We start from the raw sequence: 56,926 nt of genomic DNA, 5'->3' as shown, positions 1-56,926 counted from the left end.
GCGTGATTTCTTCAAAGCTGAGCAGGGACGAGTGCGGCAAGTAGTTGTAATCCTTGTCGAACACTTCCTTGGGCATGCAATAGACGCAGCGGAAGTTGCAGCGGTCGGTGACGGAAATGCGCAGGTCGTGCAGGGGACGGGCGAGCTGATCCCGAAGCTCGCCGGTGGGCGCTTTCAGGACGGCTGGCACGACCGCGGCTTGCGAGCGTTGGTCGGTAAAGACGATGATTTTTTCAGACATGCGGATACGATAGCACGATGGCAGCCGCCATATAAAAAAGGGGAAGCACGCGGCTTCCCCTTTTTAGCTGGCGTCCTGCCGATTAACGGCGGGTGTCAACCTGGATCAGCGGCTCGTCCACTTGCGGTGGCAGCGGCTTGCGCTCGCGCGGTACGCGCACCGGAGCGGTGGCGGCTTGCGCGGCGGCTTCCTGCGCAGCGCGCAGTTTGGCCGGATCGGTGCCCGCCAGCGTCAGGCCGGCGGCTTCCAGGATGGCGTTCAGGTCGGCAGCCGGCTTGGCTGCTGGCGCTGCTTCTGCCACTGGGGCTGCTGGTGCAGGTGCTGCTACAGGCGCTGGCGCGGCTGCCGGTGCGGCTTCCACTACCGGCGCTGCCACTGGGGCGGCGACGGCGGCTGGTTCGGCTGCTGCTGGCGCTGGTTCTGCGGCAACCGGTGCTGCTTCGGCCACTACCGGGGCTGGCGCTGCAACTGCTGCAACTTCCACCGGCGCGGCTGCGGCAGCTTCCACAGTCGCTGGGGCAACAACTGTAGCAGGTGCGGCAACAGGAGCAACTTCGGCTGCAACTTCAACCACCGGCGCTGCTTCAACGGCAGGTGCAGCTTCAACTACCGGTGCGGCTGCCACTGCTGGCGCTGCGGCAGCTTCTGCCGGTGCATCCACAGCCACGGTCGGATCGGCCGGTGCTGCGATTGCCACTGGTGCAGGCGCTGCATCAACTGCAGGGGCTGCGGCTGGCGCGTCCACTGCCACGGTTGGGTCAACCGGTGCGGCGACGGCAACTGGCGCTGCCGGGGCTGCTGGAGCGGCTTCGCCTTCGGCCGGGGCCACGGTGAAGCTGATCACTGGTGCGGACTCGCCTTCGGCCAGTTCCGCGCCTTCGGCTTCTTCGCGTTCGCGGCGGTTGCGGTTGCGGCCACCACGGCGGCGGCGGCGGCGCGGCTCTTCGCCGTCCACTGCTTCGCCGTCTTCGCCTTCAGGACCGGCGTTGGCTGGAACGTTGACTTGCAGGTCGCCCACTGGCGCAGCGGCTGCCGGCACGCCGGTCAGGGTGACGGCGGCTACCGCGGCTGCGGCGCCGGCGGTCAGCGCCAGTTCGTCGGTTTTCACTTCCGCTGCCGGAGCCTTGTCGCCACGCGGTTCGCGTGGTGGACGCGGGGTGCGCTCAGGACGCTCGGCGCGCTCTGGACGTTCCGCGCGCTCAGGGCGCTGGCCCTGGGCTTCGGCCGGTTGGCCTTCACGCGCTTCACGCGGCTCGCGTGGCGGACGCGGCGGGCGTGCCGGACGGCCTTCGCGGCCTTCGCGCGCTTCGGCCGGCTTGGCGGCTTCGTCGGCGCCGGCGCGGGCGCCTGGTTCGCGTTCTTCACGGCCTGGCTTGCCGTTGCGGCTGCGGCCGCGCGGGCCACGGGCGTTGCGGTCGCCGCGTTCGGTCGACGGCTTGGCGGCCGGGGCTGGCGCAGGCGCTGCAACCGGCTCTTCTTTCTTCGGTGCGAAGAAGGAGAACAGCTTGGCGAAGAAGCCTTGCTCGGCCGGCGCCGGCGCGGCCGGGGCTGCCTTGACCGGCTCCGGTGCGGGCTTGCGCTCCACCACAGGAGCAGGCTGGGCCGGGGTGATGGTCTTGACGACGGCTTCCTGGCGCGGCTTGGCTTCTTCCTTCTGGCGCTTGCTGTAGGCCATGTCGGTTTCGGCTTGCTCGGCCATGGTGTAGCTGGCGGTGTGGTCTTCCAGGCGCGGATCGTCGTGCTTGATGCGCTCGAGCTTGTAGTGCGGCGTGTCCAGATGCTTGTTCGGGATCAGGATCACGTTGATGCGGTGGCGGTTTTCGATCTTCAGCACTTCGCCGCGCTTTTCGTTCAGCAGGAAGGCTGCCACGTCCACCGGCACTTGCACGTGGATGGTGGCCGAGTTTTCCTTCATCGCCTCTTCCTGGATGATGCGCAGCACCTGCAGGGCGGACGATTCGGTGTCGCGGATGTGGCCGGTGCCCGAGCAGCGCGGGCAGGTCACGTGCGAACCTTCGGACAGCGACGGACGCAGGCGCTGGCGCGACAGCTCCATCAGGCCGAAGCGGGAGATCTTGCCCATCTGGACGCGGGCGCGGTCGTGGTGCAGCGCGTCTTTCAGGCGCTGTTCCACTTCGCGCTGGTTCTTGGCCACTTCCATGTCGATGAAGTCGATCACGATCAGGCCGCCCAGGTCGCGCAGGCGCAGCTGGCGGGCCACTTCTTCAGCGGCTTCGCAGTTGGTGTTGAAGGCGGTGGTTTCGATGTCCGAACCGCGCGTGGCGCGGGCCGAGTTCACGTCCACCGACACCAGCGCTTCGGTGTGGTCGATCACGATGGCGCCGCCCGATGGCAGCGGCACCGTGCGGCTGTAAGCCGTTTCGATCTGGTGTTCGATCTGGAAGCGGGAGAACAGCGGCACGTCGTCGCTGTAGCGCTTGACGCGGTGCACCATGTCCGGCATCACGTGGCTCATGAACTGGTGAGCCTGCTCGTAGATCTCGTCGGTGTCGATCAGGATTTCGCCGATGTCGGGCTGGAAGTAGTCGCGGATGGCGCGTATCACCAGCGACGATTCCTGGTAGATCAGGAAGGCGCCGTTGCCGACTTTGCCTGCGCCTTCGATTGCGCGCCACAGCTGCATCAGGTAGTTCAAGTCCCACTGCAGCTCTTCGACGTTGCGGCCGATGCCGGCGGTGCGGGCGATCACGGACATGCCTTGCGGCAGGTCCAGCTTGTCCATGGTTTCGCGCAGTTCCTGGCGCTCTTCGCCCTCGACGCGGCGCGATACGCCGCCGCCGCGCGGGTTGTTCGGCATCAGCACCAGGTAGCGGCCGGCCAGCGAGATGAAGGAGGTCAGGGCCGCGCCTTTGTTGCCGCGCTCCTCTTTTTCCACCTGCACCATGATTTCCTGGCCTTCGCGCAGCGCTTCCTTGACGGAGGCATTGCGCACGTCCACGCCTTCGCGGAAGTAGGTGCGGGCCACTTCCTTGAACGGCAGGAAGCCGTGGCGGTCTTCGCCGTAGCTGACGAAGCAGGCTTCCAGCGACGGTTCGATGCGGGTGATGACGCCTTTGTAGATGTTGGACTTGCGCTGTTCACGACCAGCGGTTTCGATGTCGATGTCGATCAGTTTCTGACCGTCGACGATGGCAACGCGCAATTCTTCTTGCTGCGTCGCATTGAACAACATGCGTTTCATTTTTATTAACTCCGCGGCCCGAAGGCCATCTCTTGCCGTTCCCTCGGGAACGGCGTGATACCAGGGATATACGCGGGAGTAAGGAGGCGGAGGGGTTTTGCCTCGTCATGCAGCGCAGCAACGCGGTAGCGTTGCGGCCGCAAAGGGCGCATGAGGCCGAGCGTCATGCCGAGTACGCGCACTGCTTGCAACTCATCCAACGGGCCAACCGGAGCAAACCGGGGCGGGGCGGAGAATGCAGGCGTGCGCAAAACGTCGAGCCAGAGCATCTTGTATGGTGCGTGGCGAAAACGGCAAGCGTAATCAGCTTCATCAACCGGCGAGCAACGACTGTGTGCTTGCTCGCCGGACTTATCCTAACAATCCAGCCAATCTAATCCCAGCACCCGTGCACGCTACCCGATGGCGACAGTGGCCGCCACCCTGATGACCGCACGAGTGTGCGTATACATTTATTTCCACTGAATTTGCTAAATAAGCGAGGCCAGTGGATACGCCCCTGTGTAAAATGTGCTTTTATTCTTACACGTACAGCAGCTTAAACTGCGGCAAAACGATTATATATTCAAAATGAAGGACTTAGAGAGAATTTCTGGGAAGAACGGCCGAAACATGGTCCAGAATGCGGCGCAAAAGCCGCAAGCCGCCGTCCCCGCACCGGTCCTGCCGCAAGCACAGTTCCTGACGATAGACGAAGAAGACGCCGGCCAGCGCATCGATAACTACCTGTTGCGTATTTGCAAAGGTGTGCCGAAAAGCCATATCTACCGTATTCTGCGTTCCGGCGAAGTGCGCGTCAACAAGGGCCGCATCGATCAATTGTACCGTCTGGTACAGGGCGACGTCGTGCGCGTGCCGCCCGTGCGCGTGGCGGAAAAGTCCGAGGCCAGCGTGCCCGCCGCCGAGTTCGCCATTATTTTCGAGGATGCCCACCTGCTGGTGATCGACAAGCCGGCCGGCACCGCCGTGCATGGCGGCTCGGGCGTCTCCTTCGGCGTGATCGAGCAGCTGCGCGCCTCGCGCCCGGACGCCAAGTTCCTGGAGCTGGTGCACCGCCTGGACCGCGACACTTCGGGCCTGCTGCTGCTGGCCAAGAAACGCTCCGCGCTGACCAATCTGCACGAGCAGATGCGCGACGGCCATACCGACAAGCGCTACCTGACGCTGGCCGTGGGCGACTGGAAAAACGCCCGCCAGCATGTGAAGTCGCCGCTGAAGAAGTATTCCACGGCCGACGGCGAGCGCCGCGTGGCGGTGTCGCCGGACGGGCTGGCCTCGCACACGGTGTTCACCCTGCTGAAAAAATACCCGCAATTCGCCTTGCTGGAAGCCGAGCTGAAAACCGGCCGCACGCACCAGATCCGCGTTCATCTGGCATCGTCGGGCTTCCCCATCGCAGGTGACGACAAATACGGCGATTTCGCCTTGAACAAGGCGCTGCAAAAGGCCGACGCCACGCGCGGCGCGCTCAAGCGCATGTTCCTGCACGCCCACCAGATTACGTTCACCCACCCGGAAACGGGCAAAACCATGACCCTGAATGCGCCGCTGGCCGCCGAGTGCGAGCGATTCTTGGTAAGCTTGGGTAAACCATTGAATTTATAATTAGAGGAGCCGGCGGCAGGCAGCGCCGGAATACATGGCAAGAAAGCAATTTGATCTCATCGTGTTCGATTGGGATGGCACGCTGATGGACAGCACTTCGACGATAGTGCGCTGCATCCAGGCCGCCGCCAAGGATCTGGGCCTGCCGATACCGGGCGAGGACGCGGCATCGCACGTCATCGGCCTGGGCTTGTACGAGGCCATGCAGGCGGTCATGCCCAATATCGACCCCAAGTACTATCCGCGCATGGTGGAGCGCTACCGCTACCACTATCTGTCCAAGGACCACGAGCTGACCTTGTTCAAGGGCGTGGGCGAGATGCTGCAGGAGCTGTCGCAGCAGGCCTATTTCCTGGCCGTGGCCACCGGCAAGAGCCGCGTGGGCCTGAACCGCGCCATGAACGCGGCCGGGCTGCTGTCGCTGTTCGACGCCACGCGCTGCGCCGACGAAACGTTTTCCAAGCCGCATCCGGCCATGCTGCAGGAGCTGACCCGCGAGCTGGGGCAGGACCTGAAGCGCACCGTGATGATAGGCGACACCAGCCATGACTTGCTGATGGCCAATAATGCCGGCGCGGCTGCCGTGGCGGTGGAATATGGCGCCCACCCGGTGGACCAGCTGCGGGCCTGCAATCCCATGTACTCGGCCCGCACCGTGGCCGAGCTGCACCAGTGGCTGAACGAGAACGCCTGATGAGCGACAGCGTGGATATCCTGATCTGCGCCGCCGACGCGGTGCAGGACCTGGGCCGGGGCGTGCGCTTTCCGGTCACGGCCGGCGGCGAAGACGCCACCGGCTTCGTGGTGCGCTATGGCGGCAAGGCCTACGGCTACCTGAACCGCTGCGCCCATGTGCCCATCGAACTGGACTGGAACCAGGGCGAGTTCTTCGAATCGAGCAAGCTCTACATCATGTGTTCCACCCACGGCGCGGTGTATCTGCCGGAAAGCGGCCAGTGCGCCGGCGGCCCGTGCCGCGGCGGGCGGCTGCGCCCCATCACGGTAGTGGAACACGACGAACAACTTTACTGGCAGCCGGACGACTATGTCCGGCCCGCCCGCGCCTGAGCGGCGACCACCCGAGCTAATCCATGAGTGACAATACAAGCGATACGAATTCAGGCGGCGAGCCCAGCGGCAGCCCCCAAGCGGGGGGCGGCGCGCCGGCCCCGGCCAAGTCCGCAGCGGGCTTGAACTGGGAGCGCGAGGTGCTCGAGAAACTGGTGCTGTCCACGGTGCGCGAGCGGCGCGCCAACCGGCGCTGGAGCATCTTCTTCAAACTAATGACCTTGGTGCTGGTATTTATCGCCATCGCAGCTTATTTTGATTTCACCTTCCCTGGCAGCGACTCGGAAACGCTGGGCCGCCACACCGCCCTGATCGAGATCCAGGGCGACATCGAAGCCGAGGGCAGCGGTTCCGCCGCCGTGGTGATCCCTGCGCTGAACAAGGCGTTTTCGGACCACGGCTCGGTGGCGGTGGTGCTGCACATCAACAGTCCCGGCGGCAGCCCGGTGCAGGCCGGCATGATCGTGGACGAGATCCGCCGCCTGCGCCAGGGCTATCCGTCCAAGCCGCTGTACGTGGTGGTGAATGAAATTTGCGCCTCGGGCGGCTATTACATCGCCGCCTCGGCGGACAAGATCTATGTCAACAAGGCCAGCATCGTCGGCTCCATCGGCGTGCTGATGGACGGCTTCGGCTTCAACGGCATCATGAACAAGGTGGGCGTGGAGCGCCGCCTGCTGACAGCGGGCGCCGACAAGGGCTTTATGGACCCGTTCACGCCGCTGAGCGACAAGCACCGCCAGCATGCGCAAACCATGCTCAACGAAATCCACGCCCAGTTTATCGACGTGGTGCGCACGGGGCGCGGCAAGCGCCTGAAGGAAACGCCGGAAACGTTCTCGGGCCTGTTCTGGACCGGCGCGCGCGCCATCGACATGGGCCTGGCGGACGGCCTGGGCACGGTGGACACGGTGGCGCGCGATGTGATCCATGCCGAAGACATCGTCGACTACACGCAGCACGAGGGCTTGCCTGAGCGCGTGCTGAAAAAATTCGGCGCCGCGATGGGGGCGGGCGCCATGAAGGCGGCCGTGCAGAGCGCCGCGCCGGCGGTGCGCTAGGCAGGGACGAAAGTTTGCGCTATGTGCGAGCGCACTGTGCAATATTGATAATCCGGCCTGATTTGTTCTTGTATTCTCCCGGGGGTGGGCTATATTGGTGATGTAGTTCTTTCCCAGGAGGCCAGCATAAACAGCATAACTCGTTGTCTGCACACGTTTACCGTAAGTCAGAAACGAACTACTCAACCGCATCGCTGATGCGGACCCGAGAGAATTTCAATTCCTCGCATTGAGTCCCGCAACGGGACATGAGAACGGCGGCGTAACAGCCGCTGTTTTCATTTGTGCTGTCCATTTCGCCCGCCTCCTGCTGCCGGAATCCGCCGCCCGCCAGCCAGTCCATGAAATGCTGTTGGGCCGCCGCATGCCAGCCAGCTTGCGCCGCCAGGGCCGTATCCTGGCCGTGAACGCCCAGCCGCCAGCGCTCCACGCCCAGCGAAGCGGCATGCAAAGCGAGGTGGCGGCTGGCGGTTTTCGGGGAACTCATCTCTCATCCTTTCTTACACCAGTAGGGAAATTCCTACCTTAAATTAAGTGTAGTCAAGCGAGGTGAACGGCCTTTGATCTACATCAAGCCCTGATTGAAATCTGGTAAAGTCTCGCCCTATGAGCAAATTATCCTTAGACCGCATCCTGCAATCCCAGGGTTTCGGCACGCGCAAATACTGCCGCGCCCTGATCGAAGACGGCGAAGTCAGCATCGCCGGCGAAGTCCATGACAGCTACAAGACCAGCCTCGAGACCGAGGGCCTGGTCCTGACCATTTTTGAAGAAGAATGGGTGGTCCGCGAACACCTGTATATCGCCCTGAACAAGCCGGCCAACTACGAGTGCTCGCGCAAGCCCAGCCACCATCCCGGCGTGCTGACCCTGCTGCCCGAGCAGTTCAGCTGGCGCGAAGTGCAGCCTGTGGGCCGGCTCGACCACGACACCACCGGCATGCTGCTGATGTCCGACGATGGGCCCTTTATCCATGCACAATCGTCGCCGAAGCGCCATGTTCCCAAAGTTTACCAGGCCACCACCCAGGACCCGGTGACGCCGGAACTGGTGGCGCAACTGCTGGCCGGCGTGCAGCTGCACGACGAACCGGCGCCCCTGGCGGCGCTGGTGTGCGAGCAGCGCGGCGAACACCAGCTGGAAATCGTGCTGGAGCAGGGCAAATACCACCAGGTCAAGCGCATGCTGGCGGCCGCCGGCAACCACTGCAGCGCGCTGCACCGTTCCGCCATCGGCCAGCTGCAGCTCGAATCGCTGGGCCTGGCCGAGGGCGAGTGGTGCTATCTGACGCCGGAACAGCTGGCGTTGCTGGCCCCCGCCTGAGGGCGAGCAGAGAGGGAAAACACATGCTGTTCGCTTGATGCCGCGGCGTTGCCCGCAGGCATAATGGGACTATTCCTCAAGATAGTCAGAGCTTCACATGGCAGAAGAAAGCGAAAGCGAAAAGACAGAACCGGCGTCACAGAAGCGCCTGGACCAGGCGCGTGAGGAAGGCGATGTTCCCCGTTCGCGCGAAGTGGCGACGTTCACCGTGCTGATGACCGCCGGCGCCGGCCTGTGGATGACCGGTTCCGGCCTGGTGCGCGACCTGTCTTCCGCCATGGTGTCCGGCCTGGCGCTGAGCAAGGAACAGATTTTCAATCCCGATGTGCTGCTGACCCGCGTCGGCATCGATATCGGCCGCGTGATGCTGGCCTGCCTGCCGCTGGGCGTGGCCGTGATGGTGGTGGCGCTGGTGTCGCCGCTGCTGGTGGGCGGCTGGCTGTTCAGCGGCAAGGCCGTCGCTCCCAACCTGATGAAGCTCAACCCCATGCGCGGTCTGGGCAATATGGTGTCCACCAACGCCCTGGTGGAGCTGGTGAAAGCCATCGCCAAGACCCTGGTGGTGGGTTTTGTCGCCTACCTGGTGGTGATGAAACAGAAGGATGCCGTGATCGGCCTGGCGATGGAGCCGTTCAAGCTGGGCAGCGTGCACATGCTCGATATGCTGGGCATGAGCTTTTTGTTCATCGTCGGCGCGCTGGGCCTGATCGCCGCCATCGACGCGCCTTACCAGATGTGGCACTACGCCAACAAGATGAAGATGACGCGCCAGGAGATGATACAGGAGTCCAAGGAGTCCGACGGCAATCCCCAGATCAAGGGCAAGATCCGCCAGATGCAGCGCGAGATGGCCAAGCGCCGCATGATGGCCGACGTGCCGACCGCCGACGTGGTGGTGACCAACCCGACCCACTATGCGGTGGCGCTGAAGTACACCGACGGTTCGGGCGCGCCGAAAGTGGTGGCCAAGGGCACCGACGAAGTGGCGGCCAAGATCCGCGAACTGGCGCGCGAGCACAAGGTGGCCATCCTGGAAGCGCCGGCGCTGGCCCGCGCGCTGTACAAGCACAGCGATATCGGCGACGAGATTCCGCAGCGCCTGTACGCGGCCGTGGCCGAAGTGCTGGCCTACGTGTTCCAGCTGCGCACCTTCAAGCCGGGCGGCCGCTATCCGGACCGCCCCGGCAAGCTGGACGTGCCGGACGATATGGACCCGAACCATCCGGCCTACGAGCTGGCCAAGCAGGCCAAGCAGCAAGCCTTGCAGAAGAAAACCGATAACAGCGCAGGTAACAGCAACGGAGCACAGCAATGAACAGCATCAGACTGCCGGAATGGATGAGCCGCGCCTTTGGCGGCGTGAGCGGCGCGGCGGGCGCCAACAGCAAGAGCCTGGCGGCGCCCATCCTGATCATCATGCTGCTGACGATGATGGTGCTGCCGCTGCCGGCGTTTGTGCTGGACCTGTTCTTCAGCTTCAATATCGCGCTGTCCATCATCGTGCTGCTGACGGCCTTGTACACCGTCAAGCCGCTCGACTTCATGGCTTTCCCGACCGTGCTGCTGGTGTCGACCATGCTGCGCCTGGCCTTGAACGTGGCCTCCACCCGCGTGGTGCTGACCGAGGGCCACACCGGCGCGGCGGCGGCCGGCAAGGTGATCGAGGCCTTCGGCCACTTCCTGATCGGCGGCAACTACACCGTCGGTATCGTGGTGTTCATCATCCTGACCATTATTAACTTCACCGTGGTCACCAAGGGCGCGGGCCGTATCGCCGAAGTGGGCGCGCGCTTCGCCCTGGACGCGATGCCGGGCAAGCAGATGGCGATCGACGCCGACCTGAACGCCGGCCTGATCGGCGAGGCGGAAGCGCGCAAGCGCCGCAGCGAAGTGTCGATGGAGGCCGAGTTCTACGGCGCCATGGACGGTGCGTCCAAATATGTGCGCGGCGACGCGGTTGCCGGCATCCTGGTGACGGTGATTAATATCGTCGGCGGCCTGCTGGTCGGCCTGATCCAGCACGACCTGCCGTTCGGCGAAGCCATCAAGACCTACACGCTGCTGGCCATCGGCGACGGCCTGGTGGCGCAGATTCCTTCGCTGGTGATCTCGATCGCCGCCGGTATCGTGGTGTCGCGCGTGGCCAGCGAGCAGGACATCGGCACCCAGGTGATAGGCCAGCTGTTTGCCAAGCCGCAAGTGCTGTACATCACCGCCGCCATCATCGGCGGCATGGGCCTGATCCCCGGCATGCCCAATCTCGTGTTCCTGCTGCTGGCCGGCGTGCTGGGCGGCGCCGGCTACCTGATGGCCAAGCGCACCCGGGAAGGCGGCGCGGCGGCCGGCGGCGCGGCGCCGTCGGGCGAGGGCGGCCCGGCTGCGGCGGCGGGCGGCGCTGCCGCTCCCGCGCCGGAGCAGGAGGAGGCCAGCTGGCAAGACATCCTGCCGGTCGACACGCTGGGCCTGGAAGTGGGCTACCGCCTGATCCCGCTGGTCGACAAGACCCAGGGCGGCGAGCTGCTCAAGCGTATCAAAGGCATCCGCAAGAAGTTCGCGCAGGAAGTGGGCTTCCTGGCGCCGCCGGTGCACATCCGCGACAACCTGGAACTGAAGCCGTCGGCTTACCGGATTGCGCTCAAGGGCGTGGAAGTGGGCACCGGCGAGGCCTTCAACGGCCAGTTCCTGGCCATCAATCCCGGCATGGCCAGCGGCACCTTGCCCGGCCTGGTGACCGAAGACCCGGCTTTCGGCCTGCCCGCCATCTGGATCGACGCCAGCCTGCGCGACCAGGCGCAGACCATGGGCTACACCGTGGTGGACGCCGGCACCGTGGTGGCCACGCATTTGAACCATTTGATTACCACCCACGCGTCCGAGCTGCTGGGCCGCGCGGAAGTGCAGGCGCTGCTGGACCACCTGGGCAAGGAATCGCCCAAGCTGGTGGAGGACCTGGTGCCGAAGATGCTGTCGCTGTCGACGCTTCAGAAAGTGCTGCAGAACCTGCTGGCCGAAGGCGTGCACATCCGCGACATGCGCTCGATTATTGAAACGCTGGCCGAGCACACCGTGCACACCCAGGATCCGAACGAATTGACGGCGCTGGTGCGGATTTCCCTGGGCCGCGCCATTGTGCAGCAGCTGTTCCCGGCCGGCGGCGAGCTGTCGGTGATGACGCTGGACAACCGCCTGGAGCGCCTGCTGATGCAAGCGCTGGCGGCGAGCGGGCCGGACGGCGCCGGCATCGAGCCCGGCCTGGCCGACACCATCGCCCAGCAGGCGCAGGCGGCAGCGGCGCAGCAGGAGGCGCTGGGGCTGACGCCTGTGCTGCTGGTGCCGGGACCGCTGCGCACCTTGCTGTCGCGCTTCCTGCGCCGCGCCTTGCCGCAGCTCAAAGTGCTGTCGCATGCCGAGATCCCGGAAACCAAGACCATCCGCGTCACCGCGCTGGTCGGCGCCCAGTAAATCGCGGCGGTTTGCGCAAACCGGCATCGCTGCCCAGTCCGCAGGCCTAGACTGGAGCGATGCCGAACGATGACTACGATGCGCCGTGGAAGGAAGCGCTGGCGCGCTACTTTCCCGAATTCCTGGCGTTCTACTTCCCACAAGTCTATGAGCTGATAGATTGGACGCGGCCGTTCGCCTTCCTGGACCAGGAGCTGGCGCAACTGGCCGAGGGTGCGTCCGGCAAGCGCGTGGCGGACAAGCTGGTACGGGTTTGCCTGCGCGGCGACACGGCGCAGGACGCGCTGGTGCATGTGGAAGTGCAGACACAGCGCACCGGCGAGTTCACCGAGCGCATTTACATCTGCAACTACCGTGCATACGACAGGCATCGATTGCCCGTCATCAGCCTGGCCGTGCTGGCCGATGCCAGCCAGGTCTGGCGGCCACATGCGTTCAGCATAACCGTGGGCGGCTGCAGGATAGGGATAGATTTTCCTGTTGTGAAACTGCTGGACTACGCGCCGCACATCGATGTTTTGCTGGAAATGGAGAATGTCTTCGCAGTGCTGACGGCAGCCCATTTGATGACGCTGGCCAGCCAGCATGATCCGGAAGTGCGGCTGGTGTACAAGCGCCGCGTCGCGCGCTTGCTGTATCGGCGCAAATGGAGCAAACGGCGTATCATCAACTTGTTCAACGTGATCGATTGGCTCATGCGCTTGCCGGACGAGCTGGAGCAGCAGCTCTGGCAGGAATTGCGTGAGTCGGAGCAGGGAGGCATCATGCCGCACATGTTATCGATAGAGCGCATCATTCGCGAGGAAAGCCGCCGTAAAGGTCTTGAGGAAGGCCGTGAAGAAGGCCTGCGGCAGGGCGTGCTGGAGGGGAGGCAGCAGGGCATGCAGCAAGGCATGCAGCAAGGCATGCAGCAAGGCATGCAGCAAGGCATGCAGCAAGGCATGCAGCAAGGCCTGCAGCAAGGGCGCGCGGTCTTGCTGGCCAAGCAATTACGGCACCGGTTTGGCGCGCTGCCGGCGCTTGAGCTGGAGAGGCTGGCCGCTGCCAGCGACGAGCAGCTGGACCGTTGGGCTTTGGCGCTATTCCACGCCGATACGCTGGAGCAGGTATTTAGCGAACACTAGGCCACGCGGCCGCCGCCGGCAAATCCGAAATGCGGGCCATTTCCCGCCCTGTTCCATCGATCGTTTCCCCTGTGCATCGTCAATAATGCAAGCATGAGAGTGAGCCCCGCCCGTTTTGAAGGCGCGGCACTTGTGTAACAGGGGAATTGGTCATGAACGTCAAAAAATTTACTGCACCTACGTCGCGTGAAGCGCTGCGCAAAGTACGCGAGGCCCTGGGGCCGGATGCGGTGATCTTGTCGAATCGTCCTACGGATGGCGAGGTGGAAATTCTGGCCCTCGCCAACGACGACGCCGCCTCGCTGGCGCTGCCTTCCCCCGATTCGCCGATGGCGCAGCCGAATCCCTACCTGGACCTGCCGGAAACCCCGTCGTATCTGTCGCCGCTGGCGCCGATGGCCCCCGTTGCCGCCGCGCCGGCCCCTGCCGTTGCTGCAGCACCGGCGCCACGTCCTGTGCCCCGCGCCGCCGCGCCGGAAGCCGCCGTGCGCCAGTCTGCGCCGCGTGCCGCGGCAGCTGTGGCTCCCGCGCCGTCGCTGGACATGGACCGCATCAGCGCCATGGTGGCCGACGCCGTCGCCAGCGCCAAGGCCAACGCGGCCGCCGAGATGAGCGGCATGATGAGCGAAATCCGCGCCATGCGCGGCATGATGGAAACCCAGCTGGCGGAAATCTCCTGGGGCTCGACCCAGCAGCGCGAGCCGCAAAAGGCCGCCGTGCTGCGTGAAATGCTGGCGGCCGGCTTCTCGGCCAGCCTGGCGCGCTACCTGATCGAAAAACTGCCGGCCGGCCGCGACGCCGCCGACAGCCTGCGCTGGATTAAGACCGTGCTGACCCGCAACCTGTCGGCCATCGCCAACGAGGACGCGCTGATCGAGCAGGGCGGCGTGTTCGCCCTGGTGGGCCCAACCGGCGTGGGCAAGACCACCAGCACCGCCAAGCTGGCCGCGCGCTGCGTGATGCGCCACGGCCCGGACAAGCTGGCCCTGATCACCACCGACGCCTACCGTATCGGCGCGCACGAGCAGCTGCGCATCTACGGCAAAATCCTGGGCGTGATGGTGCACTCGGTGAAGGACGAAGCCGACTTGCGCATTGCCCTGAAAGAACTGAAAAACAAGCACACCGTGCTGATCGACACCGTCGGCGTGAGCCAGCGCGACCACATGGTGGCCGAGCAGGTCGCCATGCTGCAAGGCACGGACGCCAACGTCAAGCGCCTGCTGTGCCTGAACGCCACCTCGACCCAGGAAACCCTGAACGAAGTGGTGCGCGCCTACCAGGGCAGCGGCCTGGCCGGCTGCATCATGACCAAGCTGGACGAAGCGGCCTCGATCGGCAACGTGCTGGACGTGGTGATACGCCAGAAACTGAATATGTTCTACGTCTCGAGCGGCCAGCGCGTGCCGGAAGACCTGCACCTGGCCGACCCGGCCGCGCTGGTCGAACGCGCTTTCCGCCTGAAGCAGGGCGCCGCCGCCAGCCAGTACGCCGACCATGAACTGCCGCTGGTGATGTCGGCCGCCGGCGCCTTCGGCGCCAATGTCGCCGGCCTGGACCACGCACTGCGCGAGGTGCGCCTTGGCTAACTTCGACTTCGACCAGGCCGAAGGCCTGCGCCGCATGCTGGCAGGGCCGCAGCCGCGCATCGTCACCTTCCTCTCCGCCACGCCGCAGGACGACAAGGGCGCCATGCTGGTCAACCTGGGCGCCTCGCTGGCGCGCGCCGGCAACGACGTGCTGCTGGTGGACGCCTGCGCCAGCGCGCACGGCGTGGCCTCCCGCCTCGGCGTGGACAGCGGCGCCAGCCTGCTGGACGTGGCGCGCCAGGAATGCGGCCTGAATCAGGTGATCCACCAGGTGCCGCAAGGCTTCGGTGTGGTATCGATGACACGCGGCGTGGCCCGCTCCGGCCCCGACGAAACGCGCCGCCTGGCCAAGGCCTTCGACGTGCTGGCCAAGCAGACCGGCCTGATGATCGTCGACGGCGAGTTCGACGGCGAAGCGTTTCCGGTGCCGGTGATGGCCAGTTCCGACATCGTGGTGCAGGTCTCGAACAGCGCCACCTCGATCAAAAACGCCTACAGCATGATCAAGCGCCTGAACCACGAACTGGGCCGGCGGCCCTTCGGCATTGTGGTAACGGGCGCATCCGAGGCCGAAGCCAAGGTGGTTTACGATAATATGGCGCAAGCGGCAAGCCGATACCTCGCGGTAACCCTGGTTTCGATGGGGTCGGTGCCTGCTGATGAGTACTTGCAGCGCGCGGCGCGCCTGGGGCGGGCGGTGGTCGACGCCTTTCCGCTGGCCGGCGCGTCGGTCGCGTTCCGGCAACTGGCAGGACGTCTGGCGCTGGCCGGCGCGCCTCAATTCCGCACGGGGAGTAGCAACCATTTTAGCGTCTGAGAAAAATTAGAACGATATGTACACGGCCAAAGGGAAAGCGGACAAGAACTCGCTGCTGACGGAGCATATGCCGCTGGTCAAGCGGCTGGCCCACCACATGAAGGCCAAATTGCCACCCAGCGTGGAAGTCGATGACCTGGTGCAGGCCGGCATGATAGGCCTGCTCGACGCCATCAACCGCTACGAGGAAACCCACGGCGCCCAGTTTGAAACCTATGCCGTGATGCGCATCCGCGGCGCCATGCTCGACGAGTTGCGCAATAGCGACTGGATGCCGCGCAGCATGCGCCAGGACATGCGCAAGATCGAAACCGCCATGGCCACCTTGCAGCAGCGCCTGGGCCGTCCGCCCAGCGAGTCGGAAGTGGCCAAGTCGCTCAAGCTGTCGCTGGCCGACTACCAGGAAATGCTGTCCGAAGGCGGCGGCCACCAGCTGATCTACTACGAAGACTTCCGCGACGACGACGGCGGCGAAAGCTTCCTGGACCGCTACCACAACGACGAGGACGCCGACCCGCTGCGCGCGCTGCTCGACACCGACTTCCGCCAGGCCGTGATCGACGCCATCGACGCCTTGCCGCCGCGCGAGAAGATGCTGATGGGCTTGTACTATGAGGAAGAACTGAACTTGAAGGAAATCGGCGCCGTCATGGGCGTCTCCGAATCACGCGTATCGCAGCTGCATACGCAAGCGGTGGCGCGTCTGCGCGCCTCGTTAAGGGAGCAGGCATGGACTGGGCCAGCATAGCAGGACTGATACTGGGCGTGGCCGGGGTGCTGGTCGGCCAGGGCATGGAGGGCGGCAAGCTGAGCTCGCTGCTGCAGCCGGCCGCCTTCGCCATTGTGGTGATCGGCACGCTGGGCGCTGTGCTGCTGCAGACCAAGCCGGCCACCTTTGTGCGCGGGCTGCGCATGGCGCGCTGGATCGTGGCGCCGCCGCCGGACACGCGTGTCACGCTGGCGCGCGAAATCGGCGCCTGGAACGCCACCGCCAAGCGCGACGGCATGCTGTCGCTGGAGCGCTATATGCTCGCCTCGAAGGACAAGTTCAACGCCAAGGGCCTGCGCCTGATCGTTGACGGCATCCATCCGGACAAGCTGCGCAACCTGCTCGACACCGAAATCACCGCCTACGAAACGGCCGAGCGCCAGGCCGTGCGCATCTGGGAATCGGCGGCCGGCTACTCGCCCACCATCGGCATCCTGGGCGCGGTGCTGGGCTTGATCCAGGTGATGGAAAACCTGGCCGACCCCAGCAAGCTGGGCGCCGGCATCGCCATCGCCTTCGTGTCCACCATTTACGGCGTGGGCCTGGCCAATTTGTTTTTCTACCCCATCGCCAACAAGCTGAAAGTCATCGTCACCCAGCATGTGCACCAGCAGGAAATCGCCGCCGCCGTGTTTTACGACATCGCCACGGGCGACCACAGCCGCGTGATCGACGAACGCATCGCCACCCTGCTGCGCGAGTACGACTGAGATGCAGCGCCGCGCCCGCAGGAAGTTCGACGACGAGCCCGAGAACCATGAGCGCTGGCTGATCTCCTACGCCGACTTCATCACCTTGCTGTTCGCCTTCTTCGTGGTGATGTACTCGATCGCCGCCGTCAACACCGGCAAATACAAGATCTTCTCGGACGCGCTGGGCGACGCCTTCGGCGGCCAGGGTTCGGCCAAGCCCATCAACACCCAGGTGCAGAACCTGCCCATCCCCAATCCCGCGCTGCGCCGGCGCACCGAGCTGCTGCGCAAGGAAAAAGAGCAGATGACCAAGCTGGCGCAGGACTTGCTGTCCACGCTGGCGCCGCTGGTGAAGGAGGGCAAGGTGCGGGTGACGCAGAACAGCCGCGGCGTCAGCGTGGAGATCAACGCCAGCGTGCTGTTCGATCCGGGCGCGGCCCTGCTGACGTCCGAATCGCGCGAGGCGCTGCAGGCGGTGGCGGTGCTGCTGAAGGCGGACCCGCACGCGGTGCAGGTCGAGGGCCACACCGACAACCTCCCCATCCGCAACACCAACTTCCCGTCCAACTGGGAGCTGTCGGCCGCGCGCGCGGGCGCCGTGGTGCGGCTGTTCATCGACTCCGGCGTGGCGCCGGCGCGGCTGACGGCGGTCGGCCACGCCGACAACTACCCGGTGGCGCCCAACGCGCAAGCGGACGGCCGCGCCCGCAACCGCCGCGTGGCGGTGACCATCCTGTCCGGCATCCCCGACCCCGCCACCGAAGTGCCGACCGCGCCGGCTCCCCCAGCCGCCCCGCCGGCCCCGTAGGGCGGGTTAGCGGCCCTGCCGCGTAACCCGCCGTGCGCCGCCGGCCAGCATGCCCCGGCGGGTCGCCCATGGCGCGCCCCGCTAAGCCGCCCTGCGCCGCCGCCTCCAGTGCCAGCCGACGCCGGCGCCCACCACGCCCAGCAGCAGCCCGCCCACAGGCACAGGCACTGGCAAGGAACTGTCGTCGGCCAGGGCCGGCCCGGTGCGCAGCTCGGCCGGGAAGGGGCGCGGCGGCACCGGCACGATCTGCCATCGCGCCTCATCATGCGGCGCGCGCGCCATGAATTCATCGATGGAAAACACGGGCGCCGAGCCAAAAGCGCGGCTGGACGGCACTTGCGGAATGCGCACCAGCACCAGCGCTTCCACGTCCGCCCGCAACTGCTGCTCATATGCGCTCAGCGCCCGGCCGGGCGCCGCGCCGGCGAGCAGCTTGAGCAGATCCTGGCCCAGCGCTGCGAAGGCCACGGCCGGGTAGAGCCGGGTCTGCTCCTCGGTAAAGTAGCCGTAGGCCTTGTGGCCGCTGGCCAGGCTGAGGTCCTTGGCGGCCTTGTAGCCATAGGCGCCGATGGCCTTGAGGCGGCTGGTCGGTCCCTGCTCGGGCACCTGCCAGCCCAGCGCCCTGAACGCGTCCATGCTGATGCCGGCGCAGTTGGCCGAGGCGTGGCGGTAGCTGAATTCGTGCCGGTAGAAGCGGCGGAAGCGGTCCTGCATGCTGCGCTGGTAGGCTTGCGCGGTGCGGGCGTCGCGCAGCACCGCCACCAGCATGGTCGACGGCCGATAGTACTGCTGGCCGCTGTTCAGGTCCATCAGGTAGTTGTCCATCGGGACCATCGACGCGATGATGCCTTTTTCGCTGTAGCTGTCCAGATTGTAGAAGTTGTTCACCATCCAGTCGGCCCATTCGCCGTGCTGGCCCAAGCGGCCGGTGGCGACGGCGAAGTGGCCGCCGTAGGCTTCGTCGTCGTCGCCTTGGGCGCCGTTCAGCATCAGGGCCAGCACGGCCTTGCCGCCCCAGTCGCGGGCTGCGGGCCGGCGCTCCCAGACCAGGCGCGTGGCGTAGGGGCTGCGCGCGCCGCCGTTTTCCTGGCGCACAAAGGCGCTTAGCGTGTCGCCGGCGGCGGCCAGGGGCTGCGCCCGCATGCTGGCCGCGTCGATGACATAGTCCAGCGGCCAGATGGTGCGCGCTTCAAAACTAGGCTGGCTGGCCTGCGCGCGCAGCGTGCCGCGCACGCGGACTGCGCGCTGGCGGAAGAAATCCAGCGTGGCGGCGTTGAAATAGGAACGGTTGGGCGCGATTTTGGGCGCCAGCTGCATGGCCAGCGGCGCCGCGCCGGGCGCCTGCAGGGCTTGGCCGGATGGTGCCAGCGTGGCTTGCGGCACCAGGTGCGGCGCACCCAGCCAGACCAGGTCGGGCAGGGCTGGCAAGGCTGTCGAGGCTGGCTGGCGCGGCACGGCCAGGCCCTCCTGCTGGAAGTACCACAGGGCCTGCCGGGGCGCGCAGCCGCCGCAGCGCCCGTCGCCGTAGCGGAACTGGCTGCCGTCGTACAGGCCGAGGCGTTCGCCGCCCTCGAGCGCAGCTTTTACGGGAGCGGGCTGCGCCGCTGCGGGCAATATGGAGGCAAACTGGAGCGCAAGCGCGCCGGCGGCCATGGCGTGGTGTGTGTGCATGGAGGCATTATGCAAGAATTTGCATAAAATGCATCAGCGCAACTAATGAGTGTCAACGATGGTTGATTTGCATCAACCGCTAAGCGTATTTAGCCGGCGAGGAAGCCGCGGCGCGGCGAGGAGGCGGTGGGTTGGCCGCTGGGACCGTAGAAATTGCCTTGGGCCTGGGGACGCAGCGCTTGCAGCGCGCCTTGCGTGTGGCTCAGGTGTTTGCTGATGAGGGTGCCGTTCAGGCGGTTCAGTTCTTTGGCTTCGCGGGTCAGTTCCAGCACCTGCTGCCAGAGCGGGGCGGCGGTGGCGTCGCCGCTGGCGGCCAGCCAGGCTTCCATGCCCGCTTCTTCGGCCTTGTGGCCTGCCGCGCCGAGCGCGCTGTGGCGCTGGCTGGCCAGCACGGCCATGTCGTTGACCAGCGCGGCTTTGCGCGGCGTCAGTTCCGTCAAACCGTCTATGTCCGCCGCCACCAGTTGCTGCTGTTCCTGCTTGAGCACCGCCAGCAGGGCGGTGATGACGCGCTGTTCTTCGCGCAAGCTGCTCAGGGGCGTGAGTGCAGGAGAAACCGCGGGTGCGACGGATTGCATGATTTACCTATCTTTTACGTGAGTGCAGCAGATCCTTGACTGTTTCCAGCAAGCCATCGGCCACTTTTTCCGAGTTGACTTGGAATTGCCCATCGGCAATTGCAAGCTTGATGCGTTCCACTTTTTTCGTATCGAACACCGCGCTGCTGCCGCTGGCGCTGCTGGCGGCCATGGCCTGGCCTTGCGCCGACAGCTTGACGCTGTCGGTCGCCACAGGGGCCGTGCTGGCCTTGTCGGCGCCGCGCGCGGTGGTGGTAGTCGCAGGCGAGGCCGGCAGGCCAGGCGTGCTCTTGACTGAGTCGTTAATTTTCACAGCAATATCCTCGTCTGGTTGGGGTGTAAAAACCCCGGGATCTGAGTTATTAACGGCGCCGTGAACATAAACTTTAGCGTTTTTAGAACGCCACCTCCACCAGTCCCCCCGCTTTGGCGATGCCGCTCACTTGCTGGCCGCTCGCGGTCCGCACCTGCACCAGCTGCCCTTCCGAGGCGGCCGCGACGGCGCGCGCCTCGGCCGAGACGCGGAAGCCGGCCCCGCCCGACACCACCCGCACCAGCTGCCCGGCCACCATCACCGGCTTGCTGCGCAGGGTGTCGAGCCGCATCGGCGTGCCGGCCGCCAGCGAGGCGTTGCTGCTGCGGCCGACGATCTGGCTGATGTCGGTGGCTATGCCGGCCGGCAAGGTTGTCAAATCACCCTTGACCAGCACCAGCTGGCCCGCTTCGATGGCCTGGCCTTGCGCCAGCGGCACGGCGCTGGCCACGTATTCGGCCTGCACCGCCACATTGGCTTGAATATACACCGTCCATGCGGAAGGGGCCGCACAGCGCACGCCCACCGTGGTCTTGCCCCAGGCGCGCGCGCCGGGCATGAAGAAGGGCTGCAGCTGGGGGCAGGGCGCCAGCGCCATGCGCTGGTCGACCGGGCCGACCGTGACGGTCACCGCGCCCGGCAGGCCGGCGGTCTGGGTTTGCAGGAACTGCTCCACGCTCAGGCGCAGCGCGCCCAGGTCCTGGCGCGCCGCGGCCGGCGGCTGGGCCAGGGCGGCGGCGGAATTGATCAGTAGCAGGGCGGCGGTCAGTGTGCGTTTCATAGTGGGCTTTCCTTGAATGTGGCCATGATAGTCCCGGCGCGCGATCCCGAAGCGGTGAATAAGCGCCCAAATCCGGGGCTAATCCCGCGATCGGATGGACCATCCCATCCGTATCATCGAAGCTGTCACCAATAGAAAGCAGGCGGGAGATTGCGATGTTAGGGAAACTGGACGAATTCATGCGCTTCAACGAGACGGCACTGAGCCTGCGCTCTCAGCGCCAGACCGTGCTGGCGTCTAACATCGCCAATGCGGACACGCCGAACTACAAGGCCAAGGACATCGACTTCACCGCCGCGCTGAGCACGGCGATGGCGGGCGCGGCCCAGCCTTTGAAGACCACGGCGCCCAAGCATTTCCCCGTCCCCCAGCAAAGCGCCGGCACGCTGGCCGACGGCACGCCGCTGCAATACCGCGGCATCGTGCAGGGCGCGGTGGACGGCAATACGGTGGATATGGATGTGGAACGCAACCAGTTCGCCGACAACGCGCTGCGCTACGAGGCCGGCATTACGCTGATCAATTCCCAGATCAAGGGGCTGATGGCGGCCATACAGGGAGGTCAATAATCATGTCGCTGTTTAGTATATTCAATGTTTCCGGTTCAGCCATGAGCGCCCAGGCGCAGCGCCTGAACGTCGTGGCCAGCAACCTGGCCAATGCCGACAGCGCCACCAGCGCGAGCGGCGAGGCCTACCGCGCCAAGCAGGTGGTGTTCGAGGCGCAGCCGGCCGCCAATGGCGGCGCGTCCACCGGGGTCAAGGTGCAGCGCGTGATCGAGGACCCGTCGCCGCTCAAGCAGGTGTACGACCCCAAGCATCCGATGGCCGACGACAAGGGCTATGTCAGCATGCCGAACGTGAACGTGGTGGACGAAATGGTCAATATGCTGTCGGCCTCGCGCTCCTACCAGACCAACGTGGAAACCATGAACGCGGCCAAGACCTTGCTGCTGAAAACCCTCACCATCGGCCAGTAAGCCGCAACCTTAGAAAGATAAGCCATGACCACTGTGTCCACCAACGCGCCGGTGTCCGATACGCTGCTGAACGCCGTCAACCCGAAGAAGCAGACCGCCACCGATGGCGTGCAGGCCGATACCGATAAATTCATGACGCTGCTGGTCACCCAGCTGAAGAACCAGGATCCGATGAATCCGCTGGACAATGCGCAGCTCACCAGCCAGCTGGCGCAGCTGTCCACCGTCACCGGCGTGAACAAGCTGAACACCACGCTGGAGTCGCTCAAGTCCAGCTACCAGTCGTCGGAGAACGTGCAGGCGGCCGGCATGATCAACCATGGCGTGCTGTCGGCCGGCAAGAACATCGGCCTGAGCGAGGGCAAGGCCATCCTGGGCATCGACCTGGCCACGCCGGCCGACACCGTCGATATCGTCATCAAGACCGCCGCCGGCAAGGAAGTGGCGTCCATCCAGATGAAGGACCAGCCGGCCGGCACCCAGCCCATCACCTGGGACGGCAAGCTGGAGGACGGCACCACGCTGCCCAATGGTAACTACGTGTTCAGCGTGGAGGCGCGCGCCGGCGGCGTGGTGCTGAAGGACGCGACCGCGCTGCAGTTCGGCGTGGTGGCCAGCGTGTCCACCGGCGCCGGCGGCGTGAAGCTGAACGTGCCCACGGCCGGGCAGCTGACCATGGCCGACATCAAACAAATTCTGTAACCCACCTTACTGCATAGGGGAAATCATGTTCCAACAAGGACTCAGCGGCCTGAACGCCGCTTCCAAATCTCTGGACGTTATCGGCAACAATATCGCCAACGCCAGTACCGTGGGTTTCAAGGGCTCGCAAGCGCAGTTCGCCGACCTGTACGCCAATTCGCTGAACGGCGTGAGCGGCAACAACGCCGGTATCGGCGTGTCGGTCTCGCGCCTGGCGCAGCAGTTCACGCAGGGCAATATCGAAACCTCGAACAACCCGCTGGACATCTCGATCAACGGCGGCGGCTTCTTCCGCACCACCACCCCCAGCGGCGGCGTGCAGTACAGCCGCAACGGCCAGTTCCAGCTCGATAAAAGCGGCACCATCATCAACGCGCAGGGCAACGCCATCACCGGCTACCCGGCCACCAGCGACGGCGTAATCCTGCAGGGCGCGCCGGAGCCGATCCAGATCGACACGGCCGACCTGGTGCCGGTGGCCACCACCACGGCCAATTACGAGCTGAACCTTGATTCCCGCAGCAAGGTGCCGGAAAAAATTCCGTTCAACGCCAAGGACCCGCTGACCTACAACAAGCAGACCGTGCTGGACGTGTACGACACGCTGGGCAATCCGCACGTGCTGTCGACCTATTACGTAAAGACCGACGCCAATACCTGGGATGTGTATGTTGCCAGCGACGGCCTGGAAATGAATGCCGCCACGGTAGCCGCCGCCGCCGCGACCGATCCTGGCGCCATTGCCGCGCGGGCAGCCTACCAAGCGGCGGTGCAAGGCGGCGACCAGCCCACCATCGCCCAGGCTGCGATCGACTACGCCGACGCGGCCGGTGCGGCCATGCAGGCTGTGCTGGACGCCATCCCCGGCGTGACGCCTGAACAAAGCGCTGCGCTGGCGGCCCTGTATGGCGGCGCCGGCAACCCGGCCAACGTGGGCGCCATCGTCGGCACCAATCCGGACGCCATCAATCTGGCGCTGTCGAAGGCTATCTCCGCGCCGCCAAGCAAAGCCGCCACGCTGATCTTCGATCAAAAGGGTTCGCTGAGCACGACTGCGATGGCCAACCTGGTGCCGCCGCAGACCATGCCGTTTACGCTCACGCTGCCTATCTTCCCGAACACCGGCTCGGTCGCGCCGCTGACCATCAGCACCGGCTTCACCGGCACCACGCAGTACGGCACCGCCACCAGTGAAAAAGCGTCCACGCAGAACGGCTATTCGTCCGGCCACCTGGAGCGTTTCGCGGCCGGGGCGGACGGTGTGATCCTGGGCCAGTACAGCAACGGCAAATCGCGTCCGCTGGGCCAGATCGTGCTGGTGAACTTCGCCAACAACGACGGCCTGACGCCTCTGGGCAACAACGCGTGGGCCGAGAGCTCGACCTCGGGCACGCCGCAGGTGGGTGTGCCGGGCACCGGCGCCAACGGCCAGCTGCGTTCCTCGTCGGTCGAAACCTCGAACGTGGACCTGACGGCCGAGCTGGTGAACATGATCACGGCGCAGCGCGTCTACCAGGCCAACTCGCAGACCATCAAGACCCAGGACCAGGTGCTGCAGACGCTGGTCAACCTGCGTTAATCGAACGCCTAGCAAGAGAAGGAAAGGCAGCAATGGACCGTCTCGTCTACACCGCCATGACCGGCGCCAGGCATATCCTGGAGCAGCAGGCCACCACGTCGAACAACCTGGCCAACGCCACCACCACCGGCTTCCGCGCCCAGCTCGATTCTTTCCGGGCCGTGCCGGTGCAGTCGGAGGGGCTGCCGACGCGCACCTTCGTGGTCGACTCCACGGTGGGGGCGGACTTCCGCGCCGGTCCCATCCAGACCACCGGCCGCAGCCTGGACGTGGCGCTGCGCGGCGAGGGCTGGATGGCGGTGCAGTCGTCCGACGGCTCCGAGGCGTACACGCGCAACGGCAGCCTGAAGGTGAGCGAGAACGGCCTGCTGCAAACCACCAGCGGCCAGACGCTGGTGGGCGAGAACGGTCCCATCGCCATCCCGCCGCAAAGCGAGGTGGCGGTGGCGGCCGACGGCACCGTCAGCGTGATCGATACGAGCCAGACCAAGCCGGGGCCGGCCAATGTGCTGGGCCGCATCAAGCTGGTCAATCCGGACACCAGGGGCCTGGAGCGCGGCACGGACGGCTTGTTCCGCCAGAAGAGCGGCCTGCCGGCCGATCCGGACGTCAATGTGCGCCTGGTGGACGGCGCGCTCGAGGGCAGCAACGTCAATCCGGTGGACGCCATGGTCAACATGATTTCGCTGGGCCGGCAGTTCGAGACGCAAATGAGCTTGCTGAAGAATGCCGAGAATAACGCCGCGAAAGCCACCCAGATCCTCGCTTTGACTTAATGCCCGACCCTGCATAATGGTGACGTGGAAAAAGCTCCGGCTGCCACGACCATTACGGGAGAAAGCAAATGATACGATCGCTGTGGATAGCCAAGACTGGCATGGAAGCGCAGCAGACGCAGATGGACACGGTTGCCAACAACCTGGCCAACGTCAGCACCAACGGATTCAAGAAGTCGCGCGCCGTGTTCGAGGACTTGCTGTACCAGAATGTGCGCCAGCCCGGCGCCCAGTCGTCGCAGCAGACGCAGCTGCCATCGGGCATGCAGGTGGGCACCGGCGTGCGCCCGGTCGCCATCGAGCGCATCCACACCCAGGGCAACCCCCAGGCCACCGGCAACGATAAAGACCTGATGGTCAACGGCAACGGCTTCTTCAATGTGCTGCTGCCCGACGGCACCACCGGCTACACCCGCGACGGCTCCTTCCAGCGCGACAGCAACGGCCAGATGGTGACCTCCAGCGGCTTCGTGCTGCAGCCCGCCATCACCATCCCCATCAACGCCAACAGCATCACCGTGGGCCGCGACGGCACCGTGTCCGTGACCCTGCCGGGCCAGACCGCCGCGCAGCAGATCGGCAGCATCCAGCTGTCCACCTTCATCAATCCCACCGGCCTGGAGTCCAAGGGCGAGAACCTGTACGTGGAAACCGGCGCTTCCGGCGCGGCGCAGAACAACACGCCCGGCACCAACGGCACCGGCGTCATCCTGCAGGGCTATGTGGAAACCTCGAACGTCAACGTGGTCGAGGAAATGGTCAACATGATACAGACCCAGCGCGCCTACGAAATCAACAGCAAGGCCATCACCACTTCGGACCAGATGCTGGCCAAGCTGTCGCAGCTGTAAGCAAGGAGCACCGCCATGAAACTGATCACTCCCGTCACCGCCATGCTGGCGCTGAGCCTGCCCCTGGCCGGCTGCGGCACCGCGCCGACCTCCATCGTGCAGGGCGCCACCACCGCGCGTCCGCTGACGCAGGCGCAGATGGCCGCGCCGACCAGCGGCGCCATCTTCCAGGTGCAGAACTACCGTCCGCATTTCGAGGACCGCCGCGCGCGCCTGGTGGGCGACGTGATCAACATCGTCATCACCGAGAAGACCTCGGCCGTGAAGAGCGGCGCCAGCGCGGGCGGCAAGTCGGGCAGCGTCAACTTCAAGGCGCCGGGCCAGCTGGCCGGCACCTTCGGCAGCCAGATCACCACCAGCGCCGACAACAAATTCGCCGACAACGCCAGCCAGAGCGCCAGCAACACCTTCACCGGCACCATGGGCGCCACCGTGGTCGAGGTGCTGCCCAACGGTAACCTGATCGTGGCCGGCGAGAAGCAGATCGCGCTGGACAAGGGCGTGGAATACATCCGCTTCTCCGGCATGATCAATCCGGACACCATAGGCACCGGCAACACCGTGGCCTCGACCGCCGTGGCCGACGCGCGCGTGGAATACCGCACCAGCGCCAAGATCGACCGCGCCGAAGTGAATTCCATGGCGGCGCGCTTCTTCCTCAGCGTACTGCCATTCTGATGATGAAAACTCCAAGCAAACTCCTCGCCGCCGCCGCGGCCGCCCTGTGCCTGCTGGCCCAGCCTGTACAGGCCGAGCGCCTGAAAGACCTGGCCAGCGTGGCCGGCGTGCGCCAGAATCAGCTGATGGGCTACGGCCTGGTGATCGGCCTGGACGGCACCGGCGACCAGACCACCCAGACCCCGTTCACGGTGCAGACCGTGATGTCCATGCTGCAGCAGATGGGCATCACCCTGCCGGCCGCCAACACCCTGCAGCTGAAGAACGTGGCGGCCGTCATGGTCACCACCTCGCTGCCGGCCTTCGCCCAGCCGGGCCAGCTGATGGACGTGACCGTCTCGTCCATGGGCAATGCGAAAAGCCTGCGCGGCGGCACCTTGCTGATGACGCCGCTCAAAGGCGCGGACGGCCAGGTGTACGGCATGGCGCAGGGCAATGTGCTGGTGGGCGGCGTGGGCGCGCAGTCGGGCGGCACCTCGGTGGTGGTGAACCACCTGAGCGTGGGCCGCATTTCCGGCGGCGCCACGGTCGAGCGCGCGGTGGCCAACTCGCTGGGCGAGGGCAACCAGATCAAGCTGGAACTGAACACCACCGACTTTTCCACCGCCAGCCGGGTGGTGGAGGCGATCAACGACAAATTCGGCGCCGGCATCGCCTACGCGCTGGACGGCCGCGTGATCCGCGTGCAAGCGCCTTCCAGCAGCGACCAGCGCGTGTCCTTTATCGGCACGCTGGAGAACCTGCAGGTGAACCCGGCCCAGATGGCCGCCAAGGTGATCATGAACGCGCGCACCGGCTCGGTGGTGATGAACCAGGCGGTGGCGCTGGAAACCTGCGCCATCTCGCACGGCAACCTGACGGTGTCGGTCTCCACCGACGCGCAGGTGAGCCAGCCCGGCCCGCTGTCCGGCGGCCAGACCGTGGTCACGCAGAACGCCAATATCGACATCAAGAAGGACGGCGGCAAGGTCATGCTGGTCAAGGGCGGCGCCCAGCTGGCCGACGTGGTCAAGGCGCTCAACGCCATCGGCGCCACGCCGCAGGATTTGCTGGCGATACTGCAAGCGATGAAGGCCGCCGGTTCGCTGCGCGCCGAGCTCGAGATCATTTGAGGAGGCCGCCATGATACGTCAAGCCTCCAGCACCGCCGGCAGCAGCGCCAACGACCTGAGCGCCACCCTGGCCGCCGACGTCAAGGGCGCGGCCGCGCTGCGCAAGGGCGCCAACGCCGGCTCGCCGGACGCGCTGAAAGGCGCCGCCACCCAGTTCGAGGCCATGTTCATCAACATGATGATGAAAAGCATGCGCGAGGCTTCGCCGGGCGAAGGCATGCTGGACAATCAGCAGACCAAGATGTTCACCTCCATGCTGGACCAGCAGACCAGCCAGAACCTGGCCAAGAAGGGCGTGGGCCTGTCCGACGTGCTGGTGCGGCAATTGTCCAAGCAGAACGAGCAGGCGCTGGCGCTGGGCGGCGAGACCGCCCCGTCGGATGCGTCCGGCATTCCCAACACCGGCAGCCTGGCCAGCGCGGCCGTGGCGGCCAGGCTGCAGCGCGCCATCGAGGCGGCGGGCGGCGCGGCGGCCTCGGCCAAGGCCGGCGCCCAGGCCGACGTGCCGGGCGGCAGCGCCGCCGCCATGGACAGCGGCAAGGGCTCGCAGGCGGCCCATGTGCGCGCCTTCCAGAGCAAGCTGGGCAGCCACGCGGACGAGGCCAGCAAGGCCACCGGCATCCCGGCCAAGTTCATGCTGGGCCAGGCGGCGCTGGAAAGCGGCTGGGGCAAGCGCGAGATCAAGGGCCGCGATGGCAGCAACAGCAACAATCTGTTCGGCATCAAGGCCGGCCCGGGCTGGAAGGGCAAGACGGTCGAGGCCGTCACCACGGAGTTCGTCAACGGCAAGCCGCAGCAGAAGGTGGAGCGCTTCCGCGCCTACGACAGCTATGCCGACAGTTTCAAGGATTATGCAAAGTTGCTGACCGACAACCCTCGCTACGAGAAAGTCCTGGCCAGCGCCGGCGACGCCAGCAAGTTCGCGCACGGCCTGCAAAAAGCCGGCTACGCCACCGATCCGCAGTACGCCAGCAAGCTCACGCGCATCATCCAGCAGTCGCTGGCGTAACCATGTTTAACGCGGACGGGCACACTGTTGCCCGTGTGCATTTCAAGTTTTGGCAGCCGCTGCCGTAGACTACGTATATACAGAAAGTAAACACACCATGTCCAGTCTTCTCAGCATAGGCAAAAGCGGCTTGCTGGCGGCCCAGGTAGGCCTGTCCACCACGGGGCACAATATCGCCAACGCCAACGTGCCGGGATACAGCCGCCAGACCCTCGTGCAGTCGAATATGCAGCCGGAGGCCAGCGGCGGCTTCTTTGTCGGCACCGGCACCGAAGTGACCCAGATCAAGCGCCAGTACGACGACTTCCTGACCAAGCAGCTGCTGGGCGCGGAAGCCAACGAGGCCAGCCTGGACGGCTTCTACGCCCAGATCAGCCAGATCGACAACCTGCTGGCCGACAGCACCTCCGGCCTGTCGCCGGCGCTGCAGGACTTCTTCAAGGGCGTGCAGGACGCCAGCTCGAACTCGGCCACCGACGCCTCGCGCAGCGCCATGCTGTCGACCGCCAACACGCTGGCGGCCCGCTTCCAGGGCCTGAGCGACCGCCTGACCGAGATCGGCGACGGGGTCAACAGCGAGATCACGTCCACCGTGACGCAGATTAATTCCTATGCCGAGCAGATCGGCAAGCTGAACAACGATATCGCCGGCCTGACGGTGGACCCGTCGCGCGCGCCGAACGATTTGCTGGACCAGCGCGACCAGCTGATCAGCGAGCTGAACAAGCTGGTCAAGGTCACCGTGACCCAGGGCGACGCGCACTCGCTGACGGTGTCCATCGGCACCGGCCAGCCGCTGGTGATCAGCAACCGCAATTTCGCGCTGGCCACCACGCCTTCGCTGACCGACCCCACCCGCATGACCATCGGTTACCAGACCAATAACGAGATCTCGCCGCTGCCGGAATCGGCGCTGACGGGCGGTGCGCTGGGCGGCCTGCTGGAGTTCCGCAGCGGCTCGCTGGACCGCGCGCGCAACGAGCTGGGCCAGGTGGCGGCCGGCCTCGCGGCCAGCTTCAACGCCCAGCACCAGCTGGGCCAGGACCGCAACGGCGCGCTGGGCGGCAATTTCTTCTCCGACATCAACGCCTATATCGGCGTGGATTCGCGCAACAGCCCGGTCAGCACGGCGGTGGTGACCGGTGTGGTGAAGGACGCCAGCGCGCTCACCACCAGCGACTACGACCTCAACTTCGACGGCACCAACTACGTGCTCAAGCGCGCCTCGGACGGCCAATCCACCGTGCTGACCTATCCGCAGACCACCGGCCCGCAAATCGTGGACGGGGTGGAATACACGCTCAGCGGCACGCCGGCGACGGGCGACCATTTCGCCGTGCGCCCGACTTATATGGCGGCCTCCGAGTTCAAGGTGTCGCTGACCGACGTCGGCAAGATCGCGCTGGCCGCGCCCATCGTCACCAACGCGCCGCTGAGCAACACCGGCAACGGCAAGATCACGCCCGGCACGGTGGACAGCAACTACCTGACGGCGGGCAATGCGCTGGCCGCGCCCGTCACGCTGAGCTATGACGCGCTGACCGGCTCGCTGAGCGGCTTCCCCGCCGCCCAGGATGTGGTGGTGACGGCCAACGGCGTGAGCACCACCTATCCGGCCGGCACACCGTCGATACCGTACACGGACGGCGCCTCGATCAGCTTTGGCGGCGTGAACATTTCCATCAGCGGCACCCCGGGCGACACCGACAGCTTCACCGTCGGCCCCAACACCGGCGGCACGCGCGACAACCGCAACGGCGCGCTGCTGGGCGACCTGCAGGCCAAGAACATCCTGAACGGCGGCAAGACCACCTACCAGAGCGCGTATGCGTCCATGGTCAACTTCGTCGGCAACAAGACGCGCGAAGTGCAGATCGGCGCCGACGCGGCCACGGCGGCGGTCAAGCAGGCCAGCAACGCCCAGCAGAGCGTATCGGGCGTCAACCTGGACGAGGAGGCGGCCAATCTGCTGCGCTACCAGCAGGCCTACCAGGCCTCCGGCAAGGTGATGCAGATCGCCAGCACGCTGTTCGACGTGCTGATCTCGCTGGGCCGGTAACTCATACGCTTAGCAGCAAGCAAGGAAAAGCATCATGACCATGCGCATCAGTTCCAAGACCATTTATGACAACGGCGTGGGCCAGCTCGGCACGCTGCAGACCTCGCTGGCCAAGACCCAGCAGCAGCTGGCCACAGGCCGCCGCGTGCTGACCCCAGCCGACGATCCCATCGCCTCGGCGCGCGCGCTGGAGGTGACGCAGTCGCAGTCGATCAACACGCAGCTGGCCACCAACCGCTCGAACGCGCGCTCCTCGCTGTCGCAGGAGGAGGTGGCGCTGGCCTCGGCCACGTCGCTGCTCCAGGACATCAAGACCCTGACGGTGAACGCCGGCAACGGCTCGATGACGAATAAGGACCGCGAATCGCTGGCGGTGGAGCTGGAGGGCCGGCTGCAGGATTTGCTGGGCATCGCCAACACGGCCGACGGTTCGGGCGGCTACATCTTCTCCGGCTTCAAGGACAGCATTCCGTTTTCGCTCAACGCCACCGGCGCCACCTACCAGGGCGACCAGGGCGAGCGCACCCTGCAAGTGGGATCCTCGCGCAAAATCAGCGTCAGCGATTCGGGTTCGGCCATTTTCGAGAACAACGCCACCGGCAACGGCAGCTTCAAGACCGGCGTGGACCCGGCCAACTACGGCCGCGGCGGCACCGGCATTATCTCGCCCGGCGCCGTGACCGACACCAGCGCGCTGACCGACCACCAGTACGCCATCAATTTCTCGGTGATACCGGCCACCCCGGGCGTGCCCAAGGTGACCACCTACACGGTGACGGACCTGACCCTGAACCAGCCGGTGCCGCCCAACCCGGTGCCGCCCGATCCCATTCCCTACACCAGCGGCCAGAGCATCAGCTTTGACGGCCTGCAGTTCGAGATCAAGGGCGATCCGGCCGATCTGGACACTTTCACCGTGGACCCGAGCAACAAGAAGTCCGTGTTCGAGACCATGCGCGACCTGCTGACGGCGCTGCGCCAGGACGGCGAGGGCGCGGCCGGACAGGCCAGGCTGACCAATGCCTTGAACCAGGTCAATTCGAATATCGACAACGCCTCGGACAACCTGCTGGCGGTGCGCGCCTCCGTGGGCGCGCGCATGAAGGAGCTGGATTACCTGGACAGCTCGGGCGAGGACTTGAATATCCAGTACGCCAGCACGCTGTCCAATCTGACCGAGGTGGACACCATCAAGGCCATTTCCCAGTTCACCCAGCAGCAGATCAACCTGGAGGCGGCGCAGAAGTCGTATAAAACGCTGACGGGTTTGTCACTGTTCAATTACATCGGTTAAGTCGGCGGCGGCGCTGGCGGGTTACGCGGGCTTTGCCCGCTAACCCGCCCTACGTTGGTACGCTGTCCCATGTGCGATTGCGGGCGAACGGTGTGCAATCGCATTGTAAAAAAAAGGGGCGCTGTTTTCAGCGCCCCTTTTGCGTTTCCGGCCTTTATTTGTCGGCCAGGATGCCTTGCACCGGCGGCTGGCGTTTCCAGTTGCTGTGCAGTTCGGAACCGGCGCCGGAGACCGGCGACAGATTGCCGAAGTGCTGCAGCTGGCGCGCCAGCTCGTCCACGCCGGCCGCCAGCGTGCCGCTGGCCGGCGGCGCGGAGACGCCGGCGCCGTCCGGCGCCTGCCAGGACAAGGCGTTCTTGCCGTCCGCTTCCGCCGCCTGGTTGTAGCCCGACAGCGCCTTGGTCAGCGCCGTCACCTGGTCGCGCAGGGTGTCCGGCGCGGCCGGGCTCGCCGCCGGCGCGGACGCCGCTGCTTTCGCGTCGTTGCGGTCGGTCAGATACCAGACGTCGGCCATGGCGCCGGTGCGGCCGTCGGTGGTCTGGAAGCTGCCGCTCAGGCCTATCCAGTTGCCCTGGTCCTTCTCGCTGGCCTTGGCCGCGCCGGTGTTCAGGCTGGCCACGCCGGCTTCGGCCAGGGTGCGCAATTCACCTTCCTGGCTGACGCCGTCTTTGTTGCCGTCGACCCACACGCGCAGCTGGCCGAAGGCGCTGTCGCGGCTGTCGACCACACCGTCGCCGTTGCTGTCCAGCGCCGCCAAGGCCTGGAAGCCGTCGGCGGCGCGGCTGCCGTCGGCCAGGCGGGTGCTGGTGCCGAACAGCTCGCTGCCGTCGTTGATGCGGCCGTCGTGGTTGCGGTCCAGGGCCAGCAGGGCGTCGCCCTTGGCGGCCCAGCCGGTCTGCACCGGCGCGCCGGTGGCAAACAGGTCGAACTGCACGCCGTCGGCCATGGCCACGGTGCTGATGCCGTTGCCGTCCAGGTCCAGCTGCAGCGGGCTGCCCAGCGGGGTAGCGTGGATCTGCTCGCTCGACATGCTGGCCAGCTGGGCGGCGCTGAGGCCGCCGGCTTGCGTGGCCGTGAAGGCGCCGAACTCGATCAGCGTCATATTCTGCAGCTGCAGCGTGGTCAGCGCCTGGATCTGCGCCACCTTCAGCGCGCGGATCTGGCTGGTGTTGAGCGCGCTGATCTGCGGCACGCCCAGGCCGGCGATCTGCAGCGTGGTGAGCAGCGCGATCTGGCTGCTGCGCATCACTTGCAGGTCGTCGATTTCCATGGCGTTGAGCTGGGTGGCCGTCAGCGCGGCCAGCGCCTTCGAGCCCAGCGCGTTGATCTGGCTGCTGGTCAGCGCGGCCAGCTGCGCCGCGGTCAGGCCGTTGGCGAAGGCCACGCCCAAGGCGGCGATCTGGGTGGTCTTCAGCGTCAGGATCTGGTCCACGCCCAGGCTGCCCACCTGGGCCGAGTTGAAGCCGGCCACTTGCGCCGCCGTCAGCGGCGCCAGCGAACTGAAGGCGCTGACCTGGGCGGTGGTCAGCGCGCTGATCTGCGGCACGCTCAGGCCGGCGATGGTGCGCGTGCTCAGCGAGGCCAGCTGGTCGTTGCCGAGCGCGGCGATCTGCTGGGTTTTCAGGCCCGCCATCTGCGCCGAGCTCAGCACGGAGATGTCGTCCAGGTCGATGGCCCGCAGCTGCGCCGTGTTCAGCGCGCCGAGCTGGGTGGCCAGCAGCGAACGCACTTGCAGCGTGTTCAGGTTGGTGATCTGGGTCGGCGTCAGCAGGCTCAGCAGGCGCGTGTTCAGGCCGGCGATCTGGGTGCTGCGCAGCGTGTCGAGCTGGCCCGGGTCGAGCGCGGCCACCTGGGCCGACGTCAGCGCGTTGAGCTGCACCGTGGTCAGCGGCGCCAGCGTGGTCAGCGCGGTCAGCTGCGACGTGCTGAGCGCGGCCACCTGGGTCACTTTCAGGCTCATCAGCTGGCGCGAGTTGAGCACGCCGATCTGTTCATTGCTCATGCTGCCCACCAGTTCGGTGCGCAGGCCGGAGATCTGCATGGTCGTCATGCCGGCCAGGTCTTCCAGCTCGATGGCGCGCATCTGCGCCGTGTTCAGGCCGTTCAGCGCGGTGCTGGTCAGCGTGCGCACCTGGCCGGCGCTCAGCGAGGCCAGCTGCGCGGCCGTCAGCCACGACAGCTGCTGGCTGGTCAGCGCGGCGAACTGCGCCGTGCGTATGGTGGCCAGGTGGGCCTCGTCCAGCGAAGCGAGCTGGTTGCTCGACAGTGCGCCCATCTGCACCAGGCCGAAGCCTTCCAGGTTGGGCAGCGCCAGCAGCTGGCTGGTGCTCAGCGCGCGCATCTGCGCCGTGGTCAGCGCGGCCAGTTCGGCCGAGGTCAGCACCGTCATCTGGGCGTCGGTGAGCGCCTGGATCTGCCAGGTGCGCAGGCTGGCGAACTGGCGCGTGGTGAGCGCCTGCAGGTCGGCGTCTTCCAGCGCGCGCAGCTGGCTGCTGTTCAGGCCGCCCAGCGCGGCGGTGCTGATGGCGCGGATCTGGGCCGTGCTGAGCACCGGCAGCTGCAAGCTGGTCAGCCAGGAGATCTGCAGGCTGCCCAGCGCGGCCAGCTGCAGCGTGCCCAGCGAGGACAGCTTGGCGTCGTCCAGCGAGGACAGCTGCTGGCTCGACAGGCCGGCCAGCTGGCCCGGGCCGAAGCCCTGCAAGCCGGGCAGCAGGGCCAGCTGGGTGGTGGTCAGCGCCGCCAGCTGCACGCTGGTCAGGGCGTTGATTTCCACCGAGGTCAGGGCGGCCATTTCGTCCGGCGTGAAGGCGCGGATCTGCTCGGTGCGCAGATTGGCGAACTGGGCGCTGTTGAGGGCGGCCAGGTCGGCCGGGTCCAGGCCGGCGATCTGGCTGGTGTTCAGGGCGCGCAGCGCGGCGATGCTGAGGGCGCGCCATTGCGCCGTGCTCAGCGCTTGCAGCTGCGTCGTGCTCAGCACGGCGATCTGCGGCGTGGTGAGCGCGGCCACCTGGCTGGTTTTCAGCTGCCCCATCTGGGTTTCGTCGAGCGTGGCGATGCGCTGGGTCGGCAGCGCCGCCACTTGCAGCGGCGACAGCAGCGACAGCGCGTTGAGCTGGTTGAACTGCGACGAGTTCAGCGCGCCCAGCTGGACCGTGGTCAGCGAGGAGATCTGGGTGTCGCTCAGGCCGGCCAGCTGGTCGGCCGTCAGCGCGGCGATCTGGGCCGTGGTGAGGGCGCGGATCTGGTGGCTGCGCAGCGCGCCGATGTCCGGCACTTCCATGGCGGCGATCTGGTCGGTGCTCAGCGCGGCCAGTGAACGGGTGGCCAGCGCGCGCACTTGGGCGGTGGTCAGCGCCATCAGCTGCAGGCTGCTCAGCCCGGTGGCCTGCGCGCTGTTGAGCATGCCGATGCCGGCGGTCGACAGGAAGCTGATCTGCTCGCCGCTCAGGGCGCGCAGCTGGGCGGTGCTGAGACTGGCAACCTGGCCCGAGCGCAGCGCGCCCAGGTCGTCCAGCGCCATCAGCGCCATCTGGTCGGTGCTCAGCGCGGCCAGCTGGCGGGTGGCCATGGTGGCGTACTGGCGCGTGTCCAGGCCGTTGAGCTGGTCGGCGTTGAGCTGGCGTATCTGGGTGCTGGACAGGCCGGCCAGCTGCAGCGACGTCAAGGTGGCCAGGCGCTCGCCGCTCAGCGAACCGAGCTGGGACGAGGTCAGGGCGCGCAGCTGCACGCTGTTGAAGCCGCCCAGCGAGGCCAGCGCGGCCAGCTGGTTGGTGGTCAGCGCGCCGATCTGCGCGGTGCGCAGCAGCGACAGGCTGGTGCTGCTCAGGCGGGCGAACTGGTCCACGGTCAGGGCCGCCAGCTGGCTGCTGGACAGCACCGTCAGCTGGGTCGATTTCAGGCCGGGCATGTCGTCCACTTCGATCTGCGCGATCTGGCTGGTGCTCAGGCCGGAGATGGCGGTCGAATTGAAGCCGCCCACCTGGCGGCTGTCGAGCGCGACCAGCTGCGCCGTGGTGAGCGCGCCCAGCTGGATCGAATTGAAGGCGTACAGCTGGCGCGTGCTCAGCAGCTGGATATCTTCCAGCGCCAGCGCGGCGATGCGGCTGGTTCCCATGGCCGCGATCATGGTGGTGGTGTAGTCGCCGATATTGCCCAGCGAGGCCAGCTGGGCGTCCGACAGCGCGGCCAGCTGGCTAGGCAGCAGTGCCGCGATGGCGGAGCTGGTCAGCGCGTGCAGCTGCACGGTGTCGAGCGTCTTGAGCTGGGTGGTGCTCAGGCCGGCGATCTGCGCCGTGGTCATGACGCGCAGCGCATCGACCGTCAGCGCGGCCATCTGCGCGGTGCTCAGGCCGTCCATGGCCTTGAGGCTGAGGGCGCGGATCTGCGCGCTCGACAGCAGGGCCAGCTGGGCGCCGCTCAGGCCGCCGATCTGGGCGCTGCCCAGGCCGCCGAGCTGGCGCGTGCTCAGCGCCTGCAGGTCGGCGTCGACCAGGCCGTGCACCTGGTCGGAGCTGAGGTAGCCGATCTGGGCCGAGCTCAGGCCCTTCAGGCTGCTGAAGGCGTCGATCTGGGTGCTGTTGAGCGCAGCCAGCGCGACGCTGTTGATGGCGGCGATGCCTGCGCTGGTGAGGTAGGACAGCTGGTCCACGCTGAGCGAGCGCAGCGTGGCCGAGCTCAGGCCGGCGATCTGGCCAGTGGTCAGCAGGCCGATTTCCTCGGCCTCGACGGCGGCCAGCTGGTCCGAGCGCAGCGCGTTGAGCGCATTGCGCGACAGCACCCGCATCTGGGTGCTGGTCAGGGCCTGCACCTGGGCCGAACTGAAGAAACTGAGCTGGGTGGTGCTCAGCGCCATCACCTGGCCGGTGCGCAGCGCGGCGACCTGGCCCAGCGTGAGCGCCTTGATCTGGTCCGACGACAGGCCGGCGATCTGGTTGCTGTTCAGGCCGGCCAGCGTGCTCAGCGCGGCGAGCTGGTCCTGGTCCAGCGCGTTCAGTTGCGCGGTGGTCAGCGCGGCGATGGCCTGGGTGCTGAAGTTCTGCAGCTGGGTCACCGTCAGCGCCTGGATCTGGGCCGTGCTGAGGGCGCGGATCTGCTGCGTGAGCAGCACGGCGATGTCGGCTTCCTCGATGGCGGCGATCTGGTCGGTGCTGAGCGCGGCCAGGGTGGCGCTGCTCAGGCTGCGGATCTGCGCGCTGTCGAAGGCGATGATCTGGGTGCCGCTCAGGGCGCGGATCTGGCTGCTGGTCAGGCCGGCGATCTGGCTGGTCTTCAGCGTGGTGATCTTGTCGTCGGCCAGGTTGGCGATCTGGTCGGTGGTCAGCGCGCCGATCTGGCGGCTGGACAGCGGGGCCAGCGACAGCAGGCTGTCGAGCTTGTCCTGGCCCAGCGCGGCGATCTGCTGCGTGGACAGGGCGGCGATGGCGGTGGTGGCCAGCGCGCCGAACTGGGTGGAGGTGAGCGCGTTGATCTGGTCGGTGGCCAGCAGGTTGAGCTGGTTGGTGCGCAGCGCGTTCAGGTCCCGCACTTCGATGGCCTGCAGCTGGTCCGAGGTCAGCGCCGCCAGTTCATTGGCGGTCAGCGCGCGCACTTGCAGCGTGGTCAGCGCGATCACCTGGTTGCTGGTGAGCGCCTGGATCTGCGCCGAGGTCAGCGCGGCGATCTGGGCCGAGCTCAGGCGCTCCACCGTGGCGTCCGACAGCGAGGCGATCTGGTCGGTCGTCATGGCCGCGATGGCGGCCGTGCTGAAGGAGGCCAGCGTGCTCAGCGCGGCGAGCTGCTCGCTGCTCAGGGCCGCTTTCTGGGCCGGCGTGAGGGCGCTGATCTGGGCCGAGCTCAGGTTGAAAATCTGCGTGGTGGTGAGGGCGGCAATCTGCGCCGTCAGCATGCTTGACAGCTGGTTGCTGCGCAGCGCGGCGATGTCTTCCACTTCGATCGCGGCCACCTGGTCGCTGCTCAGCGCGCGCAGCGCCGTGCTGCTCAGGGCGCGGATCTGCAGGGTGGTCAGCGCGACCAGCTGGTCGCTGTTCAGCAGGGCGGCCTGGGCCGTCTGCAGGGCGGCAATCTGGCTGCTGCGCAGGCTGGCCAGGTCGGTCGTGTTCATGGCCAGGATGTGGTCGGAGCTCAGGCCGGCAATCTGGCGCGTGCTCAGCACGGCCAGCGAGGCGATGGCGTCGAGCTGGTCTGCGCTCAGCTGGTTGAGCTGGTCGACCGACAGCGCGGCGGCCGCGCCGGTGCTCAGGCCGAAGATCTGTTCGGTGGTCAGGCCCTGCAGCTGTTCGCTGGAGAAGGCTTGCAGCTGGCGCGAGGTCATCGCGGCGATGTCTTGCGCTTCGATCGCGCTCACCGCGTCCGAGGACAGGCCGGCCAGCGCGGCCGAGGTCAGCACGCGCACCTGGGCCGTGGTCAGCGCGACCAGCTGGTCGCTGGTGAAGGCCTGCAGCTGCGAGCTGTTGAGCGCACCCACCTGCGAGGTTTTCAGCGTGGCGATGCTGGCGCTGCTGAAGGCGGCGATCTGGTCGCTGGTGAGGGCGCGGAACTGCAGCGAGGTCAGCGCGGCCAGCGAGACCAGGGCGCCCAGCTGGTCGGTGCTCAGGGCGCCGATCTGCACCGAGGTCAGCGCCGCTTCGGCGGACGTGCTCAGCGCGGCGATCTGTTCGGTGGTCAGGGCGGCGATCTGGGCCGTGGTGAACTTGCTGATTTGCGTGCTCAGCAGGGCGCGGATGTCGCTGCTTTCTATCGCGGCCACCTGGTCGGTGGTGAGCGCCTGCAGGGCCGCGCTGTTCAGGCCCTGCACCTGGCGCGTGGTCAGCGCGATCAGCTGGTCGCTGCCCAGCGCCACCACCTGCTCGGCCTTGAGCGCGTTGAGCTGGCGGCTGTCGAGCGTGACGATGTTGCGCGTGCTCAGCGTGCTGATCTGGTCCGACGTCAGCGCCGCCAACTGGCGGGTCGACATGCCGGCCAGGGTGCTCAGCGCGTCGAGCTGGTCCGAGGTCAGCGCGCTGACCTGGTTGCTGCCCAGGGCGCCGATGGCCAGGCTGCTGAGCGCGCCGAACTGCGCCAGCGTGAGCGCGGCGATCTGCTCGCTGCCCATGCGGATGATCTGGTTGGTGCGCAGCGCGGCAATGTCGCGCGTTTCGATCTGGGTGATCTGGTCGGTGCTCAGCGCGGCCAGCACCGAGGTGGCCATGGCGCTGAACTGGGCCACGGTAAGCGCCACGATCTGGTCGGACGTGAGCGCGGCCACCTGCTCGCTGCTCAGGGCGCCCAGCTGCTGGCTGCCCAGGCTGGCGATGTCCTGGGTTTCCAGCGTGCCGATCTGGTCCGAGGTCAGCGCGCGGATCTGCACGGTGCTGAAGGGGACCAGGCCGTCCAGGCCGATCAGCTGGTCCGAACTGAGGGCGGCCACTTGCGCCGCGCTCAGGCCGCGCAGGTCGCCGGTGTCCATGGCGGCCAGCTGGGCGGTGCTGAGCGCCGCGATCTGGCTGGTGCTCAGGAAGCCCACCTGGCGCGAGCTCAGCGCGCGCACATCGCTGGTTTCCAGCGCGGCGATCTGGTCGGTGGTCAGGCGCGACAGCGTGGCGCTGTTCAGCGCGGCGGCCTGCAGGGTGCTGAGGGCGGCGATCTGGTCGCTGCTCAGCGCCTGCAGCTGGCTGGAGTTGAAGGTGGCCAGCTGGGCCGAGGTCAGGCCGGCGATGTCGTTGGTCTCGATCGCCATGATCTGGTCGGTGCCCAGCAGCTGCAGCGAGCCGGCCGGCAGGCTGTTGAACTGGGCGCTGGTCAGCGCCACGATCTGGTCGGTGGTCAGGGCCGGCACTTGCAGCGAGTTCAGCGCGCTCAGTTGGGCGCTGTTCATGCCGGCCAGGGCGGCCGTCACCAGGGTGCTGATCTGCAGCGTGTCCAGCGCGGCGATGGCGTTGCGGTTGATGGCGTTGAGCTGGCGGCTGTCGAAGGCGGCCAGCTGGTCGCTGGTCAGGCCGACGGCCTGGCGCGAACCGAGCGCGGCCAGCTGACTGGTGGCCAGCGCCTGGATGGCGTCGGTGCTCAGGGCGCCGAACTGGGCGGAATTCAGGGCGGCGATCTGCTGCGAACGCAGCGCGCGCACGTCTTCCGTTTCCATCACCAGCATCTGATTGGTGCTCAGCGCGGCCACCTGGCCGGTGCTCAGCACGGCGAACTGCTGGGACGTGAACTGGGTGATCTGGTCGGTGGTGAGGGCAGCCAGGTCTTCGGTTTCCAGCGCGGCGACCTGGTGCGTCAGCAAATGGCTGAGCTGGTCGCTCGACAGGACCTGCATCTGTTCCGTCGTCAGTTCCCGGATCTCGGCCGTTGTGAATTGGGCGAGCTGCTCCGTGGTGAACGAAGCGATCTGGTCGGTACTGAAGGTTGGGACGAGGGAACTCATAGGTATTTTCTCCTGGACGGCTCAACCATGATACACCAGGACTTGCCCTAGGGAAATCAATTGATTGTAACCGTTGCCTAATTCTTGAGCGGTGTTTGCGGCGGCGCAACACGCGGAATGGCGCCCGGCGCCAGCCGCTGCGGAGGCGGCGCCGGGGGCGGAATGTCGCGCGCCGCCCAGCTGCGCGGGAACTGCCGCGCGCTCTCTATGCCTTGCAGGAACAGCTTCTGCAGCGGGGTCGCCATATAGGGCAGCGTCATGGCCAGCACCAGGAAACCGATGCCCAGCGTAATCGGAAAACCGATGCCGAACAGGTTCAGCTGGGGCGCCGCCCGGGTCAGTATGCCTAATGCAATGTTGGTAATTAGCAACGCGGCAACTATGGGCAGCGCCAGCTGCATGCCGGCGCTGAAAATCCGGGCGCCCCAGTCCGCCATATGCTTGAAACCGCCGCCGCTGACCGGGATGCCGGAGATGGGCAGGGTCTGGAAGCTTTCGGCCAGCGCAGAGAGCAGCACCAGGTGGCCGTTGACGGACAAGAATGCCAAAGTGGCAACCAGGGCCAGGAACTGGCTGATGGCCGACGAGCGGCCCTGGGTGTTGGGGTCGAAGAAGGTAGCGAAGCCCAGGCCCATGGTCAGGCTGCTGATCTCGCCAGCCATCTCGATGGCGGCGAACACGATGCGCAGCGTGAAGCCCATGGCCGCGCCGACCAGCAGTTCCTGCACCACGATCAGCAGCCCGGCGTAGGACATGGGGTCGGCAGCAGGCAGCGCCGGCACGGTCGGGGCGATAATCATGGCCAGCATCACGCCCAGCGCCACCTTGACGGTGGTGGGCACGCTGCGGTTGCCGAACACGGGCGCAGCGGAGATCAGGCCGAGTATCCGCGTGAGCGGCCACAGCAGAGAGGCGATCCATGTATTGATATCGGCACTCGAGAGCGTAATCATGAGCCCGCCGCCGTGCTATTTTTTTGCAGCACTAATTCACCAGGCCGGGAATGCCGGTAAACACGCTGCGCATATAGTCCAGCATGACCGACAGCATCCACGGCCCGGCCACCACCAGGGCCACGAAGATGCCCACCAGCTTGGGTATGAAGGACAGCGTGGCCTCGTTGATCTGGGTGGCGGCCTGGAAGATGGACACCACCAGGCCGATCACCAGCGCCACCAGCAGCATGGGGGCGGCGACCATCAGCGTCACCTCCATGGCGACGCGGCCCATCGTCATGACGCTTTCGGGTGTCATGGGCGCTCCTTATCAGTAAAAACTCTGGGCCAGCGAGCCGATCAGCAGCTGCCAGCCGTCCACCAGCACGAACAGCATCAGCTTGAAGGGCAGGGAGATGACGGCGGGCGACATCATCATCATCCCCATCGACATCAGCACCGAAGCCACCACCATGTCGATGATGAGGAAGGGGATGAAGATGGCAAAGCCGATCTGGAAGGCGGTTTTCAGCTCGCTGGTGACGAAGGCGGGAATCAGCACGCGCAGCGGCACGTCCTCCGGCCCCTGCAGCGCGGGCGTGCGCGAGAGCTTGACGAACAGGGCCAGGTCGGCCTGCCGGGTTTGCTTGAGCATAAAGGACTTGAGCGGGGCCGAGCCCTTTTCCAGCGCCTGCTGCATGGTGATCTTGCTTTCCTGCAGCGGCAGATAGGCTTCGCTGTAGATCTTGTCGAACACCGGGCCCATGACGAACAGGGTCAGGAACAGGGCCAGGCCCACCATCACCTGGTTGGGCGGCGCCGACTGGGTGCCCATGGCCTGGCGCAGCAGCGACAGCACAATGATGATGCGGGTGAAGCCGGTCATCATCAGCAGCGCGGCCGGGATGAAGGTCAGCGCCGTCATCAGGATCAGCGTCTGCAGCGACAGCCCGTAGTTGGTGCCGCCGCCGCCGGCCGGGGTGCTGGTGAAGGCGGGGATGGTCGGGTCGGCGCCGGCCAGCAGCGGCACGGCCGCCAGGCCCGCCGCGAGCAGGCACTTCAGGATGGCGGTCTTGCCTTGCTTATTTGCCATTACGTTTTTCTATAGTCTGTTTGAACCACTCGGCAAAGTTGGCGCCGGGCAGGGCGGCGCCCGCCTGCGCGTCCAGGCCGGCCGCGCCTTCCTGGCGCGGCAGCGTGGCCAGCGCGTTCATGCGGCCGGGCGAGGCGCCCACGACGATCCATTGTTCGCCCACTTCCACCACCAGGATGCGCTCGCGCGCACCCACGCTCAGCGCGCCCACCAGCTTGACGTTGGCGCCGCCGGTGATGGTTTTCGGGCCGAAGCGCTTGAGTAGCCAGGCCAGGCCGACCAGCAGGCCCAGCACCAGGATCAGCGAGAAGATGGTGGTCAGCAGGCTGCCGGTGGCGGTGGGGGCCAGCGCCGGGTCGATGGCGGGGGCCGGGGCGGCGGCAGGGGCAGGGCGGGCGCCGGCCAGTGCGGCCTGCTGTTCCGGCGTGGCGGCCGGGGCCGGGGCGACGGAGGCCTCGGGAGCGGCGGCAGGAACTGGAGCAGAGGCGGCCGGAGCGGCGGCTGGGGCGGCCGCCACGGGCGGGCTGGCCGAAGAAATCGAACCGGAGGCGGTTTGCGCCGCCAGCGCCGGCGCGCCGGCCAGGGCCAGCGCCGCCAGCAGGGCAAACGGGAATGCAGGCTTCATTTATTCAGTTTTCGGATGCGTTCGGAAGGCGTAATGATGTCGGTCAGGCGGATACCGAACTTGTCGTTCACCACCACCACCTCGCCCTGGGCGATCAGGCAGCCGTTCACCAGCACGTCCATCGGCTCGCCGGCCAGGCCGTCCAGCTCCACCACCGAGCCCTGCGCCAGTTGCAGCAGGTTCTTGATGGCGATCTTGGTGCGGCCCAGTTCCACCGTCAGCTGGACCGGAATATCGAGGATGAAATCGATATCGTTGTGCGTTTCGGTTTTCGACGGCTGCTTGGAAAAGTCCTGGAACACAGCGGCCTGCGCGGCTTGCTGGTTCTGCAATGCATCGGCTTCCGCCTTGGCCTGTTCGGCGATCGCGGCGCCCCAATCATCATCCAGGCTTTGATCGTCTTGATTATCCGACATGTTTCTCTCCAGTTATTTCGTATTATCGGTGTTCGCCAGCAGTTTCTCTACTTTTAGCGCGTATTGTCCGTTCAGCACGCCGTAGGTGCAGTCCAGCACCGGCACGCCGTCCACCGTGGCTTCTATGCTTTCCGGTATCGTCAGCGGAATGATGTCGCCCACCCGCATGTTGAGGATTTCGTCGAACGACACCTTGGCCGTGCCCAGGCGCGCAATCAGCTCCACCTCGGCAATCTGGATCTGCTGCGTCATCAAACGGATCCAGCGCTTGTCCACTTCCAGCGCTTCGCCCTGCAGCGAGGAGGTCAGCGCGTCGCGGATAGGCTCGATCATCGAGTACGGCATGCAGAAGTGGATCTGGCCCGACACCGAACCCAGCTCCACCGTGAAGGTGGACGCCACCACCACCTCGTTCGGCGTGGCGATATTGGCGAACTGGGTGTTCATTTCCGAGCGGATGTATTCGAACTCGACCGGATACACCGGCTCCCAGGACTTGGTGTAGGCCTCGAACACAATGTCCAGGATGCGCAGGATGATGCGCTGTTCGGTCTGCGTAAAGTCGCGGCCCTCGACCCGGGTGTGGAAGCGGCCGTCGCCGCCGAACAGATTGTCCACCAGCAGGAACACCAGGCCCGGATCGAACACCATCAGCGCGGTGCCGCGCAGTGGCTTCATGTGCACCAGGTTCAGATTGGTGGGCACCACCAGGTTGCGGATGAATTCGCTGTACTTGGACACCCGCACCGAACCCACCGACACCTCGGCGCTGCGGCGCAGGAAGTTGAACAGGCCCACGCGCAGCAGGCGGGCAAAACGCTCGTTGATGATCTCGAGCGTCGGCATCCGGCCCCGGACGATGCGCTCCTGGGTCGCCAGGTTATAGGTTCTGACTCCCGCGACTTCTTCCGGCGCCGCAGCGTCGTCCTGGTCGCCATTGACACCCTTTAAAAGGGCATCAACTTCTTCCTGGGAGAGAAAATTATCAGCCATGGCTTTCTGCTTGCTTGATTGCTAAGTAATTACTGAATAATGAAGGAAGTGAACAGCACTTCCGTCACATCCTGTTGCGGGCCGCGGTCCTCGAAGGGCGCGCGCACCTGTTCCATGATCTCGGCGCTGAGCTGCTGCTTGCCTTCGGGCGTGTTGATCTCGGACGCCTTCTTGCTCGACAACAGCAGCAGCAAACGGCTGCGGACCTTGGGCATATTGTTCTTGATGACTTCCACTTCCTCCAGGCCGCTGACCTGCAGCGTGAACGCCAGCTGCAGATACTGCTCGCCGTTTTCCGGCTGCAGATTGACGGTGAAGGGCTCTATCGTCACATAGACCGGCGGACCCGCCTTGGCGGGGGCCGACTTCTTGTGCTTGGCCGGCGCTTCCTCGCCGCCGCCGCCCTTGAGCATGAACCACGCGCCGCCGCCGCCGGCAGCCGCCAGCAGCGCCACGACGCTGATGATCAGGACCAGCTTCTTGGAGTTGGCCGGAGCGGCAGCCTCAGCTTTAGGTTCCGCTTTCAATTTTGGATTCGCTTTCAAAGTTACCCTTGCAGCTAAAGTGGATCATGCCGCCATTATGGCACGCAATGCGTGCCGCTCAGAATGCTCAGGCGAAGGTATCGACCATGCCGCGCGGACGCTGGCGTGGAGGAGGCGCCACCGGCGCGGCATCGCCGCCGCCGTCGTTGCCGCCGCCGCCGGAGCCCCTGCCGCTGCGGCCGCTGTCCTGTTGCGCAGCGCCGGCCTGGGCGGAGCCGTTGTTTTGATCCGACATGCCGGCCGAGACGGTGGCGTTGCCCAGCTGGATGCCGGCGTCGGCCATCATTTCACGCAGGCGCGGCATGGCCGCCTCCAGCGCGGCGCGCACTTCCGGCTGGGCCGAGCTGAAGCTGGCGCTGGCCGAGTCGTTCGACACGTTCAGCACCACTTGCAGCGGGCCGAGGTCGGGCGGATTCAGTTCCAGCGTGGCGCTCTGTTCGCCGCCGGCCGCCATCCAGACCACCTTCTGGCCCACCTGCTGGTCCCAGGCGGCGGTGCCGACGCGGGCCTGCAGCTGATTGCTGGCCACGGCGTTGGCCGCTTGCGCGGTGGCCAATTGGGCTTGCGCGGCTGGCGCGATCACGGTGGGCGCCGGCGCGGCTTCCTTCAGGGCGGCGGCGAAGTCCGCTTTCACGTTGCGCGCGGCGGCTGCCTGGACATCGGTGTCGGGCTGGGCGCGGGCGGCCAAGGCCGGGCCGCCATCCTGCGCGGCGGCTTGCGTGCCGGCGCCTGCTGCACCAGCCGCGCCGCCTGCTGCACCGCCCGTTGCTTGCAGCGCCTGCTCGCCGCTATCTTTGGGGCCGGCGCCATGCGCTGCGGCATCGGCCGCTGGAGCTGGGATGTCGGACAGGCTGAACAGGGACGGCAGGGGAGCGGATTCCGCCCCCGAGTCTGCCGTAGTGTTGCTGGCCGGGCCAGTCGCAGCGCCGGTAGCTGGGGGCGCCACCGAGTTCTTCGCTGCAGCCGTTGCGGCGGCGTTTGCGGGCACACCCGCCGCCGCGTTTGCCGCTGCGCCGGCTGCCGTCGCTGCACCTGCCGCGCTGGCGGCGCCCTGCGCCTGGCCGCTGGCCTGTGGATTCTGTTTCTCCGCAGCCTGGGCTGCCGCGTCCAGCGCGGCCTGGAAGGCGGCGTCCGGCGCTGCCGGGGCGGCGGCGCTGTTGGCGGTTTCGCTGTCCAGCGCGGCCGCAGCGGATGCGGCGTTTGCTGCATCCGCCGCCTTGCCCTCAACGTCGGCGTCCGGCTGCAGGCCAGCCAGCGCGTCGGCCGCCTGGTCCTGCCGGCCCGGCAGCGATGACAGGGATGCCTTGGCTGCGCTGGCATCGCCGTCTGCCGCGCTGGCCGAAGCCGGTGCAGGCTGGTTGAAGGCCGCCATCAGGGCCAGCATGGCGGCCATCGGGTCGGCGGCTTGCGCTGCTGCGGCATCGGAAGCGCCTTGCGTGGCTGCATCTGCGGCGTCGGTGGCGTCATTGGATGCGTGGTCCGCCGTTTCGGCGCCGTTGCCACCGCCGGTGTGGCTGGCGCCGGCGCTGGCGTCTTGCACGCCCGCGTTGGCGGCGGTAGCGGCCGGCGCGGCTGCGGTGCCGGCATTGTTGTCGGCTGCCTGGGCGGCGTTGCCGCCGGCCTGCTTGCTGCCCTCGGCGGACGGACTGGCCGGTGCGCGCTCGGTTTTCGGCGCGGCGGCAGCTTTGGGCTGGTCGGCGGCGCGCGCCTGCTGCTGGCTGGGCGTGGCGGGACGTGCGGCGTTCTGCGCCGGCTGCGCGCTCCTGGCCTGGCTGGCGCGGCTGGGCTGCGCCGACGCGGCGGCCGGTGCGGCAGGGCGGACATAAGCCTGGCGCTCGATCTGGCGCGTCAATGCCTGCATGAACTGGTTGTCCGGCGCCGAAGACGTGGCTTTGGCCGCCTGCGCGCTGGCGTTCGCGCCGGTGCCGGTGGTGGTCGTGATGAGCGGTGTCTGCATGATGGTGCCGTATGGTGAGATCAACGTTTATAGAATGCTTGCCTTGCGGCGTGTTCGTCCATGGCCTTCTGGTCGCGCTTGGCTTCCTGCTTGAGCGCCTGCGCCTGCGCGCGGTCGTTCAGCGTGGAGTAGGACATGCGCTTGCGCTCCGCCTCCTGCCAGTTGCGTTTCTCCTGCTCGCTCTTGCGCTGGCTGTGGCGCAACACTTCTTCCTGCCCCTTGATCGCCGTTTCAAGCTTTTCCATAAACGCCTGGAAATTGCGGTACGCCATGGGCGTGATGCCGGCCTGCTGGCTTGCCTCGAAGCGCCGGCCGTATTCATCGCGGTAGCCGGTCAGCATGGTCAGCTTTTCCTCGGCGTCCGCCACCGCCTTCAGGGTCATGCCCAGGCGCTTGGCCGCGTCGTCGGTTTCCCGGCGTGCCAGTTCGATCAGTGTTTCAAGTTGAGATTGTGATGCCATGATGGTTCATTATAGGCGTCAGGCTCGGCTGTCAATCAGTCGAACAGAGCGGACAATTGCCCCAAACTCTCCAGCATGTCCACGCGCTCGGTGATCTGCTGCTGCAGGAAATTCTCGATACGGTCATGCAAGTTGATGGCCTGGTCCAGCACCGGGTCGCTGCCCGGGCTGTAGGCGCCCACGGCGATCAGGTCGCGGCTGCGCTCGTAGCGCGAAAACAGCTGCTTCAGGTGGCGCGAGCGGGTCTGGTGCTCGTGCGAGGTGATGGAGTGCATGGCGCGGCTGATCGACTGTTCGATGTCGATGGCGGGGTAGTGGCCCGCCTCGGCCAGGCGCCGGTTCAGCACGATGTGGCCGTCCAGGATGGCGCGCGCCGAGTCGGCGATCGGGTCCTGCTGGTCGTCGCCCTCGGTCAGCACGGTGTAGAAGGCGGTGATCGAGCCGCCGCCCATCTCGCCGTTGCCGGCGCGTTCGACCAGGATGGGCAGCTTGGCGAATACGGAAGGCGGATAGCCCTTGGTGGCCGGCGGCTCGCCGATGGCCAGCGCGATCTCGCGCTGCGCCATGGCGTAGCGGGTCAGCGAGTCCATAATCAGCAGCACGTTCTGGCCCTGGTCGCGGAAATACTCGGCAATGGCGGTGGAGTAGGCCGCGCCCTGCATGCGCATCAGCGGCGGCGTGTCGGCCGGGGCCGCCACCACCACGGAGCGTGCCAGGCCTTCCTCGCCCAGGATCTGCTCGATGAATTCCTTTACTTCCCGGCCCCGCTCGCCGATCAGGCCCACCACGATCACGTCGGCCTCGGTGTAGCGCGCCATCATGCCCAGCAGCACGGACTTGCCGACGCCGGAACCGGCGAACAGGCCCATGCGCTGGCCGCGCCCCACGGTCAGCATGGCGTTGATGGAGCGCACGCCCACGTCCAGCGTTTCCACGATGGGCGCGCGGCCCAGCGGATTGGCCGGGCGCACATTGATGGGCGCACTTTCGGTGGTGTGCAGCGGCCCCAGGTTGTCCAGCGGGCGGCCGGCGCCGTCCAGCACGCGGCCCAGCAGTTCGGGGCCGACCGGCAGGTGGCGCGCGCGGTCGCTGGGGCGGCGGCGCGGGTGGGCCACGCTGCCGGGCTTGGGGATGGTCGGTTCGATCGGAAACACGCGGGTGCCGGGCACGATGCCTTCGACGTCGCTTTGCGGCATCAGGAACAGGCGGTCGCCCTCGAAGCCCACCACCTCGGCCTCCACCTTGCCGCCGGACGGCAGCGGCACGGTGCAGGCGGCGCCCACGGCCAGGCGCAGGCCCACCGCTTCCATGACCAGCCCGGCCACGCGCGTGACGCGGCCCGACACTTGCATCGGTTCGACGAATTCGGTCAGCGCGGCGCAGTCGTTCAGGTAGGCGCGCCAGCGGCCGGCGTGCGGGGAGGCTGTGACGGGGGCGTCCATATCAGTCCAGCCAGCCCACGTCTTTGCCCAGCGCGTGGGTCAGGCGCTGCCAGCGGGCGGACGCCTGGGCGTCGATCTGGTTGCTGGCGGTATCGATCTTGCAGCCGCCGCGTTCGATCAGGGCGTCCTCGATCACGCGCCAGCCGCCCTTGTCCAGCTCCTCGCCTATGCCCTCGCGCACGGTTTTCGCGTCGTCCGGATTGAGCATCAGCAGCGCGGGCTGCTGCAGCACCGGCAGGTATTCGATGGCTTCGCGCACGATGGGCAGGATCAGCTCGGGCTTGACCTGCAGCGCCTGCTTGAGCATGCCCTTGGCCAGTTGCAGCGCCAGTTCCAGCACGTCGGCCGCGATCAGCTGGTCGGCGTCCTGCAGGGCGGCGCTGAAGTTGCCCGCCATTTCGCGCAGCGGCGCCAGTTCCAGGTCGGTCGCTTCCTTGCCCAGCGCAATGGCGTCGGCGTGGCCTTCGGCGTGGCCGGCCGCATAGCCCTTGTCGTAGCCGTCGATGCGGGCCTGCTCGCGGATGGCGGCCAGTTCTTCCTCGGTCGGGTATTCGGGCGGCGGCGGTTCCGGCTCCAGGTATTGCTCGTCCTCCAGGCCGGCTTCCGGCTCCGCTTCAGGCGGCGGCGCGAGCGCGGCCAGCGCGGCCGCCTCGACTTCGCGCGCGGCCACGGCGCTGGGGCGGAAGTCGCCAAAGGACTTCATTTCCCAGCGCTGGAAAGCGGTTTGCTGTTCTTTCGGTATATGTGCCATGTAACTCTATCAACTTAGACGAAGGAATCTTCGCCTTTTCCGCCCAGCACGATCTGGCCTTCGTCCGCCAGGCGGCGCACGATCTGCAGGATCTGCTTCTGCTGCGTTTCCACTTCGGACAGGCGCACCGGTCCTTTCGATTCCAGGTCTTCGCGCATCATTTCGCTGGCGCGCGCCGACATGTTCTTGAAGATCTTGTCGCGCAGGTCCTGCGAGGCGCCCTTGAGCGCGATAATCAGCATTTCCGACTGCACCTCGCGCAGCAGCAACTGGATGCCGCGGTCGTCGATGTCGATCAGGTTGTCGAACACGAACATCTCGTCCATGATCTTCTGCGCCATGTCGTTGTCGTAGTTCTTGATGTTGTCCATCACCGAGTTTTCCTGCTCGCCGCTCATGAAGTTCAGGATCTCGGCCGCCGCGCGCACGCCGCCCAGCGTCGATTTCTTGATGTTTTCATTGCCCGACAGCAGCTTGGTCAGCACGTCGTTCAGCTCGCGCAGCGCGGCCGGCTGCACGCCGTCCAGGGTGGCGATGCGCAGCACCGCGTCGTTGCGCAGGCGGTCGGTGAAGTGTCCCAGGATTTCGCAGGCCTGGTCGCGCTCCAGGTGGACCAGGATGGTGGCGATGATCTGCGGGTGCTCGTTGCGGATCAGCTCGGCCACCGACTGCGAGTCCATCCACTTCAGCGACTCGATGCCGGAGGCGTCCTTGCCGCCCAGGATGCGCGACAGCAGCACCGAGGCCTTGTCGTCGCCCAGCGCCTTGGTCAGCACCTGGCGGATGTATTCGTCCGAATCCAGGCCCACGGTGGAGGCGGCAGCGACCTGGTCGCGGAAATCGTCCAGGGTGTCGACCACTTGTTCGTGCGGCACGTTCTTCATGGTGGCCATGGCGGCGCCCAGCTTCAGCACCTCGCGCGGGCCGAGGAATTTCATCACCTCCGCCGCTTCGCTTTCGCCCATCGCCAGCATCAAGATGGCGGCCTTTTGCAGTCCGGTAGAATCAGTCATTTGCGCCTATCCATGCTTTGATGACGTTGGCGACGATGCGCGGATCGTCCGCAGCCAGTTTCTTCGCCAAGGCCAGGTTGTCGCGGTAAGTCCGCGCGGTACTTTCTTCCAGTTTAGCCATTTCCTCGGCCATGATCTCTTCCGGCGTCGGTCCCACGGGTTCCTCGATGACCGGCTCTTCCGGTTCAGGCTCGGGCTCGTTGATCTCGTCGATTTTCTTGAACACCGGCCGCATCATAGGACGCACGATGCGCAGCAGGATGTACAGCAGGATCAGCGCGGTGATCAGGAACTTGGCCAGCTCCTTGGCCAGCGGCAGGTTGGCCGGGTCGCGCCACCAGTCCATCGGCGCCTCGAAAGGCTTGTCCACGCCGTCGAAGGGGGCGTTGGCCACGCTCATCGAGTCGCCGCGCTCGGCGTTGTAGCCCATCGCTTCCTTGACCAGGCTGTTGATCTTGGCCATTTCCTCGGCCGTGTAGGGCTTGACCGTCACCTTGCCGGTCACCTTGTCGACTATGCGCCGGTAGTTCACCACCACGCCCACCGTCATGCGCTTCAGGCCCACCATGGCTTTCTGTTCGTAGCGCACGGTCTTGTCGACTTCGAAATTGGTGGTCGACTCCTTGTGGCTGGGGCCGTTGGCTGCGCCGCTGGCGGCCGTGCCGGCCGGCGTGCCGGGCGCGGGGGCGGCGCCGGGCGGATTGGTGGTCAGCGGCGCGGTGGCCGTGCCGGGAGGCTGGTTCGACAGGGCGCCCGGCACGCCGTTGGGATTGGCGTTGGCGCTGCCGTTGGTCTCGCTGCTTTGCTGGCTGCGGATGGCGGACGCTTCCGGCGGCGAGTTCGGCTTGTAGGACTCGGCGGCCTGTTCCACGGCGGCGAAATCCACGTCGGCCACCGCTTCGGCGCGCACATTGCCTTCGCCCACGATGGGCAGGATGATGGACTCGACCTGCTTGATGACCTGCTTCTGCAGTTCCTGCACGTATTTCAGCTGGCTGGCGTCCAGGCTCTTGTTGGTGCCGGCGGCGTTGTTCTTGTTGGTGTCCGACACCAGGTTGCCGGCCTGGTCCACCACCGTCACATTGGACGGCTGCAACTGCGGCACCGAGGAGGCCACCAGGTGCACGATGGCCTGCACGTGGGCCGGGTCGATCTGGCGGTTGGGGTGCAGGTTCAGCAGCACGGACGCGGTCGGTTTCTGCTGTTCGCGCACGAAGACGCTGTCTTTCGGCATGGCCAGGTGCACGCGGGCCGATTCCACCGCCGCCAGCGACTGGATGGAACGCGCCAGCTCGCCTTCCAGCGCGCGCTGGTAGTTCACCTGTTCCAGGAACTGGGACACGCCCAGTTTCTGGTTCTCCATCAGCTCGAAGCCGACGTTGCCGCCCTTGGGCAGGCCCTGCGCCGCCAGTTTCAGGCGCGCGTCGTGCACTTGCTCGGTCGGCACCAGGATGGCGGTGCCGCTTTCGGAAAACTTGTGCTTGACCTGCATCTGGTCCAGCGCGGCCGTGATGGCGCCGCCGTCGCGGTCGGTGTAGTTGGAGAACAGCACGCCGTAGGCCGGCGGCTGGTTCCACAGCCACAGCGCGGCCAGCACGGCCAGTACGGCGGCCACGCCGCCGCCTATCATGACATTCCTGCCCAGCGGCGTCTGGAAGAAGGGCGGCTTGGTCTCGGGCTGCGCCGTCTCCGCTGCTTCGTCGATGTCGATTTGTTCGGCTGCTGCTGCCATGGCTGATGTGTATTGGTTGGTTGAGCGGTTTGGATATAGGCCACTTGGGCCTGTTGCACATTATCGGCGCTGGGGGCTCTCTTCCATCGCGGGAAAAGCGGGCGGTTTACCGGCCTGCTTCCCGCAGCAACTTGCTATGCGGACAGGTATTCTGGCAGGACTGATCATTGCGCCGCCTATTGTAGCGCGGCGGCACCGCATGATTGTTCCGCGGCAGCAACAAAATTGGAGTTCATATGAAAACAAGCGGCTTGGGCATAGACAGCAGCAGGATACAAGCCATGATGGAGCAGTTGAAGGCGCACGCGGCCAAGCCGCAGGCGAGCGTGCCGGCCATCCAGACCGAGCAGCCGGCGGCCAAGGTCCAGTTCTCGGACGCGCTGAAGGACGCGCTGGACGCGGTGTCGGCCAGCCAGAGCAAGGCCGAAGCGCTGGGCAAGCGTTTCCAGATGGGGGACGACTCGGTCAGCTTGTCGGACGTGATGGTGTCCATGCAGAAATCGAGCATCAACTTCCAGGCCACCATCCAGGTGCGCAACAAGCTGGTGTCGGCCTACCACGACATCATGAATATGCAGGTGTAGGCCGACGGCTGATGCTTAAATCAGACGTTGCGCCTGCGCTTCAACGCAAGCACGGCCAAACCCATGCCCAGCAAGGCCAGCGACTGGGGTTCCGGTATCGGAACACCGGAACTGGCCTGGCGCACCAGCCAAACGCCACTGGCTGCGCTGCTTGATGTGACAAAATAGTCGTTGCGCAGCGCGGTGCCGTTAATTGCATAGTAGCCAACCATGCGGCTCAGTCCGTTATCGCTTAGCAAGGCACGCGATCCGTAGTATGCCGATCCATAGGTGGAACTCATGGTGTCGCTTAGCAGGGCAGTCAGTGCCTGCGCCTCCAGTATGTCCGCGCTGGCGGTGCTGATGGTGCTATTACTGGTGCTGAACGGCAAACCTGCGTTGCCCATCAAGTCATGTACCTGCGCGGCGGTGGCAAGCTGGAAACCGCTGAACGGCTGGCCTGCGCCGAGTAGCGCCGTTACCTGTTGCAAGGTCATGCCGTATGTCTGGGACAAGTCCAGCCACTCCAGCTTGGTGGCGGTATCGATGGTGAGCAAATTGTCGGTGCTTGTCTGCCACGCACCTGAGATCAGCGTTGCGTTGGCCGCGCCGGCTGCCAGGGCGAAGGCAAGCGCGGCGATACATCTCTTTCCAATTATCATATTTAACTCCAGTTATTGCGGTGCTTCGTCCGCCAGGTTCATGTTGTAGACGATGCTGTGGAGGCCATTGGCAACTGCTTCGAGCTGGTAGGGGCCGGGGCTTGGTATAAACAGGGAGGAGGCCCAGTTGCCTTGCGCGTCGGCCACGGCGCTCACCGAGATGAAGGCTGGGGCGCCATCGGTGCTGACGGTGATGAGTACGGTGGCGCCGGGGGCGGCGGTGCCTCGCAGGGGAATCGGCTCCGGGCTCCAGACGGTCGGCACGACGATGGTGGGAGGCCCGCTTTCGGTAATTGTGACAGTGACGCTGGCTACGGGCAGAAGGGTGTATTCAGGATCGCTGCTGGCGAGGCTGTGCGTCATGGTGCGGGTACGGGTGCCTTGGACGATGTCGTTGGCAGGTGCCTGGACGCTGACCGTTTGCGGCGTGTTCCAGTTCGACGGGGTGAACGTCAACTGCGAGCGCGCCACGCTTAGCTGTGCGTCTGGAGCCACGTTGACGGCGACATTGTCGGTGGGTTGTTGCAGCAACACGGCCTGGTAGGTGGCGCTGTTGCCTCCCTCTACCACGGTCACCGAAGCTGGTGCCACGGATACGCCGGTTGCGGTGCCGAAGTCAGTCAGCTGGATACGGGCAGCAGTCCCAAACGGAAGCAGCATACCGTCTGACGATACATAACGTCCGTCGCGGCTAGTGGAGGGATAATTGAAAGTGTACTCGTGAAAGCCTGCGGCGGGCACAGCACGTTTTGTTGTTCGTGTGGCGCGATCATATCGATAAAGGCTAATTACGTTTAATGGAGCGACGTAGCCCAAGAAACTCACGAAGCGCCCGTCTGCGCTGATGGTGACTCCACCTGGCCCTCCGGAGTGGCTGTTCACAGTAATAGGAGAGCTTGCACGTTCAGTTGTACCGGCCTTGCGGTCGCGCACGAACACATCACGCGTTCCGGTGATGTCTCCAGGAAGCGAATTCTGCGCGGACACGAATGCCAAAACGTTGCCGTCTGCGCTCATTGCCAAGCCTTGGGCCATGCCTTCGAATGCGTCGTCAATACCGCTCGTACGGTCATGCACCACCACTTCGGTCTTGCCGACACCGCGCACTTGTCCGATGTAGGCAACATAGCGACCATCATCGCTGATTTGGATAAATTGTGTGCCGAGAGTGTGTGTAGTGGTAACCGGCGAACTGGTGCCAGCAACCCGATCATATACATATATATTCGACTCAGTGCTGCCGGCGGCGAGGAGCGCGCGGTAGGCAACGTAGCGGCCATCCGCGCTGATGGTCAGTTGAGTAAACGCGGTGTTTGAAGCGTAGCCAATGAAGATAGGCTTGGTGATGTTGCTTATGCTGTCGTGGATAAAGAATCCCGTTTTACCATTGGGGACACCCATATCGGCCGCCAGTGAACGGAACGCCACGTAGCGCCCGTCCGCACTGAGCACCGGGCTGGCTGTCGCTGCGCCCGCTGATGGCTGTCCTGCCACCGTCAGATCAGCCTGGATATTCGTGCCTGTCGTTCGGTCGAGTATGTAAATATTTCCTCTCGCCGAACGAACGCTACTTACATAAGCGAGATATCGTCCGCTGCTACTGAGGGACGTAAAGCCGAGACTTCCACTGTTCGGCCCGCTTAGCGCTTCGGTTACTGGGACAGTCACAGCAGGCGGACTAGCCAACGCAAAGGATGAGGCCAATGCAAGTAATAAGCTTATTGAAGCCCGCCGATGGCCAATGGTATTTCTCGAAGGGGTATATTGCATTCAAACTCCTGCATTGTATTGTGGAAATAAATATTCCCAAAATGCACTTTTATACAGGAATGATGCCCTCGGAAAATGCGCAGATTGTCACTTTGCGCTAGATTAGTTAACCTAGGCCCGCGATGCGGGCGTTGCGCTCGCGTTCCAGCTTGGTGATGTAGCGCTGCACCGAGTTCAGCGCGCCGCGCGCCATGTCGGTGAACTGGCAGCCCAGGCGGCGGTTGGATTTATTGTTGAGCAGCGTCAGGTCCAGCGAGTTGCGGATTTGCAGGCTGGTCACGATGGGGCCGACTTCCGGCAGTTCGATGCGGCAGTCCGTGTACTGCTTGCCGATGCTGTCGCCCAGCAGCAGCTTGTTGTCGAGCATGGCGATGCCGCCGCAGCTGATGTCGGCCAGCGGGAAGCTGCTGCTGCCGCCGCCCAGCTCGGCCGGCAGCGGTATCACCACGCGCACCGGATTGCTGACCGGCGTGCTCATGCGGTAGTACTCGCGGCGCTGCAGGCGTATCAGCGCCTGCGGCAGGGCGATCTTCAGTGCCGGCGCGCCTTCGAAGGTGCATTTTTCCACCCGTTCGCTCTCGAACAGGATGCGGATCTTGTCCAGCGTGGTCTCGTAGGACAGCGACTTGGCGGCCAGGATGCGCTGGTTTTGTTCGGTGTTGATGGAGCAGTCGAGGATGACGGTGTTGTTGTCGGCGTCCACTTCCAGGATGGACGTGACGCAGACGTCCGCTTCGCCTTGCACCAGCATGCGGATCAGCTGGTTTTTCTCGCCGATGCTGCGCAGCAGCGCGATAATTTCCCTGCGCGACACTACCTCGAAGTCATGCCAGTTTTCCAGGTCCGCGTCTTGTCTGTTTGATTGCATTATTGTTCTTCTTGGTCTCTAAGTGGAGAGCTGGTATCCGGGGCCGGGGGCGGGGGCTGGCCGGATTTTTGCGCTGATTCAATATGATATAGCCACGCTAGTAGTTCCGCAATTGTGCGGTACAGCGCGGGGGGGATTTGTCGATCCAGATCAACATCCATTAGCAGAGACACAAGCTCCTTGGACTCGTGGATATGCACGCCGTGTTCGTTGGCAACGTGGATGATCTGTTCGGCCACCAGGCCGCGTCCCTTGGCCACCACTTTCGGGGCCGGAGAGTCGTTCTTGTAGGTCAGGGCGACGGCGCTTTGCAGCGGGCGGCGCGGGGCGTCATTCGCCATGGGCGTCTCCGGGCACGGCGTCCACCGCCGCCACGGCCGCGCCGTCCACGGCGGCGGCGCTGCCGCCTTCGGGTGCGATGCTCAGCGAGGCCAGCGGCGAGCCGGCCGCTTCCATGGCCAGCTGCAGCTGGCCGGACCAGGCGCGCAGCGTGGCCGCGCTGTCGTCGTCGCCGGTTTGCACCTGGATATGGACTTGCTCGCCCAGCAGCGTGACG

General features: G+C 65.8%; 51 protein-coding genes (2 of these 51 running past the window's edge). 25 read left to right on the top strand and 26 right to left on the bottom strand.

Going from position 1 to position 56,926, the window contains the following annotated elements; translation table 11 throughout:
- A protein-coding gene (moaA, locus tag KT882_RS25175; RefSeq protein ID WP_228893585.1) for a GTP 3',8-cyclase MoaA crosses the window boundary here: on the bottom strand, positions 1-241 show its beginning. It extends 866 nt beyond the left edge of the window; only the first 241 of its 1,107 coding nucleotides appear in the window; the start codon lies at positions 239-241; the stop codon falls past the left edge of the window.
- An 82-nt stretch (positions 242-323) separates the two neighbouring features.
- Positions 324-3,443, bottom strand: a complete 3,120-nt coding sequence (locus KT882_RS25170; RefSeq protein WP_228893584.1) for an Rne/Rng family ribonuclease — start codon at positions 3,441-3,443, stop codon at positions 324-326.
- A gap of 612 nt (positions 3,444-4,055) precedes the next feature.
- On the opposite strand from KT882_RS25170, the gene KT882_RS25165 reads away from it, so the two are divergent.
- From KT882_RS25165 to KT882_RS25150, 4 genes are read left to right on the top strand one after another with little or no spacing between them, the layout of a single operon-like run.
- A complete protein-coding gene (locus KT882_RS25165; protein WP_371869375.1) occupies positions 4,056-5,048 on the top strand; it encodes an RluA family pseudouridine synthase in 993 nt (330 codons plus the stop codon).
- Between the two features lie 34 nt (positions 5,049-5,082).
- Positions 5,083-5,742 (top strand): HAD-IIIA family hydrolase, encoded by a 660-nt coding sequence (locus tag KT882_RS25160; protein WP_161073776.1) that lies wholly within the window; start codon positions 5,083-5,085, stop codon positions 5,740-5,742.
- The gene (locus tag KT882_RS25155; protein ID WP_161073777.1) at positions 5,742-6,116 is read left to right on the top strand and encodes a Rieske (2Fe-2S) protein; all 375 of its coding nucleotides are present in this window, start codon (positions 5,742-5,744) and stop codon (positions 6,114-6,116) included. Before KT882_RS25160 ends, KT882_RS25155 begins: the two co-directional genes overlap by 1 nt.
- Before the next feature lie 23 nt (positions 6,117-6,139).
- Entirely contained in the window at positions 6,140-7,177 is a 1,038-nt protein-coding gene (locus KT882_RS25150) for a S49 family peptidase (RefSeq protein WP_161073778.1), read from the top strand.
- A gap of 178 nt (positions 7,178-7,355) precedes the next feature.
- Here the strand turns inward: KT882_RS25150 and KT882_RS25145 are convergent, their stop codons facing one another.
- A complete protein-coding gene (locus KT882_RS25145; RefSeq protein ID WP_161073779.1) occupies positions 7,356-7,664 on the bottom strand; it encodes a hypothetical protein in 309 nt (102 codons plus the stop codon).
- A gap of 119 nt (positions 7,665-7,783) precedes the next feature.
- Here KT882_RS25145 and KT882_RS25140 point away from each other — a divergent pair, with 119 nt between their 5' ends.
- The 9 genes from KT882_RS25140 (at position 7,784) to motD (ending at position 17,761) form a co-directional block, all read left to right on the top strand.
- Positions 7,784-8,500: a pseudouridine synthase gene (locus KT882_RS25140; protein ID WP_161073780.1), complete on the top strand. Its 717-nt coding sequence runs from the start codon at positions 7,784-7,786 to the stop codon at positions 8,498-8,500.
- Positions 8,501-8,597: 97 nt separating this feature from the next.
- Positions 8,598-9,815: a flagellar biosynthesis protein FlhB gene (flhB, locus tag KT882_RS25135; protein WP_228893583.1), complete on the top strand. Its 1,218-nt coding sequence runs from the start codon at positions 8,598-8,600 to the stop codon at positions 9,813-9,815.
- Positions 9,812-11,962, top strand: a complete 2,151-nt coding sequence (flhA, locus tag KT882_RS25130) for a flagellar biosynthesis protein FlhA (protein WP_228893582.1) — start codon at positions 9,812-9,814, stop codon at positions 11,960-11,962. The genes flhB and flhA overlap by 4 nt, the downstream gene beginning before the upstream one ends.
- A 59-nt stretch (positions 11,963-12,021) precedes the next feature.
- Positions 12,022-13,086: a DUF4351 domain-containing protein gene (locus KT882_RS25125; RefSeq protein WP_228893581.1), complete on the top strand. Its 1,065-nt coding sequence runs from the start codon at positions 12,022-12,024 to the stop codon at positions 13,084-13,086.
- A 152-nt stretch (positions 13,087-13,238) separates the two neighbouring features.
- Positions 13,239-14,675, top strand: a complete 1,437-nt coding sequence (gene flhF / locus KT882_RS25120; protein WP_161073691.1) for a flagellar biosynthesis protein FlhF — start codon at positions 13,239-13,241, stop codon at positions 14,673-14,675.
- Positions 14,668-15,492, top strand: a complete 825-nt coding sequence (locus KT882_RS25115; RefSeq protein ID WP_161073690.1) for a MinD/ParA family ATP-binding protein — start codon at positions 14,668-14,670, stop codon at positions 15,490-15,492. Before flhF ends, KT882_RS25115 begins: the two co-directional genes overlap by 8 nt.
- A 16-nt stretch (positions 15,493-15,508) precedes the next feature.
- Entirely contained in the window at positions 15,509-16,240 is a 732-nt protein-coding gene (locus KT882_RS25110) for an RNA polymerase sigma factor FliA (RefSeq protein ID WP_228893580.1), read from the top strand.
- The gene (locus KT882_RS25105) at positions 16,222-16,971 is read left to right on the top strand and encodes a flagellar motor protein (protein ID WP_161073688.1); all 750 of its coding nucleotides are present in this window, start codon (positions 16,222-16,224) and stop codon (positions 16,969-16,971) included. The genes KT882_RS25110 and KT882_RS25105 overlap by 19 nt, the downstream gene beginning before the upstream one ends.
- 1 nt (position 16,972) lies before the next feature.
- Complete coding sequence (gene motD / locus KT882_RS25100) at positions 16,973-17,761, top strand: flagellar motor protein MotD (protein ID WP_161073687.1); 789 nt, start codon at positions 16,973-16,975, stop codon at positions 17,759-17,761.
- Between the two features lie 81 nt (positions 17,762-17,842).
- Here the strand turns inward: motD and KT882_RS25095 are convergent, their stop codons facing one another.
- The 4 genes from KT882_RS25095 to flgA form a co-directional block, all read right to left on the bottom strand.
- The gene (locus KT882_RS25095) at positions 17,843-19,432 is read right to left on the bottom strand and encodes a hypothetical protein (RefSeq protein ID WP_228893579.1); all 1,590 of its coding nucleotides are present in this window, start codon (positions 19,430-19,432) and stop codon (positions 17,843-17,845) included.
- An 89-nt stretch (positions 19,433-19,521) separates the two neighbouring features.
- On the bottom strand, positions 19,522-20,010 hold the full coding sequence (locus tag KT882_RS25090) for a flagella synthesis protein FlgN (RefSeq protein ID WP_161073685.1): 489 nt from the start codon (positions 20,008-20,010) through the stop codon (positions 19,522-19,524).
- 7 nt (positions 20,011-20,017) lie between these two features.
- Positions 20,018-20,323, bottom strand: a complete 306-nt coding sequence (flgM, locus tag KT882_RS25085) for a flagellar biosynthesis anti-sigma factor FlgM (protein ID WP_161073684.1) — start codon at positions 20,321-20,323, stop codon at positions 20,018-20,020.
- An 82-nt stretch (positions 20,324-20,405) separates the two neighbouring features.
- Positions 20,406-21,104: a flagellar basal body P-ring formation chaperone FlgA gene (gene flgA, locus KT882_RS25080; protein ID WP_161073683.1), complete on the bottom strand. Its 699-nt coding sequence runs from the start codon at positions 21,102-21,104 to the stop codon at positions 20,406-20,408.
- A 155-nt stretch (positions 21,105-21,259) separates the two neighbouring features.
- On the opposite strand from flgA, the gene flgB reads away from it, so the two are divergent.
- The 11 genes from flgB to flgL all read left to right on the top strand — a co-directional run bounded on the left by flgB (position 21,260) and on the right by flgL (position 32,143).
- Positions 21,260-21,673 carry a flagellar basal body rod protein FlgB gene (flgB, locus tag KT882_RS25075; protein WP_161073682.1) on the top strand — a complete coding sequence of 138 codons (414 nt, stop codon included), beginning with the start codon at positions 21,260-21,262 and terminating at the stop codon, positions 21,671-21,673.
- A 2-nt stretch (positions 21,674-21,675) separates the two neighbouring features.
- Positions 21,676-22,083 carry a flagellar basal body rod protein FlgC gene (gene flgC / locus KT882_RS25070; protein ID WP_161073681.1) on the top strand — a complete coding sequence of 136 codons (408 nt, stop codon included), beginning with the start codon at positions 21,676-21,678 and terminating at the stop codon, positions 22,081-22,083.
- Between the two features lie 24 nt (positions 22,084-22,107).
- The gene (locus KT882_RS25065; protein WP_161073680.1) at positions 22,108-22,785 is read left to right on the top strand and encodes a flagellar hook assembly protein FlgD; all 678 of its coding nucleotides are present in this window, start codon (positions 22,108-22,110) and stop codon (positions 22,783-22,785) included.
- Between the two features lie 25 nt (positions 22,786-22,810).
- Positions 22,811-24,364 carry a flagellar hook protein FlgE gene (locus KT882_RS25060; RefSeq protein ID WP_161073679.1) on the top strand — a complete coding sequence of 518 codons (1,554 nt, stop codon included), beginning with the start codon at positions 22,811-22,813 and terminating at the stop codon, positions 24,362-24,364.
- Positions 24,365-24,396: 32 nt separating this feature from the next.
- Positions 24,397-25,140 (top strand): flagellar basal-body rod protein FlgF, encoded by a 744-nt coding sequence (gene flgF, locus KT882_RS25055; RefSeq protein WP_161073678.1) that lies wholly within the window; start codon positions 24,397-24,399, stop codon positions 25,138-25,140.
- Positions 25,141-25,208: 68 nt separating this feature from the next.
- Positions 25,209-25,991: a flagellar basal-body rod protein FlgG gene (gene flgG, locus KT882_RS25050; RefSeq protein WP_161073677.1), complete on the top strand. Its 783-nt coding sequence runs from the start codon at positions 25,209-25,211 to the stop codon at positions 25,989-25,991.
- Between the two features lie 15 nt (positions 25,992-26,006).
- Positions 26,007-26,669: a flagellar basal body L-ring protein FlgH gene (locus KT882_RS25045; protein WP_161073676.1), complete on the top strand. Its 663-nt coding sequence runs from the start codon at positions 26,007-26,009 to the stop codon at positions 26,667-26,669.
- Entirely contained in the window at positions 26,669-27,781 is a 1,113-nt protein-coding gene (locus tag KT882_RS25040) for a flagellar basal body P-ring protein FlgI (protein WP_371869372.1), read from the top strand. Before KT882_RS25045 ends, KT882_RS25040 begins: the two co-directional genes overlap by 1 nt.
- 10 nt (positions 27,782-27,791) lie before the next feature.
- Positions 27,792-28,790: a flagellar assembly peptidoglycan hydrolase FlgJ gene (gene flgJ / locus KT882_RS25035; RefSeq protein ID WP_161073675.1), complete on the top strand. Its 999-nt coding sequence runs from the start codon at positions 27,792-27,794 to the stop codon at positions 28,788-28,790.
- A gap of 97 nt (positions 28,791-28,887) precedes the next feature.
- A complete protein-coding gene (flgK, locus tag KT882_RS25030) occupies positions 28,888-30,849 on the top strand; it encodes a flagellar hook-associated protein FlgK (RefSeq protein WP_161073674.1) in 1,962 nt (653 codons plus the stop codon).
- Positions 30,850-30,883: 34 nt separating this feature from the next.
- The gene (gene flgL / locus KT882_RS25025; RefSeq protein WP_161073673.1) at positions 30,884-32,143 is read left to right on the top strand and encodes a flagellar hook-associated protein FlgL; all 1,260 of its coding nucleotides are present in this window, start codon (positions 30,884-30,886) and stop codon (positions 32,141-32,143) included.
- 154 nt (positions 32,144-32,297) lie between these two features.
- Here flgL and KT882_RS25020 read toward each other — a convergent pair whose 3' ends face one another.
- From KT882_RS25020 to fliF, 14 genes are all read right to left on the bottom strand, one after another.
- Positions 32,298-40,544 (bottom strand): iron-regulated protein frpC, encoded by an 8,247-nt coding sequence (locus KT882_RS25020; protein WP_228893578.1) that lies wholly within the window; start codon positions 40,542-40,544, stop codon positions 32,298-32,300.
- Between the two features lie 77 nt (positions 40,545-40,621).
- Entirely contained in the window at positions 40,622-41,497 is an 876-nt protein-coding gene (gene fliR / locus KT882_RS25015; RefSeq protein WP_228893577.1) for a flagellar biosynthetic protein FliR, read from the bottom strand.
- A 31-nt stretch (positions 41,498-41,528) separates the two neighbouring features.
- A complete protein-coding gene (fliQ, locus tag KT882_RS25010; RefSeq protein ID WP_161073670.1) occupies positions 41,529-41,798 on the bottom strand; it encodes a flagellar biosynthesis protein FliQ in 270 nt (89 codons plus the stop codon).
- Between the two features lie 12 nt (positions 41,799-41,810).
- Positions 41,811-42,572 (bottom strand): flagellar type III secretion system pore protein FliP, encoded by a 762-nt coding sequence (gene fliP / locus KT882_RS25005; RefSeq protein ID WP_161073669.1) that lies wholly within the window; start codon positions 42,570-42,572, stop codon positions 41,811-41,813.
- Positions 42,562-43,197: a flagellar biosynthetic protein FliO gene (fliO, locus tag KT882_RS25000; protein ID WP_228893576.1), complete on the bottom strand. Its 636-nt coding sequence runs from the start codon at positions 43,195-43,197 to the stop codon at positions 42,562-42,564. The genes fliP and fliO overlap by 11 nt, the downstream gene beginning before the upstream one ends.
- Complete coding sequence (gene fliN, locus KT882_RS24995; RefSeq protein ID WP_161073667.1) at positions 43,194-43,613, bottom strand: flagellar motor switch protein FliN; 420 nt, start codon at positions 43,611-43,613, stop codon at positions 43,194-43,196. The genes fliO and fliN overlap by 4 nt, the downstream gene beginning before the upstream one ends.
- 12 nt (positions 43,614-43,625) lie before the next feature.
- The gene (gene fliM, locus KT882_RS24990; RefSeq protein WP_161073666.1) at positions 43,626-44,606 is read right to left on the bottom strand and encodes a flagellar motor switch protein FliM; all 981 of its coding nucleotides are present in this window, start codon (positions 44,604-44,606) and stop codon (positions 43,626-43,628) included.
- A 29-nt stretch (positions 44,607-44,635) separates the two neighbouring features.
- Positions 44,636-45,133, bottom strand: a complete 498-nt coding sequence (gene fliL / locus KT882_RS24985) for a flagellar basal body-associated protein FliL (protein ID WP_161073665.1) — start codon at positions 45,131-45,133, stop codon at positions 44,636-44,638.
- 85 nt (positions 45,134-45,218) lie between these two features.
- Positions 45,219-47,108: a flagellar hook-length control protein FliK gene (locus KT882_RS24980; protein ID WP_161073664.1), complete on the bottom strand. Its 1,890-nt coding sequence runs from the start codon at positions 47,106-47,108 to the stop codon at positions 45,219-45,221.
- A 20-nt stretch (positions 47,109-47,128) separates the two neighbouring features.
- Positions 47,129-47,569, bottom strand: a complete 441-nt coding sequence (fliJ, locus tag KT882_RS24975) for a flagellar export protein FliJ (protein ID WP_161073663.1) — start codon at positions 47,567-47,569, stop codon at positions 47,129-47,131.
- A 35-nt stretch (positions 47,570-47,604) separates the two neighbouring features.
- Positions 47,605-49,011 (bottom strand): flagellar protein export ATPase FliI, encoded by a 1,407-nt coding sequence (fliI, locus tag KT882_RS24970; protein ID WP_161073662.1) that lies wholly within the window; start codon positions 49,009-49,011, stop codon positions 47,605-47,607.
- A 1-nt stretch (position 49,012) separates the two neighbouring features.
- The gene (locus tag KT882_RS24965) at positions 49,013-49,762 is read right to left on the bottom strand and encodes a flagellar assembly protein FliH (RefSeq protein WP_228893575.1); all 750 of its coding nucleotides are present in this window, start codon (positions 49,760-49,762) and stop codon (positions 49,013-49,015) included.
- A 14-nt stretch (positions 49,763-49,776) separates the two neighbouring features.
- The gene (gene fliG / locus KT882_RS24960; protein WP_057157557.1) at positions 49,777-50,775 is read right to left on the bottom strand and encodes a flagellar motor switch protein FliG; all 999 of its coding nucleotides are present in this window, start codon (positions 50,773-50,775) and stop codon (positions 49,777-49,779) included.
- A complete protein-coding gene (gene fliF, locus KT882_RS24955) occupies positions 50,768-52,507 on the bottom strand; it encodes a flagellar basal-body MS-ring/collar protein FliF (RefSeq protein ID WP_228893574.1) in 1,740 nt (579 codons plus the stop codon). The genes fliG and fliF overlap by 8 nt, the downstream gene beginning before the upstream one ends.
- A gap of 236 nt (positions 52,508-52,743) precedes the next feature.
- On the opposite strand from fliF, the gene fliE reads away from it, so the two are divergent.
- Complete coding sequence (fliE, locus tag KT882_RS24950) at positions 52,744-53,091, top strand: flagellar hook-basal body complex protein FliE (protein WP_161073659.1); 348 nt, start codon at positions 52,744-52,746, stop codon at positions 53,089-53,091.
- A gap of 20 nt (positions 53,092-53,111) precedes the next feature.
- On the opposite strand, the gene KT882_RS24945 is transcribed toward fliE, so the two are convergent.
- From KT882_RS24945 to fliK, 5 genes are all read right to left on the bottom strand, one after another.
- Positions 53,112-53,732, bottom strand: coding sequence for a PEP-CTERM sorting domain-containing protein (locus KT882_RS24945; protein WP_161073658.1), 621 nt, complete (start codon positions 53,730-53,732; stop codon positions 53,112-53,114).
- A 12-nt stretch (positions 53,733-53,744) separates the two neighbouring features.
- The gene (locus KT882_RS24940; protein WP_228893573.1) at positions 53,745-55,502 is read right to left on the bottom strand and encodes a TolB family protein; all 1,758 of its coding nucleotides are present in this window, start codon (positions 55,500-55,502) and stop codon (positions 53,745-53,747) included.
- A 106-nt stretch (positions 55,503-55,608) separates the two neighbouring features.
- Positions 55,609-56,370 carry a flagellar brake protein gene (locus tag KT882_RS24935; protein WP_161073656.1) on the bottom strand — a complete coding sequence of 254 codons (762 nt, stop codon included), beginning with the start codon at positions 56,368-56,370 and terminating at the stop codon, positions 55,609-55,611.
- Positions 56,370-56,711 carry an EscU/YscU/HrcU family type III secretion system export apparatus switch protein gene (locus KT882_RS24930; RefSeq protein ID WP_161073655.1) on the bottom strand — a complete coding sequence of 114 codons (342 nt, stop codon included), beginning with the start codon at positions 56,709-56,711 and terminating at the stop codon, positions 56,370-56,372. The genes KT882_RS24935 and KT882_RS24930 overlap by 1 nt, the downstream gene beginning before the upstream one ends.
- Positions 56,701-56,926, bottom strand: partial view of a flagellar hook-length control protein FliK gene (gene fliK, locus KT882_RS24925; protein WP_161073654.1) — the 3' end only. The gene runs 1,559 nt beyond the window's last position; the window shows 226 of its 1,785 coding nt (coding positions 1,560-1,785); its start codon lies off the right edge, out of view; the stop codon is at positions 56,701-56,703. The genes KT882_RS24930 and fliK overlap by 11 nt, the downstream gene beginning before the upstream one ends.

It is taken from the genome of Pseudoduganella aquatica (genome assembly GCF_020865585.1).
Classification (GTDB): domain Bacteria; phylum Pseudomonadota; class Gammaproteobacteria; order Burkholderiales; family Burkholderiaceae_D; genus Rugamonas; species Rugamonas aquatica_A.
This window is presented reverse-complemented; position numbering and strand designations above follow the sequence as displayed.

Coding starts and splice junctions, on each gene's coding strand:
- KT882_RS25170 (WP_228893584.1), bottom strand. CDS start 3,443: ATGAAACGCATGTTGTTCAATGCGACGCAGCAAGAAGAATTGCGCGTT.
- KT882_RS25165 (WP_371869375.1), top strand. CDS start 4,056: ATGGTCCAGAATGCGGCGCAAAAGCCGCAAGCCGCCGTCCCCGCACCG.
- KT882_RS25160 (WP_161073776.1), top strand. CDS start 5,083: ATGGCAAGAAAGCAATTTGATCTCATCGTGTTCGATTGGGATGGCACG.
- KT882_RS25155 (WP_161073777.1), top strand. CDS start 5,742: ATGAGCGACAGCGTGGATATCCTGATCTGCGCCGCCGACGCGGTGCAG.
- KT882_RS25150 (WP_161073778.1), top strand. CDS start 6,140: ATGAGTGACAATACAAGCGATACGAATTCAGGCGGCGAGCCCAGCGGC.
- KT882_RS25145 (WP_161073779.1), bottom strand. CDS start 7,664: ATGAGTTCCCCGAAAACCGCCAGCCGCCACCTCGCTTTGCATGCCGCT.
- KT882_RS25140 (WP_161073780.1), top strand. CDS start 7,784: ATGAGCAAATTATCCTTAGACCGCATCCTGCAATCCCAGGGTTTCGGC.
- flhB (WP_228893583.1), top strand. CDS start 8,598: ATGGCAGAAGAAAGCGAAAGCGAAAAGACAGAACCGGCGTCACAGAAG.
- flhA (WP_228893582.1), top strand. CDS start 9,812: ATGAACAGCATCAGACTGCCGGAATGGATGAGCCGCGCCTTTGGCGGC.
- KT882_RS25125 (WP_228893581.1), top strand. CDS start 12,022: ATGCCGAACGATGACTACGATGCGCCGTGGAAGGAAGCGCTGGCGCGC.
- flhF (WP_161073691.1), top strand. CDS start 13,239: ATGAACGTCAAAAAATTTACTGCACCTACGTCGCGTGAAGCGCTGCGC.
- KT882_RS25110 (WP_228893580.1), top strand. CDS start 15,509: ATGTACACGGCCAAAGGGAAAGCGGACAAGAACTCGCTGCTGACGGAG.
- KT882_RS25105 (WP_161073688.1), top strand. CDS start 16,222: ATGGACTGGGCCAGCATAGCAGGACTGATACTGGGCGTGGCCGGGGTG.
- motD (WP_161073687.1), top strand. CDS start 16,973: ATGCAGCGCCGCGCCCGCAGGAAGTTCGACGACGAGCCCGAGAACCAT.
- KT882_RS25095 (WP_228893579.1), bottom strand. CDS start 19,432: ATGCACACACACCACGCCATGGCCGCCGGCGCGCTTGCGCTCCAGTTT.
- KT882_RS25090 (WP_161073685.1), bottom strand. CDS start 20,010: ATGCAATCCGTCGCACCCGCGGTTTCTCCTGCACTCACGCCCCTGAGC.
- flgA (WP_161073683.1), bottom strand. CDS start 21,104: ATGAAACGCACACTGACCGCCGCCCTGCTACTGATCAATTCCGCCGCC.
- flgB (WP_161073682.1), top strand. CDS start 21,260: ATGTTAGGGAAACTGGACGAATTCATGCGCTTCAACGAGACGGCACTG.
- flgC (WP_161073681.1), top strand. CDS start 21,676: ATGTCGCTGTTTAGTATATTCAATGTTTCCGGTTCAGCCATGAGCGCC.
- KT882_RS25065 (WP_161073680.1), top strand. CDS start 22,108: ATGACCACTGTGTCCACCAACGCGCCGGTGTCCGATACGCTGCTGAAC.
- KT882_RS25060 (WP_161073679.1), top strand. CDS start 22,811: ATGTTCCAACAAGGACTCAGCGGCCTGAACGCCGCTTCCAAATCTCTG.
- flgF (WP_161073678.1), top strand. CDS start 24,397: ATGGACCGTCTCGTCTACACCGCCATGACCGGCGCCAGGCATATCCTG.
- flgG (WP_161073677.1), top strand. CDS start 25,209: ATGATACGATCGCTGTGGATAGCCAAGACTGGCATGGAAGCGCAGCAG.
- KT882_RS25045 (WP_161073676.1), top strand. CDS start 26,007: ATGAAACTGATCACTCCCGTCACCGCCATGCTGGCGCTGAGCCTGCCC.
- KT882_RS25040 (WP_371869372.1), top strand. CDS start 26,669: ATGATGAAAACTCCAAGCAAACTCCTCGCCGCCGCCGCGGCCGCCCTG.
- flgJ (WP_161073675.1), top strand. CDS start 27,792: ATGATACGTCAAGCCTCCAGCACCGCCGGCAGCAGCGCCAACGACCTG.
- flgK (WP_161073674.1), top strand. CDS start 28,888: ATGTCCAGTCTTCTCAGCATAGGCAAAAGCGGCTTGCTGGCGGCCCAG.
- flgL (WP_161073673.1), top strand. CDS start 30,884: ATGACCATGCGCATCAGTTCCAAGACCATTTATGACAACGGCGTGGGC.
- KT882_RS25020 (WP_228893578.1), bottom strand. CDS start 40,544: ATGAGTTCCCTCGTCCCAACCTTCAGTACCGACCAGATCGCTTCGTTC.
- fliR (WP_228893577.1), bottom strand. CDS start 41,497: ATGATTACGCTCTCGAGTGCCGATATCAATACATGGATCGCCTCTCTG.
- fliQ (WP_161073670.1), bottom strand. CDS start 41,798: ATGACACCCGAAAGCGTCATGACGATGGGCCGCGTCGCCATGGAGGTG.
- fliP (WP_161073669.1), bottom strand. CDS start 42,572: ATGGCAAATAAGCAAGGCAAGACCGCCATCCTGAAGTGCCTGCTCGCG.
- fliO (WP_228893576.1), bottom strand. CDS start 43,197: ATGAAGCCTGCATTCCCGTTTGCCCTGCTGGCGGCGCTGGCCCTGGCC.
- fliN (WP_161073667.1), bottom strand. CDS start 43,613: ATGTCGGATAATCAAGACGATCAAAGCCTGGATGATGATTGGGGCGCC.
- fliM (WP_161073666.1), bottom strand. CDS start 44,606: ATGGCTGATAATTTTCTCTCCCAGGAAGAAGTTGATGCCCTTTTAAAG.
- KT882_RS24980 (WP_161073664.1), bottom strand. CDS start 47,108: ATGCAGACACCGCTCATCACGACCACCACCGGCACCGGCGCGAACGCC.
- fliJ (WP_161073663.1), bottom strand. CDS start 47,569: ATGGCATCACAATCTCAACTTGAAACACTGATCGAACTGGCACGCCGG.
- fliI (WP_161073662.1), bottom strand. CDS start 49,011: ATGGACGCCCCCGTCACAGCCTCCCCGCACGCCGGCCGCTGGCGCGCC.
- KT882_RS24965 (WP_228893575.1), bottom strand. CDS start 49,762: ATGGCACATATACCGAAAGAACAGCAAACCGCTTTCCAGCGCTGGGAA.
- fliG (WP_057157557.1), bottom strand. CDS start 50,775: ATGACTGATTCTACCGGACTGCAAAAGGCCGCCATCTTGATGCTGGCG.
- fliF (WP_228893574.1), bottom strand. CDS start 52,507: ATGGCAGCAGCAGCCGAACAAATCGACATCGACGAAGCAGCGGAGACG.
- fliE (WP_161073659.1), top strand. CDS start 52,744: ATGAAAACAAGCGGCTTGGGCATAGACAGCAGCAGGATACAAGCCATG.
- KT882_RS24945 (WP_161073658.1), bottom strand. CDS start 53,732: ATGATAATTGGAAAGAGATGTATCGCCGCGCTTGCCTTCGCCCTGGCA.
- KT882_RS24940 (WP_228893573.1), bottom strand. CDS start 55,502: ATGCAATATACCCCTTCGAGAAATACCATTGGCCATCGGCGGGCTTCA.
- KT882_RS24935 (WP_161073656.1), bottom strand. CDS start 56,370: ATGCAATCAAACAGACAAGACGCGGACCTGGAAAACTGGCATGACTTC.
- KT882_RS24930 (WP_161073655.1), bottom strand. CDS start 56,711: ATGGCGAATGACGCCCCGCGCCGCCCGCTGCAAAGCGCCGTCGCCCTG.